Here is a 57465-nt window from a genome sequence, read left to right on the forward strand (position 1 = left end):
CCAAGGCAGCGGCTAAACCTGCAGCCAAGGCAGCGGCCAAGCCAGCAGCGAAAGCGGCAGCCAAGCCTGCAGCCAAGCCAGCGGCAAAAGCGGCAGCCAAGCCAGCGGCCAAACCTGCGGCGGCAGCGCCGGTTGCGGCGCCAGCAGCGGTTGCTGCAGCTCCAGCCGAAGCCAAGCCAGCGGCGCCAAAAGCGGCAGCCAAGCCAAAGAAAGCCGCTGCGCCTAAAAAGCCGGCTGTCGCCAAGCCGGCTCCGGCCGCGGCTCCAGCAGTCAAAACCGTGGTGGCGCCAGTAGCGGCATGGCCGTTCCCGACCAGCACCCGTCCATCCTGATCACACCCCTTCGGGTGCCTGGATGAGGCAACACGCCGCTGTGTGACCCAATCACACAGCGGTTTTTTTTTGGAGAAGCGTCGTGCTCAGTATTCTTACCTTGATCGTCGATACCATCGCCACTGTGTTGGGTGGTGTCCTCTTGTTGCGCTTCTGGATGCAAGCCGTGCGCGTACGGCCGCCATCGTCGGTGGCCCAGTTTACCTTTCAATTATCGGACTGGCTGGTGCGTCCGCTGCGCCGCATCGTGCCCGGCGTCGGCGGCTACGACTGGGCCAGCCTGATCGGCGCGTTCCTGATCGTGCTGGTGGCGACCTCGGTCTGGTTCATCGCCGGTTTGCCGGCAGAGTTTGTCTTGTTGAGAGCCTTGCAGCGCTTCCTGCAATGGATCTTGTATGGCTTCATGGCCTTGCTGGTGATCGAAGCGATCTTCAGCTGGATCAATCCGCAAGCGCCGCTGGCGCCGTTTGTACGGGCCCTGAACGAACCCCTGCTGCGCCCCTTGCGCCGGATCGTTCCGCTGGTCGGCAACCTGGACCTGTCGCTGCTGGTCGCACTGATCTTGCTGCAAGTCGGACAAATCCTGGTCAGCATGATGTTCGGCGGCCGATAAGTTCACGGCTGCTTGCATGGAATGAGACGGATAGGCAGGTAATCGTCAATATCCAGCATTCATTGTATCGTTCCTCTCCGACATAATAGCCAGCAGCGATTTCGCCTGACCTGGATTGAGGATGATCGGAGCAGCCATGGAACATATCGACAAGCAGCAAGCAGCGCCTGCCACCGGCACCACCCTGGCTTATCTGCCGGTGGCCCTGTTCGGTTCGGTGATGGGCTTGACCGGCCTGGCCCTGGCGTGGCGCGCCGCGCATGCGCATTTCGGGGCGCCGGCCTGGATCGCTTCCGGCATAGGCTGGATCGCCATCGCGGCCTTTGTCGCCCTGGCCATCGCATATGCGCTCAAGGCCGCCAGCGGTTTCGACAGCGTGCGCAACGAATTCCGGCACCCGATCGCCGGCAACCTGTTCGGCACGCCACTGATCAGCCTGTTGCTGCTGCCGATGCTGCTGGCCGATATCACCTTGCCGCTGGCGCGCGGCCTGTGGCTGCTGGGCGCGGCTGGCATGACGCTATTCGCATGGCTGATCGTCAGCCGCTGGATGTCGGTGCAACAAAACATTACCCATGCCACGCCTGCCTGGATCATTCCAGTGGTCGGCATGCTCGACGTGCCGCTGGCCGTGCCGTCGCTGCAATTCGAAGGCATCCACGGCTTCATGCTGTTCGCGCTGGCGATCGGCCTGTTTTTCGCGATCCCGCTATTCACGCTGATTTTTTCGCGGCTGCTGTTCCAGGAAGCGATGCCGGCCGCGCTGCAGCCATCGCTGCTGATCCTGGTGGCGCCGTTTGCGGTGGGCTTTTCATCGTATGTGACGAGCACCGGTAAGCTGGACGCCTTCGCCGGCGCCTTATATATGTTGATGCTGTTCTTGCTGGCGGTGCTGGCCGGCCGCTTGCGCCATCTGGCCAGTTGCTGTCCATTCCGCGTGTCGTGGTGGTCGGTCAGTTTTCCGCTGGCGGCGTCGGCCAGCGCCGCATTGCGCTATGCCGCGGCGGTTGACACGATGTTTGCCGATGGCGTCGCGATGTTCTTGCTGGCCTTCGCCACGATCGCCATCCTGGGCCTGCTGCTGCGTACCCTGGCGGGCATCGCGCGCGGCGAATTGCGCGCGCTGAGCGGCTGAATGCACTGGCGGGACGTGCCGGCTTGAATAAGATTGCGCTTAGTTGCGGCGCTTGCCCCTGGCCCGTCTTTTTGGCGCTTTCTGCGTTGTAGAGTGGTGTTCATGGGCGTCGAGCGGCGATTGTTATCGCGGCCGACGCGTCCTTGATCATCACCATGGAAAGCAGACATGAGCAAACTTTTAGCCATCGAGGTCAGTGCCAGCGCCGATTACTCGGCGTCCCGCAAATTGACCGCCGAATTTATCGAACAATGGAATACCGCCCATCCCGGCGGCCAAGTGATCCCGCGCGACCTGACCAAGACCGACTTGCCGTTCATCGGCATGCCGTGGATCCTGGGCGCCTTCACGCCGCCGGAACAGCACTCCGAAGAAAGCAAGGCCGCGCTGGCGGTAGGCGACGCGCTGATCGCCGAGTTGTTCTCGGCGGATCACATCGTGATCGGCACGCCGATGTACAACTTTTCGATCCCCGCCATCCTGAAGGCGTATATTGATCACATCGTGCGCATCGGCGTGACTTTTTCGAGCGGTTTTGAAGGCATGGTGAGCGGCAAGAAAGCCACCATCATCCTCGCTTCCGGCAGCGATTTCACGCCAGGATCGCCGTTCGAACCGTTCAACGCGGCCAGCACCTATCTGCGCCAGATCCTCGGTTTTATCGGCATCACCGACGTCAAGGTGATACTGGCCGGCAGCACGCTGGCGATCATGCGCGGCGAAACGACGATGGAGCAACTGACCGGCAAGCTGGCCGGCCAGATCGCGGCGGCCGCCGCTTGATGGCGTACCAGACGAAAGGAGCATAAGCATGAAATTCAACGATACCGCCCCAGTCCTGCCGCCCGCCGGCGGTCCGCCGCCCTGGCTGGCCAGGCTGGCCGACGACGCGACCATGGAAGCGACCGTGTTGCGGCGGCCGGTGGAGGGCAAGGACAATATCGTGGGGCTGCTGAAACTGGCGATTCCACTCTACGAATTCCAGCATTTCACTTACCGGGACGACTTTGGCGATAACTTTTTCATGGAATCGTACCGCTCGCAGATACGCGGCGTGCCGATCGAATGCTCTGTGCTGGTGCATATGAACGCGGCGGGCCAGGCCGATTCGCTGCTGATCAATCATCGTCCGCTCGATGCCGCGCTGCTGTTTTCACGGCTGATGGCACAGCAGGCCGCCGATCGTTATGGCCAGGATCTGTTCCTGGGCGAGCAGCCATCCGCTACCAAATAATGGGCGAAAAAAACTCAGGCATCAGCCTGAGTTTTTTTGAACACGCGACAACTGCGCTTGGATCAGAAGCGATAGCCGAATGCCGCTTCAAACTGGTCGGCGATGCTTGCTGGCGTAAACACATGGTTTTGCGCGCCTTGGGTGGCGATCTTGATGGCGCCGATCAGGCTGGCCAGGCGGCCGGTGGTCTCCCAGTTCAGGCCGTTGGTGATACCGAACAGCAGGCCAGCGCGGTAGGCGTCGCCGCAACCGGTCGGGTCCAGCACTTCGCTCGCCTTGACGGCAGGAATATCGATGCGTTTGCCGCCGGTGTAGATTTCCGAACCTTGTTCGCCGCGCGTGACGATCAGCGCTTCCAGGCGGCTGGCGATTTCCGGCAAGGTCAAACCTGTACGTTCCATCAACATTTCGATTTCATAATCGTTGGCGCTGACGTAGGTTGCCTTGTTGATGAAGTCGATCAATTGCTCGCCATTGAACCTCGGCAATTGCTGGCCCGGATCGAACATGAAGGGAATGCCCAGTTCGGCCAGGTCTTGGGCGTGCTTGAGCATGCCCTGGTCGCCGTCCGGCGAAATGATGGCGACCCGGGCCGGGCCGGCGTCGGCGATATTGTTTTCATGCGCGAACGACATGGCGCCGGGATGGAAGGCGTTGATCTGGTTATTGTCGACATCGGCGGTGACGAAGCATTGCGCGTTATACGCTTCCGGCTTGATCAGGATATTCTTGGTCGAGATGCCCAGTTTTTCCAGGCGTTCCAGGTAGGCTGCGCTGTCCTGGCCCATGACGCCGACGATGCGCGGATCGCCGCCCAGCATTTTCAGGGTGTAGGCGATATTGCCCGAGCAACCGCCGAATTCGGTGCGCATGGTCGGCACCAGGAACGAGACGTTCACTTTGTGCAATTGATCGGCCAGCAGCGATTCGCCGAAACGGCCAGGAAATTGCATGATGGTGTCGGTTGCCAGCGAACCGCAAATCAGGGAAGTTTTGTTCATCAGATATCAGGGGTAAAAAAGAGCGATATGGTAGCCAGATGCTTTGAGCTGGGCTAATTCAAAATAGATTTTAACGGCTTGTTCTGTCCGTGGGGCAAAACCTTTACTCAAATCCGTTTGCGCCGGCAAGTATTCGCGCGGCGCTATGACACGGCGCAATACCGGCTTGTCATTGCTATCGTTCAGGATCAATTCGATGCTGGGCCACGATTGCACACCACGGCCCTGGTTGCGCAGCACGGTGGCGTAAGAGAAGGTATGCTCCGCCATGGTTTGCAATTCGCCCTGTTCGATCGTCAGCCATTCGATCTGGGCCGGCAAGTCGACTGTACAGCCGGCCATGGCGCACACGGTTTCCAGCGTCGGTTTCAGCTCAGGAATCTTGGCCGCCAGCACATTGCGGAACGTCGCCACGGCCTGGACCAGCAACAGTATCAGCAACACCAGCGAGCCGATGCCCATCAGGATGCGCAGCGCCTTGCCGGTGCGTTCGCGGCGGCGGCCCTGGCGCACGAAACCGGGCTCGTCTTCGGCCGCTGCCTCGGTGCTGATCGCAGATGCCGGGCCGGTCGCAAAACCTGGCTCTTGCCGGCCTTCATCCATGGTGATCGCCGGGAGTGCTGCTTCACGCGTTTCTTCAATCGGTTCGTCGACGGATTCTTCCAGCGGCTCCTGGTCCGGCAGCGCGCTGGCGACCAGCTGCTCTTCCGCTTCCACCGGAGGTGGCGGCGGCAAGGCCGGTTCATGCTTTTCTTCGCGCAGATAGGTGACGAACGCCGGCGCCTCCGGTTCCGGGACGCGGCGGGTCCACACTTTGGGCGTGACCGGCGGTGCCGGCGCCGGGGTTGGCTCGGGGGCCGGCTGCGGCGCCACGTTGGTATCCAGCGCCAAGTCTTGTTCCGGGGCCTGCTCGGGCTGGGCCTGGGCAAGCTCGGGCAAGATGCCAAACGGATCGTAGGATGTGTCGAAATCGAGTGTATAGGCCGGTTCTTCGGCAATTTCAGCGAAGGCGGGCAGGATCTCGGTGTACGAGGGAGTAACTGTTTCGGCAGCCTGAGCCGGCTCGGCAGGCATCACCGGAGGGGCAGCGGACGGCGCGGCGACCAGCGGGTCGACCAGCGCGGCATTGCCGTCGAATACTTCTTTGCAGGAGCCACAACGTACTATGCCCCCACGCAACTTCAACTGGTCAGCAGCGACCCGAAAGATGGTGTTGCAATGGGGGCATTTGGTGGCGAGGGCCATCGCAGCTGTTAAGCGCTTGCCGTGCGGGCGGGCGGCGCGGCCGTCTGACCCAGGCGGCCATGCAGGGCGACCCAGCCATCTTGCTCGGCCCACACACCCAACTGGATGAAGGGTGCGTAAGCTTCAATCACGTCTTGCGCTTGCGGCGCCAGCACGCCGGACAGAATCAGCGCGCCGTCCGGGGCTACCCGGCCGGACAGCATCGGCGCCATCAATTTCAACGGACCCGACAAGATGTTGGCGACCACGACATCGAACTTTTGCGCAGCGTGGGCCGACTGGGCGAACGTATCCGGCAAGAAGTAGGCGATGTCGCAGTTGTTGCGCTGCGCATTGTCGTTGGCCGACTCGATCGCTTGCGGATCGATATCGACGCCCACCACAGCCGCCGCGTCCAGCTTCTTGGCGACCATCGCCAGGATGCCGGAACCGCAACCATAATCGAGCACGGACTTGCCGGGCGCCGGATGGGCTTCCAGCCATTCCATGCACAAACGGGTGGTGGGATGGCTGCCGGTACCGAACGCCAGGCCCGGGTCCAGTTCCAGGATCAGGCCGGACGGGTCCGGCGCTTCATGCCAGCTCGGCACGACCCAGATATTCTTGCCGATATGCATAGGCTCGAATTGCGACTGGGTCAAACGCACCCAGTCCTGGTCGCCGACCGGACGCAAGGTGAAGCTTGGCACGCTGGCCAGGCCAATCTCGGCGGCGGCCGCCGCGACGATCGCGGCCTGGTCGGCATCGAGATCGGTCAGCGCGACCACCCGGCTGCGTTCCCACGCCGCTTCCTTCGGTTCCATGCCCGGCTCGCCGAACAGCGGCTGCTCGGCCGCGGTGCCTTCATCGGCGTCTTCCACCGACACCGACAGCGCACCGGCTTCCATCAACGCGTCGGACAGGGCCTCGGCGTGGTCGCGTGCGATTTCGATGACGATTTCAGTCCAGCTCATGCTTCCGCCTTGATTTCGGATTTGTTGGCGATGCTCGGGGTGCCGCCTTTACTCAGATTCTTGCTCAAATCCGGCATGTCCGCCAGCTTTTGCTCCAAGTAATGAATATTGGTGCCGCCTTCGATAAAGCGCGCATCGATCATCAATTCGCGGTGCAGCGCGATATTGGTGGAAATACCTTCGACCACCATTTCCGACAAGGCGATCTGCATGCGGCGGATCGCCTGTTCACGGGTCGCGCCATAGGCGATGACCTTGCCGATCATCGAATCGTAATGCGGCGGCACATAATAACCGGCGTAAGCGTGCGAATCGACGCGGATGCCAGGACCGCCCGGCACGTGCCAGGAAACGATCTTGCCTGGCGACGGCGTAAACTTGAACGGGTCTTCGGCATTGATGCGGCACTCGACGGCATGGCCCGACAGCAATACATCGCGTTGGCGGAAACGCAGTTTTTCGCCGGCGGCGATGCGGATCTGCTCTTGCACGATGTCGATGCCGGTGATCATTTCGGTGACCGGATGTTCAACTTGCACGCGAGTATTCATTTCAATGAAATAAAACTCGCCGTTTTCGTACAGGAATTCGAAGGTGCCCGCGCCACGGTAGCCGATCTTGCGGCAAGCTTCTGCGCAACGGTCGCCGATTTTTTCGATCAGCTTGCGCGGAATGCCCGGCGCCGGCGCTTCTTCGATCACTTTCTGGTGGCGGCGCTGCATCGAGCAATCGCGCTCGCCGAGCCAGACGGCGTTTTTGTGTTCATCGGCCAGGATCTGGATTTCCACGTGGCGCGGATTTTCCAGGTACTTCTCCATATAGACTTCCGGATTGCCGAAAGCGGAGCCGGCTTCAGTCTTGGTCATCGCCACGGCGTTGATCAGAGCTGCTTCGGTATGCACCACGCGCATGCCGCGGCCGCCGCCGCCGCCGGCCGCCTTGATGATGACCGGATAGCCGATCTTGCGCGCAATTTGCACGATCGTCTTTGGATCGTCGGGCAATGCGCCATCGGAGCCCGGCACGCAAGGCACGCCGGCCTTGATCATGGTTTGCTTGGCCGATACTTTATCGCCCATCAAGCGGATCGATTCGGAACGCGGGCCGATGAACACGAAGCCGGATTTTTCAACCCGTTCGGCGAAATCGGCGTTTTCCGACAAGAAGCCGTAACCCGGGTGGATCGCTTGCGCATCCGTCACTTCAGCCGCGCTGATGATGGCCGGCATGTTCAGGTAGCTCAACGATGAAGGGGCCGGTCCGATGCAGACGGATTCGTCGGCCAGCTTGACGTATTTTGCGTCTTTGTCGGCTTCGGAGTGGACCACAACCGTTTTAATGCCCATTTCGCGGCAGGCGCGCTGAATACGGAGGGCAATTTCACCACGGTTGGCAATCAGGATTTTTTCAAACATGGTAGGTTCGCGTATGTCTGTGAGAGCCGGGCTAGCCGGCAAAACAACAAGTGTGAGGGTCGGAAAACCGCAAACGGCCGTTGCCGGCCGTGTGGACAGGTGTTAGCCGATCACAAACAGGGGTTGACCGAATTCGACCGGTTGGCCGTTCTCGACCAGGATCTGGGTCACGACGCCGGCTTTGTCCGAGTCGATTTCATTCAACAGCTTCATCGCTTCGATGATGCACAGGGTATCGCCTTCCTTGACGGTGGCGCCCACTTCGACGAACGCGGCGCTGCCTGGAGCGGACGAACGGTAGAAAGTGCCGACCATCGGCGATTTGACTACATAGCCAGTAGGCTCGGCGGCAACTACTGCGGTTGCGGCGGCCGGCGCGGCGGCGACTGGCGCTGCGGCTGGCTGGTAGTGGGTTGGCATGCCTTGCGGCTGCATCATGACCATCTGGTTTTGCGGCATCGCCGACGACTTGACGATACGAACCTTGCTTTCGCCCTCGGTCACTTCCAGCTCTGCGATATCCGATTCGGCGACCAAGTCGATCAAAGTCTTGAGTTTTCGTAGATCCATGTAAAACCCCTAGGAATTTATATTGTTTTATGAGTGAAGCGGTGATGTCGGATTGAGTATCGCCGCGTTAAATGCGTGCAGATCGCGTAGATTAACGTGTTTTAAGCGCAAAGTCGATGGCAAAGCGATATCCATCGATGCCGAGCCCGCAGATCGTGCCCTGCGCGATCGCGCTGAGAAAAGAATGATGTCGAAACGTTTCGCGCTGATAAATATTCGAAATATGGACTTCCACGAACGGAATCGCCACCCCGGCCAAGGCGTCGCGCAAAGCCACGCTGGTATGCGTCAGCCCACCCGGATTGATCACGATGGCGTCAATTCCTTCTGTGCGCGCGGCATGGATGCGATCGATCAGCGCGCCTTCATGGTTGCTTTGAAAGCACACCAGGCTGGCGCCGGCCGCCAGCGCTTGCGCCATGGCGGCTTGCTCGATATCGGCCAAGGTGCTGGCGCCGTAGACCTCAGGCTCGCGCGTCCCCAGCAAATTCAGATTGGGGCCATTGAGCAGAAGGAGGTTTTTTGCCATGTAAGGAAGACCGTTTTAGCGAAAGTTCCGCATTTTGCCGCCAAAGGTACGCATTGGCAAGAGAAAAAATGTTAATGAACTAATTAGAGCGTGGCCAGGTCTGCGCGCAATTGCTCGAATTTCAAACGTCCCAGATAGGTCTTTTTGACTTGTCCATCGGCGCCGATCAGTACGGTGTAAGGCAAGCCGCCAGCGCTATTGCCGAACTGCTTGGATAAATCGGTGCCGCTCATGCCGGACACATACACCGGATAAGCAATCTCCATTTTTTTGGCAAATTCAGCAATATTGCCAGGCGTATCGATGCCGATGCCAATGATTTGCAGGTTTTTACCGGCGCTTTCCTTTTGCAGCTCTGATAATTCCGGCATTTCTTGGACGCAAGGTCCGCACCACGGCGCCCAGAAGTTGACGATCAGGTTCTTGCCTTTCCATTGAGACAAGGCTTGCGTCGTGCCGGCGGCATCCGGCACGGACAGTGCATACAGCGCGGCGACCGGACCGGCCGCTGCCGCGGTGGCCGGTTCGGCGGCGGTGGATGCCGGAGCGGCTTCAGGCTGGTTTTTATGGCTGATATAAGCACCGATGCCGGCAAATACGATGGCGATCGCAGCGTAAGCGATTAAATTATTCTTTTTCATGATCTCGATGGGTTTTTCACTCAATGTTATGGCTGTCGTCGGGTGCGCCGCTCAGCAAGGCGCGCAAGCCCGCCATATCGGTGCGCTGCATTTTACCGTCGGCTTTCAGTTTACGCGCGCCGCGCAGGTCGTCCAGCTCGTACAAGGCGGCATGCACGCCTTCTTTTTGCCACAAGAAACTGACGGTTTCGACAGCATCATAACGCGGACCCTTGAAATGCGGGGTTTCCGAGATGTCGATCGTCATCTTCTTATTCAATAAGAAGATCTGGACTTCCTTGGCGCTCTCGGCAAACAGTTGCAAATAAATTTCGTCATGCGGCCCGGCCGTGCCATTCAATACCGCGCCGCTGATCAGCGGATGAAATTGCTGCAAGCCCTGCATCACTTGCAGCGCGATGGTGCGCAACTGGAACAGGCGCGCTGGCTGGCTGTCGGACAGGAATAGCGCGTTATACAAACGGACTTCGTGTTCGATCTGCGTATTGTCGGGCAAGACTTGCAGCGCCGGCTGGACATCGCCCAGTATTTGCCGCGCCGCCTTGCGTTTCGCGGTCGCATAGTCGGCGCCGTCTTGCGCAATCAGGCGCGCGGCGGCTGCGGCGATCTCGCTGCGCAGGAGCTGGGTGTCGTCAAATGCATTCGTCATCATGCCCAAGATCATACTCCGAAGCAGACAAAACCACCGGGTCGGGTAAAATCTCATACTTACCATTCGCCAGCGCATTCGTTCGCACTTATTCACATGCATATTCATATACTCGGCATTTGCGGCACCTTCATGGGCGGCCTCGCAGTATTGGCCAAGGAAGCCGGCCACCGCGTCACCGGCTGCGACGCCAACGTCTATCCGCCGATGAGCACCCAGCTGGAGGCCCAGGGCATCGAACTGATCCAGGGCTTCGATCCGGAACAAACCAGGCTGGCGCCGGATTTGTATGTGATTGGCAATGTCGTGTCGCGCGGTAATCCGCTGGTCGAGGAAATCCTCAACCGCAGCCTGCCTTATGTTTCTGGGCCGCAATGGATGGGCGAACATATATTAAGCAGCAAGTGGGTACTGGCCGTGGCCGGCACGCATGGCAAGACCACCACCTCGGCGATGCTGGCCTGGATACTGGAAGACGCCGGTTATGCGCCGGGCTTCCTGATCGGCGGCGTGCCGATGAACTTCGGTATTTCGGCGCGATTGTCCGGCAAAGGCGCCGATTCCGACTTCTTCGTCATTGAAGCGGATGAATACGACACGGCGTTTTTCGACAAGCGCAGCAAGTTCGTGCATTACCACGCCAAAACGGCGGTGATGAACAACCTCGAATACGACCATGCCGACATCTTTCCCGATCTGGGCGCCATCGAAACCCAATTCCACCACCTGGTGCGTACCGTGCCGGGCATCGGCCGGCTGATCGTCAACGGCGATGAAGCGTCGCTGGAGCGGGTTTTGAAACGCGGTTGCTGGAGCGAAAAGGAAACCTTCGGCAGCGGCGATACCAATTGGCGCATGCAAGAATCGGCGGACGGCAATTTCGATGTCTTATTTAATAGCAAGGTCGAAGGCCGCGTCGAATGGACGCTGACCGGCAGGCATAACCGCAGCAATGCGCTGGCGGCGATCGCCGCGGCGCGCCATGTCGGCGTGCCGATTGCGCAGGCCGCCAAGTCCTTGTCGACCTTTGAAAACGTCAAGCGCCGCATGGAAGTGCGCGGCGTGGTGAACGATATTACGGTCTACGACGATTTTGCCCACCATCCGACGGCCATCGCCACCACGGTCAAAGGTTTGCGCCAAAAGCTGGGCCAGGGCAACGGCCGTATCCTGGCGGTACTGGAGCCGCGTTCCAATACGATGAAGCTGGGGGCGATGAAAGACGCGTTGCCGGGCAGCCTGGCCGACGCCGACCTGGTCTTCGGTTTTGGCAGCCAGGCGGCGCTGGGCTGGAGCCTGGGCGACGCGCTGGCGCCGCTGGGCAAGATCGCCAGCAGTTTCGACCAGATCGATGCGCTGGTCGCGGCGGTCGTGGCGGCGGCCCGGCCGGGCGACCAGATCGTGGTGATGAGCAATGGCGGTTTCGGCGGCGTGCACCTGAAATTGCTGGAGGCGCTGGCCCGATGATTTTGTACCTGCACGGATTCCGTTCATCGCCGTCATCGATGAAGGCGCGCCTGATGGCCGGGCGCATGCATGCGCTGGGACGTGGCGCCGAATGGGTGTGCCCGCAATTGCCGGCCTCGCCGAAAGAGGCGATCGCGCTGGCCCAGTCGCTGGTGCACGGCGTGCCGGCTGGCGAGCTGGCCATCGTCGGTTCGTCGCTGGGCGGGTATTACGCGACCTGGCTGGCCGAGCACATCGGTTGCCGGGCGGTCTTGCTGAATCCGGCCATCGTGCCGTTGCAGGATCTCGACCGGCATGTCGGTATCAGCACGCAATTTCACTCCGACCAGCCGTTTGAATTCAAGCGCGAATACATCGATGAGCTGCGCGCCTTGGCCGTGCCCCGCATCAGCCAGCCGCAGCGTTATTTCCTGATCGCCGCCACCGGCGATGAAGTGCTCGATTACCGCGACATGGTGGCCCACTACGCCGGCGCATCCCAGCATGTGATCGACGGCAGCGACCATGGCATTGCGGAATTCGCCGATTATCTGGACCCAGTGCTGGCCTTTTGCGGCATCGAAAGCAGCGTGTGAGGCCCGGGTCCCTGAGGCAGGTCGCCTGGCACAGTCACATCAACGCCGTCAACGCGCCGTCCGCGCTGCGCGATTGGCTGAGCAGCCCCGGTTCGCTGACCGCCAAGCTGAAGGCGCACAGCCACGCATTCCGGGTGCAATGCCTGCACCAGCAAACCGCGCGCTGTCTCGGCGATGAAGCGCGCATCATCGGCTTGCCCCGCCCGGGCCGGGTGTGGCAGCGCGAAGTGCTGCTCAGGTGTGATAATAAGCCCGTGGTATTCGCCCATACCGTGGTGCCGATGCAGGCCACCGCCACCGACTGGCCGCTGTTTTCGGCATTGGGCGAACGTTCGCTGGGCACTACCCTGTTCGGCGACCGCATGGTGCGGCGCGGTACACTGGCATATGCGCGCCTGCGCGGCGGCCATCCGCTGGCGCAAAGAGCGCTGGCCGCGCTGGGCCGGCTAGTTGGCCAGGAAAGAATGTTATATGCGCGGCGCTGTTTATATCAGCGTCACCAAGGATTGCTGCTGGTAACGGAAGTCTTCTTGCCTGAGGTACTGACACTGACGCCGGTACCGCCAGGCTTGATCTTGCCTGCAAACGAAATTTAATGAGTAAAATATAAGAATATGGCAATGAATCTATTTTTTGAAGAATCCGGCGATTTCAAGGTCGGCACGGTATTGTCGCAAGCGGGCGAGGCGTATCAGGTGGAAATGGCCAGCGGCAAGCGCAGCAAGGTCAAGATCAAGGATGTGCTGTTGCAATACGAAAAACCCGGCCCGGCCGAATTGCAGGACAAGGCCAGGGAAGTATCGGCCGAGATCGATCTTGATTTCCTGTGGGAAGTCGCGGGTGAGGAGGAATTCGGCTTTGCCGAGCTGGGCGCCGAATATTTCGGCCACCCGCCATTGCCGCACGAGGCGGCCGGCCTGATTCTCAGCCTGCATACCGCCCCCGTCTATTTTTACAAGAAGGGCCGCGGCCGTTACAAGGCGGCGCCGGAAGCGGCGTTGAAAGCCGCGCTGGCCGGGATTGAAAAGAAAAAGCAGCAAGCAGTGGTGCAAGCCGCTTATGTCGAGCAATTGAAGGCCAATCAGTTGCCGGAATCCATGAAAAGCATGGTGCTGCAATTATTGTTCAAGCCGGACAAGAACACCATCGAATACAAGGCGCTGGAAGCAGCGTGCAACGACTTGCATGCGAGTGCGCCGCGCTTGATGCTGGCGACTGGCGGCATCGCTTCGCCGAAACAATTGCATATGTCGAAGTTCCTGTTCGAGAATTTCCCGAAAGGCGCCGGTTTCCCCGAGGTGCCGGTGCCGGCCGTGCCAAACAAGCTGCCGTTGGCCGAGGTGAGCGCTTTTTCGATCGACGATGTGACCACCACCGAGATCGATGACGCTTTTTCGGTCGTCAAGCTCGATGATGGCATGGTGCGGGTCGGGATTCATATCGCCGCGCCGGGCCTGGGTATTCGCCCTGACGATGTGATCGACAAGATCGCGCGTCAGCGCATGTCGACCGTGTATATGCCAGGCGACAAGATCACCATGTTGCCGGATGAAATAGTCAATGCGTTCACTTTGGCCGAAGGCAAGGCTTGCCCGGCCTTGTCGCTGTACGCGACGCTGGATCCGGCCGACTGGAGCGTGCTGAGCACCGAAACCCGCGCCGAACTGGTGCCGATCACCAGCAATTTGCGGCATAACCAGCTCGACGATCTGGTCAATGAAGAAACCCTGGTCAGCGGCGACGGCGAGTACGCCCACAAGGCCGAGCTGATGCTGCTGTGGCCGTGGGTGCAGCAGCTGGAACAGGGCCGCATGAAAAAGCGCGAAGGTTTCGGCTTGAAGCCGGAGCAAAACAACCGCGTCGATTTCAACTTCTATGTCGAAGACGACGTCGTCACCGTGGCGCGCCGCAAGCGTGGCGCGCCGCTGGACAAGATCGTCGCCGAGCTGATGATTTTTGCCAATAGCACCTGGGGCAAGCTGATGCACGACCATGGCGTGCCGGGCATTTACCGCAGCCAGGGCGGCGGCACCGGCGGTGGCTGGGCGGCCAAGATGCAAGTGCGCATGGTGACCCATGCCGCGCCGCATCAAGGCTTGGGCGTCGATCAATATGCGTGGAGCACCTCGCCGTTGCGCCGTTATACCGACCTGGTCAATCAATGGCAAATCCTGGCCTGCGCCGAACATGGCGTCACCGCGCCGCTGGTGGCGCCGTTCAAGCCGCGCGACGCCAACCTGTTCGCGATCGTGTCGGCGTTCGACGCCGCGTATGCCGCGTATGGCGACTTCCAGTCGAATATGGAACGTTACTGGTGCTTGCGCTGGCTGGGCCAGGAAGAGGCGCGCCAGGTCGACGCGGTGGTGTTGAAAGATGAAATCCTGCGCCTGGTCGACATTCCGCTGGTCATCAAGTTGCCGGGCATGCCATCGGTGGCGCGCGGCACGCAAGTCAAGCTCGACATCTTGCGCTGGGATGAGGTGGACCTGACGATCGAAGCGCGCTTGCTGGAAATCGCCGCCCAGCCGGACGTGGCGGTGGATGCCGAGCTGGATTATGAGGATGAGGCCGAGGGCGAAGCCGGTGCTGAAAGCGATGACGCCAAGGCCGCCGTTGACGTGCCGGAGCTTGCTGAATCGTCCGCTGAACCGGTCACCAGCGAGCCGGTGGCTGAATAAGGGCCTATCCCGGTAGTGAGCGCATTCATCTGCCGGAATAGGCTCTACGCCGGCAGGGCGGTGCGAAAAACTCCAATCCGCGCCGCCCTTGACGTAGAATTCAGCCATTCTTTTGACGTAACGAAATCAATGCTGGGTTGCGCGTGAAGTCTTTTCAACAAAATCGTTTCCTGATCATCGCTGTTGCGGTATCGCTGCTGGCGCATGGCGCTTTGCTGGCGGTGCACTTTGTCGCGCCGGTACCGAACAAGGTCGAGGCCACCGATCCCGGCATGGAAGTGATTCTGGTCAACGCCAAGCACACCAGCAAGCCGCTCAAGGCGGAGGCGCTGGCGCAAGCGAACCTGGATGGCGGCGGTAATGCCGATCAAGGCCGCGCCAAGTCGCCGCTGCCGGATTTGCACAAGATGGAAAACGGCGACAGCATCCAGGCCAGCGCGCGCCGCATTGCCGAGCTGGAGCAGCGGCAAGCAGAGTTGCTGACGCAAGCGAAGAACAATACCTTCGCGGCGCCGCCGATCACGGAAAAGAACAAACCCGATCCGACCCCGACCGGCGCGGACTTGCTGGAAACCAGCAAGGCGCTGGCGCGCATGACGGCGGAAATCAGCCAGACGGTGGAAGACCAGAACAAGCGCCCCCGTAAAACCTTCATTACGCCGAGCACGCAAGAAGTCGGTTATGCGATGTATTACAAGACCTTGCAAAAGCGCATAGAAGAAATCGGCACGCTGAACTTTCCGCAAAAGAACGGCCGCAAGCTGTATGGCGAGCTGGTGGTGTATATCCCGATTTTCCAGGATGGCACGATTTACCAGAAAGAGGGCGGCGCCCGGGTCGAGAAAAGTTCCGGCAACCCGGCGCTGGACAATGCCGCGCTGGCCATCGTGCGCCGCGCCGCGCCGTTTGGGAAATTCCCGCCGAACATGCTGTCGAACGATAAGGATGACTTGTGGGTCATCATTACCCGCTTTAAATTTACCCGCGAAGAAACAATGGAAGCTAACCTGACTGGCGACGGCAATTGATGGGCGCCGACCGTTATTGCGTATTCGGCAATCCGATCGCCCACAGCAAGTCGCCCGAGATCCACGCCGCATTCGCGGTCCAGACCGGCGCAAACATTGCCTATGAACGCAGGCTGGCCCCGCTCGACGGTTTTGCGGCCGCCGTGATGGACTTTGCCGACGAAGGTGGCAAGGGCGCCAATGTCACCGTGCCGTTCAAGCTCGACGCTTGCGCGCTGTCCTCGGCGCTGACGATACGGGCCCAGGCGGCCGGCGCCGTCAACACGCTGCAATTCACCGAACACGGCATCGTCGGCGACAATACCGACGGCGCCGGCCTGGTGGCCGATATCGTCGTCAATGCCGGCGTGGCCATCAGTGGCAAGCGCATCTTGCTGCTGGGCGCGGGCGGCGCGGCGCGCGGCGTGGTCTTGCCGATCCTGGAACACCGGCCGTCGCAATTGGTGATCGCCAACCGTACCGTGGCCACCGCCGCAGGGCTGGTGCAGCAATTTTCGGCGCTGGGCGGCCAGGATGTGGTGTCGGCTTGCGGTTTCGACCAGCTCGACGGCGCCTTCGATATCGTCATCAACGCCACCTCGGCCAGCCTGAGCGCGGACTTGCCGCCAATAGCGCCATCGGTATTCGGCCCGGCCACGCTGGCGCTGGACATGATGTATGGCAAGGAGCCTACCGTCTTCATGCAATTTGCCGCCGAATATGGCGCGCAGGTGCGCGACGGCCTCGGCATGCTGGTCGAGCAGGCGGCGGAAGCGTTTTTCGTGTGGCGCGGTGTGCGGCCGGACACCGCTGACTTGCTGGTCCGCATGCGCGCCAGCTTGGGAACAAGTTGATGGCCAAGGCGCGCAAGTCCGGCAGCCGTTATGGCTGGGTCAAATGGGTCTTCCTGCTGCCGCTGCTGGCGTTTTTCGTCGTACAGCTCTATTTCTTCCTGCAAATCTGGTGGTGGGTCGACCATAATCCGGGCAGCACGTCTTTCATGCGCGAGCAATTATCGGTCTTGCAAGAAAAGAATCCGCATGCCGTCTTGCAGCACACCTGGGTGCCGTACAACCGTATTTCGACCAATTTGAAGCGCGCCATCATCGCTTCGGAAGACGCCAATTTTTCCGAGCATGAAGGCGTCGATTGGGATGCCCTGCAAAAAGCGTATGAAAAAAATAGCAAAAAGCACAAAGTGGTGTCCGGCGGCTCGACCATCACCCAGCAACTGGCGAAGAACCTGTTCTTGTCCGGCTCGCGCAGTTATCTCCGCAAGGGCCAGGAATTGATCATCACGTATATGCTGGAAACGTTGATGGACAAGGACCGCATCTTTGAAATCTACCTGAACGTAGTCGAGTTCGGTACCGGCATCTTCGGCGCCGAAGCCGCATCGCGCCACTATTACAATATCAGCGCCGCCAACCTGGGCGCCAGCCAGGCCGCCAAGCTGGCGGTGATGTTGCCGAACCCGCGTTTCTTCGACAAGCACCGCGATTCCGGCTACCTGGCGCGGCGCACCGGCGTCATCCTGCGCCGCATGGGTTCCGCCGAATTACCATAAGGGATATAAAAAAGCGCGTTTCAGGGGTGGTCGTCAAAAGGGCTTTGCGAGTACACTTGCGCTGTTTCGATTTTGGCGCAATGCGCCAGCACCTATCACGATAATTCATTCTGGCTGAGAGCGCGCATGATCAATGTCTTTGTTTTACAAAATGGCCGGCTCAACCAGGTACCCATCGACAGTCGCACGGATCTGGAAAACGTCGAGCCGGTCTGGGTCGACCTGACCGACCCGAACGACGATGAGCGGGCCTGGGTCAAGGCCATTTACGGCGTGACGCTGCCGGGCGAAGACGAAGTCAAGGACATCGAGGCGTCGGCGCGTTATTACGAAGCGGAAAACGGCGACTTGCACCTGCGCACCGATTTCCTGCTGGAAGAAGACGACGGCCCGTCGCGCATCGTCACCGTGGCGTTCATTCTTGCCAAGAAAATGCTGTTCTCGGTGCACACCGACGACTTGCCGGTATTCCGCCTGGTGCGCATGCGCGCCCGTTCCCGTCCCGGCTCGATCGCCGACTATATGGACGTGCTGCTCGACCTGTACGCCACCGACGCCGAATATTCGGCCGACGCGCTGGAAGGCATCTACCAAAACCTGGAAGAAGTCAGCGGTCGCGTGCTGCAAGAAGAATTCACCGACCAGGACGCGGCCGCCGCACTGAATTCGATTGCCCACGAGGAAGACTTGAATGGCCGCATCCGCCGCAACATGATGGATACGCGGCGCGCGGTCAGCTTCTTGATGCGCGGACGGCTGCTCAATTCCGAGCAATTCGAAGAAGCGCGACAAATCCTGCGCGACATCGAATCGCTGGACGGCCACACGTCTTTCCTGTTCGATAAGATCAACTTCCTGATGGATGCGACCGTCGGTTTCATCAACATCAACCAGAACAAGATCATCAAGATCTTCTCGGTGGCCAGCGTGGCCTTCCTGCCGCCGACGCTGATCGCCTCGATCTACGGCATGAACTTCCGGGGCTGGTTCCCGGAACTGGACTGGACGCTGGGTTATCCGTTTGCGCTGCTGCTGATGGTGACCAGCGCGATCGCGCCGTTCTGGTATTTCAGGCGCAGGGGGTGGTTGAAGTAGGAAGTTTTATATGAATAGACGCTCTTATAAATTTATATCTTAAATTTATAAGAGCAGGCAATTAGCCAAGCCAATTCGATCCATTTGAATTTCCACCAAAGCAACTTTCTACAACTTGCCCTTTCCGCTTCAAACCTATCACCCAAGAATAATCATCATCTCTTTGTGGCATAATCTGATTTAAAAATTCACCTATTATTTTTATTGATGAATTCACTTCATTTTCATCAAAGTTGTCGATTTTTATTGAGATAAAGAGAAGTTGAAAGTCATCTTGTATTTCGTGATAAATTATATCTTTTGGAAAGGGGGTTTTTTTTGTGATTGTGTCTAAGATTTTTTCTATCAAATTTTTATCTATGAGGATTTTTTTCATTTTTTGAGTACTTTGTTTTTGAGGATTTTTTAATTGTGGAGATGGTTAAAGACATCCCATAGCTTTGGCTTGTGCCTCCATTTTTTCAAGTCCTCGTTTTACTGAATTAATCATATCTACATGTCCAGTGTAAGTTCCTTTCCCTGAAAGATCGCCTCCAGGATTGACTAAATAAGCTCGATTGAAAAGATTGTATTGATCTTCGGAAAGTTGTTTTTCTCTCTTGCTAAGCTGAGCCTTAGTATCTTTAATTTTTTTTCTAATCTCTTCGCATGGATCCTTACCATTTTGATCAGAGCAACTATTAGTCTGTGTCTGAGTATTTGCAGCTTTAATTACACTGGCGAGTGTATTCATCGCCTGATACGTTTGATAAGCTCGCCACCCTAATGCCGCACCTTCAACAATATATGGTATTGCTGGAGCTAAGAATGCTATTTCACCAGTTGGATCAACGAAGATTGTTGGATTCGAATTTGCATATTCATAAGTATTAATCCCTCCATTTAATCCAGTTGGGTCGCTTTCTAGATATTTTCCAAGTTGTGAATCATAATATCTATAGTGGTTATAATGATTATTTGTTTCTTTATCATAAATCTGGCCGCTGAATCGTACGTTATAGGTAAAAATACCTGAGCCACCAAGGTTGTCATCGGGCTGGCTTATTCCGAACGGATCTGCATTATCCCAACGCCAAACAACGCTATTATCAGCCGCTGCCGTGATCAGTCGAGGGGTGTTGATGTGGTCCGTATAAACATAATAGATCAGACTTTGCGAGTCTGTAGCAGCGGTTGAGCGCTTGAGTATACTTACCGGCATGCTCCCCAGATAGACTGTTTCCTGCAACATCAGGCCATTGGCATCGTATTCCCCAAGCAGTTGCCCCTGCTCATCGTAGGCGTAGAAATTGGTGCCCGTTGGCGCAAGAGCACTGGTTTTTCTGACGCGCTCATCGTTGCCGTTGTACCAATAGCTGGTGACCAGCCCCGCATTGACGGTGCTTTGAAGCCTGCCGCGATCGCTATAAACATACTTGATCGTACCGTCGTTAATGAGATTGCCTGCGGCGTCGAAGCTGTTGCTTCTTGCCGGGAATGGTCCGGAAGTAGCAAGCAAGCGATTGCTGCTTGGGCTAATCGTGTTCGAGTAATTGTTGGCGCCGAAGGTTGCCTGACTACGATTACCATTGGCATCGTAAGCAAAACTCTGATTGGTATTTTTGCTTAAAAAATTTGTTAATTGATCAAGGCCGTTGTAAGCGAATGTCTGGTTGTAGTTCGTGGCGCTTGCATCGCCTGTATGGTTCATTTGGGTAATACGACTTGCAGCGTCATACGTGAGCGTACGCGTCAACGCGCTTGCCGAGGCGGTCGTATTGCCCAAAGGGTAGCTGATGATGCGGCCGTCGAGGTCGAAAGTGCGGGTATAGATGTTGGGGCTGGTGTCGCTGCTATTTCCCCATGCCCAGCTTTTTACCGGTCCGAAAGGGGCATAGTTAATTTGATCGAGCAAGACCGTTGCCGCATCTGTGTTGGTGCCTCCGCTAGCATTGGCAGTGTTAAGCATCAGTTTGTTGATATTGCCTGCGGCATCGTAGGAATAGTTGATGCGATTACCGCTGGGATAGGTCAGGCTGCTCAGATGGCCGTTGCCATCATAGGTATAGCTGATATGTTGAATGACCGGCGCGGAAGGGCCGTTGATCGTCTGTATTTTTTCAAGCAAGCGCCCGCGCTGGTCGTAGCTGTAGCGCGTTTGGCCGGATTCGTCCGCCATTTTTGTCAGTCGCCCGATGGCGTTTGGCGCTCCGCTTGCACCGCCGTCGTATTCAAAAGTGGTCGCTGTGCCACTTGCATAGCTGATGCTGATAACGCGGTTCAGTACGTCATAAGCATAGGTCGTGGTCTTGCCACGCGCATCGGTATTGCTGGTCAGATTTCCTGCCAGGTCATAGTTTTGCGCCGATAGTCCGGTATCGGGACTGGCCAAGGCCGTTTGATTGCTGTATCCATCAACCGTGTAATTAGTGACCAGACTGCGCGGATCGGTAACGCTGCTGATTTGATCGAGGCCATCGTAGGTATAAGTGGTTGCCGGCCGTGTGGCGCCCGTGATGGGAGCAGGCTGAAGCGTTTGCTTCAGCCTGCTTAAGGCATCGTAGCTCAGGTTTGTTGCACGTCCGAGCGGATCCGTCGTTTGCGACAGGTTGCCAGCCGCATCATAAAGATAACTCCACGTGGTGTTTTGTACCGTTTGGGCGGCTGCCGTGGTGTTGTTTATGCCTCCTAATATGGGAAGATAGGTCAGGTTGAAGATTAAGGTGCTGGCAACAGCACGGGTTAAGAAGCTCTTCATTGGATGAGTAAGAAATTTTGTGGCTCGTTCTTAACGAGCGGTGAACATTGATCGGCAAATGCATCCAAAGATAGTGGAATTGTTGCAATCTTCTCGTAGGGATATAAACTTGCAGCATTCGAGTTCAAAAGGGCTGAAAAATAATACTTATACTTTGAGACTTGATCTTGTTGCCAATCTTGCCTCGCGATTCTTGGACATAACCGGAATCTTTCTACTTGGGTCTGCTTGATCGCAGCAATGCAAGCCAGAAAAGACACAAGGACAAACTGGTGCAAAGCGAGTAGCGGGCCCATTACAGCCCCCCGGTGATTTGTTTAAGCTGATTCAGGCTGTTGTACACCCGACTTACTTGGCGCACGAGATTACCACCGGGGTCGCGTACCTGTTCCGCAGCCCGGTTACCTAGGTTATCAAGGGTATAGCTAATGACGTTGCCGCCGTTGTCGCCGATGGCTATCAGCCGATGAGCCGCGTCATAGGTGTAACTCACCCAGGAACCATCAGGTGCGGTTGCCTTGCGCAATTGGCCGACACCATCGTAGTCATAACTGGTTAACTGGCCACCGACGCTGGCGGATGCGAGCCAGCCACGCAGCGTATAGTTGAGCACTGTCTCCAGACCATTCGGATCGGTGATTTTGCCGGCACGGCCATTTACGTCGTAATCAGACAGCGTGGTGACATGGCCAAGAGCGTTCACCACCGTAACAAGATTGCCACTGCTGTCGTAGGCATAACTGACACTGTCATTGACATCGGTACGTGGACCTTTGACGGTAAGCACTTGGCCAAACTCGTTGTAACTATAAGTCCAGTTCCGCGTGCTGCCAACAGAGCTTGCGCTGAAGCCGCTGGCCCCACTAATGTCGCTCGTCGGTTGTATGGACTTACTTAGCAGGTTGCGATGCTCGTCGTAAGTATAAGTAGTGATACGTTTGGGTTCGGCAATGCGTATCGGAACACGCAGCGCAGGATGCCACTCTGTATTGACAGTACGTGCGCTGCCAGTACCCGAAGCTTCAACGCGCCGTGTTTCCAGATTACGCGTGAGGTCATAGGTAAAAATGTTAACACGTCCGCCGAAATCCGTACTGGTTGCCACGTTGCCCTTGGCGTCGTAGGTACGCGCCTTCATACCGTCACAGCCAGCGCAAAGCTGATCGATGCTGTCATTGCGACCGACACCGAGAATAGATTTTGAGTGATAGCTGCGAACGACCGTCAGAGGGGTTGCTGCGGTACCGCCGTAAGTGGTCACAGTGTTCGTACGGCTACCGTCGGCGTCCGCAGCGCCGAAATCGATCCTGATCTTGTCAACGCCGCCGGCATGCTCTGAAATTGATGCTTTACCATAGCAGTCGTAGCTCCAACTTGCATAGCGTTGACCGTTTTCATCAGTAATACCAGTAAGATAGCTAATCAAATGTCCAAAACCGTTGCCTTGCTGAGGCGCTCCGGGGCAGCTTGTACCATCATTGATCCTGGCATTTTCGTTATAGTAATAAGTACGGCTTTTGCCGTCTGGATAAGTTACCGAAGTCAGATTGTTTGCATTACATGCCAGACCATAGCCATACGTCGTCGTACCAGGAATGCAACCGCCACTTTGTCCATCGTAGCTATATATATAGGGCAGCCCTGCAGGATCGATGACTCGGGAAATGCGCAATTTCGCATCATATTCGAACTGCAGCTGTCTTCCCGCCCGGTCGGTGACGCATGCTAATGTTCCGGAAGGAAGCAACGCTCCATCTTGGTGATGGCTACATCCCGGCGCATCAGCAGGATAGCGTGCAACCTGAGTATCGTTGGTAGTGCCCATGCTATAAGTGAATGTCAGGCGTTCTCCCTCGATATTGGTTTCCGATAGCAAGAGGCCTTTGCCATCATAGCTTTCCACTGCGTGATTGGCCGTTGTGTAAATCCATTGATCAACAGTGGTGCCATCTGCGGCATAAATGGCATTGAGGCGATCATTGATATCAGGATCGCCGCGCCATTCGCTTCCCGATTTGGAGTATGAATAGACCTTTCCATCCGCACGATGTGCGATCACCGAAGCGGAAGTGTTGGGCAATGCGATGTCGTCACAATAGATTGCATAAGATCGAACGTAGCAGGTGAATTTTGTCTGGGTAGGCATGAGCACAAGCCGGCGGTCAATCGCGGTCTTCCAATGACTGCCAAATTTCCCGGAAAAGCTGCTTGCTGAACTGTATGCGCCGCTGTTGTAGGTTCGCAGTAGCGTTAAGGATAGGCCTGGGGCGCCACTTTGATAATCCAATTCCTGCTGCACCTTATTTCCAATCACAGGAGAAATAGGGTTGCCGCAGAAGGGCTGCCGGTTCTGTGAACTCTCAGGGCAGGAAGGACCATTAGCCTTGGATGTGGATGCCGGCACTGGAATTGGCGTCATTCGCTCGCATGTGTTTATATCGGCGAAATATTTAAGAGTCGCGCTTTCGCGACAAACGTAAGCCTCCAGCCACAAGGTTCGTGGCTCGTTACTGGTGATATATCCCCCCGATAAACTAACATACGAGTCAATGGGTGGCTCAGCAGGTGGTGCGGCTTTACACCATGTGTTAGGATTACCCTTGAAGTCTTTAACAATTTCAACGCATGCTGTCCACAATGCAATCGCAGTTGGGTAATTTCCTTGCCAACGATAAAAAGTCTCTCCGCCCAATTGAAACCATTTTACAAGTTCTGCACGAGCGGGAAGTGTGCTGCACAACATCGTGATCAGTACTATCCAACGGGCGGCGTTCGAGATGCGCGAACGCAGCACGAAGAGATTAGTCATTATTGACCTCCGAAATTTGATGAGTTCAGCAAGTTTTAATACTGTGTAGAATATTTCCAATAGGAAATGTAGTTTTCTCTGAGCTAGGTGTACTGTCAATAGTAGGCACATCCGTTTCAAGCAGCCAGTGCCGGTTTGTTGAAGTTTTCAGCGCGGTGGCGGGCGTCGCTTCTGCAATGGCCAGGCCGAGCGCCTGAAAACAGCCGGCGCGCGGCTGGCCTTCGGCCATATGCAGCAGTTGCCGGCGCTGGTGCCAGCGCTCGGCCGCTAAGGATGCCGGTCAGGCCAGCGTTTTGAAGACCTTGCGCGCCGCCTCGATGGTGGCGTCGATGACGGCGTCGTCGTGCTGCGCCGAGACGAAGCCCGCTTCGAACGCGGCCGGCGCGAAGTAGACGCCTTCATCCAGCATGGCGTGGAAGAAGGTGTTGAACTTGCTGCGGTCGCCGGCCATCATTTCGGCGTAGCTGGTCGGCGCCGTTGCGCTGAAGTAGATGCCGAACATGCCGCCGACCGAATCGGCGCAGAAGGTCACGCCGGCTTCCTTGGCGGCCGCCGTCAAGCCTGCCGCCAGGCGCGCCGCGCTGGCGCCGAGCTTCTGGTAGAAACCCGGCTGCTGGATCAGTTTCAGGGTGGTCATGCCGGCCGCCACCGCCACCGGGTTGCCCGACAGGGTGCCGGCCTGGTACACCGCGCCCAGCGGCGCCATGTTATGCATCAAGGCGGCGCTGCCGCCGAACGCCGCCACCGGCAAGCCGCCGCCGATCACTTTGCCCAGCGCGGTCAGGTCCGGCTTGATGCCGTACAGTTCCTGCGCGCCGCCCAGCGCGACCCGGAAGCCGCACATCACTTCGTCGAAAATCAGCAGCGCGCCGTGCCTGGTGCACAGTTCGCGCATCGCTTGCAGGAAGGCCGGGGTGGCCTTGACCAGGTTCATATTGCCGGCCACCGGTTCGACGATGACGCAGGCGATGTCGGCGCCGAAGCTGTCGAATGCATCGCGCAGTTGTTCGACGTTGTTATAGTCCAGTACCAGCGTGTGCTTGACGAAGTCTTCCGGCACGCCGGCCGAGGTTGGATTGCCGAAGGTCAGCAAGCCGCTGCCGGCCTTGACGAGCAGCGAATCGGCGTGGCCGTGGTAGCAGCCTTCGAACTTGACGATCTTGTCGCGGCCGGTGGCGCCGCGCGCCAGGCGCAGCGCGCTCATGGTCGCTTCGGTGCCGGACGAAACCAAACGCACTTGTTCGATCGACGGCACCAGGCGGCTGATTTCTTCGGCCATGTCCACTTCGGCTTCGGTCGGCGCGCCGAACGACAGGCCGCGCGCAGCCGCGTCCTGCACCGCCTTGACGACTTCGGGATGGGCGTGGCCGACGATGGCCGGGCCCCAGGAGCCGATGTAGTCGATATAGCGCTTGCCGTCCGCATCCCAGAAATACGGGCCTTCGGCGCGGGTGATGAAGCGCGGCGTGCCGCCCACCGAACGGAAGGCGCGCACCGGCGAATTGACGCCGCCGGGGGTGGTTTTCTGGGCGCGGGCGAATAAAGTGTCGTTTTTCGAAGTCGTGGTCATGATCTTGTCTTTTCCGTATGGTTTAATCTGTCTGCATTCTCATTACGCCGGCCTGGCCAGGCGCTGCCAGTAACGGTTGGGCACCAGCTTGCCCATGCCGAAGCGCTGCGCATGCTGCAGCGCGCCGGTGGTGAATTCCTGGGCGGCGCGCACGGCTTCGGGCACGTCGCCATCCTGCCGCGTCATCAGCGCGGTGATCGCCGCCGACAGGGTGCTGCCGGCGCCGCTGTAGGCGCCGGTCAGGTGCTGCCAGGCGTCGTGGCGCACCACGCCGTCGGCGCCGAACAGGGTATTGGCGCGCAGCGCGCTGTCGCCGTGGCCGGCGTTCGGCGTGCCGGTGACCAGCACGAATTCGCAGCCGAGCGCCAGCAGGTACTCGACATCGGCCTGCATGGTGTCTGCCGGATCGGCGTCGCGCCAGGTTTCGGCCAGCCGCTCCAGCTCGACTTGCGACAGCATCAGCACGGTGGTTTGCGGGATCAGCAACTGGCGCACCGCCATCAGCATGTCTTCGCTGTCGAGGCCCTGTTCCGGCAGCGCCGAAATGAACGGGTCCAGTATCAGCGGCACGTCCGGATAGTCGGAAACGATTTCGGCGATGGCGGTGACGTGCTCGATGCCGCCCGGCGCGCCGATCTTGATGGCGGATACCGCCATGTCTTCGAGCAGCACGCGGGCCTGGTCGGAAACCCAGTCCGGATCGATTTCCTGGATGTCCTCGACGCGCGCGGTGTCGCCGATCAGCAACGCCGTGCTGACCGACAGTCCATGGCAGCCGAAGGCTGAAAAGGTCGCCAGGTCGGCCTGGATGCCGATCGCGCCGACCGGGTCGGACAGGCCGAAGCTTAATATGAGGGGAGAAGTTTGGTTTTGCACGGCGGGTAGATTAAGATACCTAATTCAGCATTTTACTTGATTGAAGGGTGGCAGAACGTGAGTAGTAACGAAACAACGCAGCAATTCCAAACGTGGATGTGTCTTATTTGCGGCTGGGTTTATGATGAAGCCGCCGGTTTGCCGGATGAAGACATCGCCCCCGGAACGCGTTGGGCCGACGTGCCGATGAACTGGACCTGCCCGGAATGCGGCGCCCGCAAGGATGATTTCGAGATGGTGGCCATCTAAACCCGCCAGCCGGGCTGCGGCCGGCTATGCTATCGTGTACAGCATGTCAAATGATCAAAACAGCCGGCCGACCATCATGGTGATCGACGATAGCGGCACCATCCGGCGCGCCGCCGCAACGATACTGGAGCAGGCCGGCTACCGGGTGGAGCAGGCCGAGGATGGCTTCGAGGCGCTGGCCAGGATCGGCGATTGCCGCCCTGCGCTGGTCTTGTGCGACATCCTGATGCCGCGCCTGGACGGTTACCGCACTTGCGCATTGATCAAGAAAAGCCGGCAATTCCATGCGACGCCGGTGTTGATGCTGTCGTCGAAGGACGGCTTGTTCGACCGCGCGCGCGGCGCGCTGGCCGGCTGCAGCGCGTCGGTGGCCAAGCCGTTTAGCCGGGACAGCCTGTTGTCGGCGGTGCGCGAGCACCTGCCGGCCGGCGACGCCATGTTTACCCATCATTGAGGAGGCATTTATGTCCATACACAAAGTGCTGATCGTCGACGATTCGCCGACCGAACGTTTTTACCTGACCGATATCCTGCAGCGCGCCGGTTATGCGGTAACTACCGCCGACAGCGGCGAAGATGCGCTGCTACGCCTGAAGACCGACAAGCCCGACCTGATCCTGATGGACGTGGTGATGCCGGGCGCGAACGGCTTCCAGGTGACGCGCGCGATCGCCCGCGACCCGGAACTGCTGGACGTGCCGGTGATTATCTGTTCCAGCAAAAGCCAGGAAACCGACCGTATCTGGGGCTTGCGCCAGGGCGCCCGCGACTACCTGGTGAAACCGGTGGTGGCGGCCGACTTGCTGGCCAAGATCGCCGCGCTCGGCTAGCCGATGACCCGCGACAGCGCCGCCCTGGAACCATCCGGCCCCGCGGCGCGGCGCGGCCGCTTGCGCCAGTACCAGCTGCAATTGCTGCAGCGGGTGCAGGCGGCCAAGAGCGGCGCGCCGGCCAGCCGCAAGGAACTGGGCGTGCTGGCCGGAGGCCGCCGTTATCTGCTGGACCTGACCCAGATCGGCGAAATCGTGCAATCGGCGCCGATCAGCGCGGTGCCGCTGGCGCAGGACTGGTATCTGGGCCTGGCGGCGATCCGCGGCAAGCTGACCGGCGTGGCCGACCTGGCCCGCTACCAGGGCGCGGCCGCCTGCGCGATGAGCCCGGACAGCCGGATTATTACCTTCGCCCCCCGCTTGGGCTTGAATTGCGCGTTGCTGGTCGGCGCGGTGCTCGGCTTGCGCCAGCCCGGCGGCGATGGCGGTGACCAGTGGCAGCGGCTGGACCTGGCCGCGCTGGCGCGCGAAGAACGTTTTTTACAGGTCGGTTTTGAAGCGCGCAAGCCGGGCGCGCAGGCGATGCATACGAGTATTCGGGAGACGGTGTAATGGCGGCAGACGCGGAGATATTATCGACACCCATATTGCAGCCGCCATCGGCGGCGCCATCCCGCGCGCCGTCCGACACTGGGCTCGACGGCGACGTGCCGCTGCGGCTGCGCGATGCGCTCGGCAGCATGCACCGGCGCGCCGCCAATCCGGCCCCGGCCAAGGATTTGAAGATGCCGCTGATCGGCCATCTGCCGCTGCAAAAGCAGCTCAGCATCCTGTCCAGCGTGCTGGCGCTGAGCCTGGCCGCCAGCCTGCTGTTCGTCGGCCTGAATACCCGCAGCAGCGCGATCCTATCGGCCCAGACCCAGCTTGCCAGCGATGCGCTGATGCATTCGCAGCGGGTCGGCAAGGCGGCGCCGAACGCGGTGCAGGGCAACCTGGACGCGTTCCGCCAGCTGGAAGAAAGCCGCAATGAGCTGAACCAGGACTTGAACCTGATGGCGCGCGGCGGCAATTACCAGGGCCGCGCGATTGGCGAAACCCGCACCAGCCTGCTGGCGGCGGTGGCCGATGCGCGCAAAAAATGGACCAGCAGCGACCGCGCCGCGCACACCATCCTGCGCATGAAAAACGAGCTGGCCGGCTTCGACAAGACCTTGCAGCAATTGAATGCGCTGTCGCCGGCCTTGCTGGCGCAGACCGAGGATATCGCCGCGCTGCGCGCGCAGCGCGGCGGCAATGTGCGCGACATGGCGGTGTTGGGCCGGCTGATGATGCTGACCCAGCGCATGAGCCGCAGCGCCAGCGAATTCCTCGGTTCCGGCGGCATCAGTTCCGAAACCGCCTTCATGCTGGGCCGCGACACGACCTATTTTCGCAGCGCCATCGACGGCTTTTTGAACGGCAGCGTGTCGCTGCAATTGACGCCGGTGCGCGATCCGGAAACCCGGGCCAAGCTCGATGCGCTGAAAACCAGCTTCGACGCCTACCAGAAGCTGGTTTCGTCGATACTCGACCGGCTGGACCGGTTCACCGCCGCGAAAAGCGCCGAACAACTGATCTTCAACGAAAACGAGGAAGTGCGCCAGCGCCTGGCGCTGCTGCAGCAGACTTACCGCAACGACCAGGAATCGCTGGGCTGGGAATTCTGGCTGATGGTGGTGTCGGTGCTGCTGACGCTGGTGGCCGCGGCCGGCATCGGCCGGGTGCTGTTGCAGGATTCGGTCAACCGCACCCGCGGCGCCGACCGCCGCCGCCGCGAAGCCGAGGCGCAGCGCCTCGAATCGCAGCGCAAGGAAGAGGAGGCGCAAGCGACCAACGACATGAACCAGGCCGCGATCTTGCGGCTGATGAACGAATTGCAGAAAGTGGCCGACGGCGACCTGACCGTGCACGCCACGGTATCCGAGGACATCACCGGCGCGATCGCCGATTCGGTCAATTACACGGTCGAGGAATTGCGCGGCCTGGTCGGGCGCGTGACGGCCACCGCCGAGCAGGTGAACCGCGCATCGACCCAGGCGCAAAGCATTTCCAGCAATTTGCTGAGCGCGTCGCAGCAGCAGTCGCGCGAAATCCAGGACGCCAGCGCCACCGTGATGAAGATGGCGCATGCGATCACCGACGTGTCGAAATCGGCAAGCGAATCGGCCGACGTGGCGCGCCAGTCGGTGGCGGCGGCGCGCCAGGGCTCGACGGCGGTGGAAAACGCGATCAAGGGCATGCATGAAATCCGCGACCAGATCCAGGAAACCTCGAAGCGCATCAAGCGCCTCGGCGAATCGTCGCAGGAGATCGGAGAAATCACCGAACTGATTTCCGACATCACCGAACAGACCAATGTGCTGGCGCTGAACGCCGCGATCCAGGCCGCGTCGGCCGGCGAGGCGGGACGCGGCTTCTCGGTGGTGGCGGAAGAGGTGCAGCGGCTGGCCGAACGCTCGGCCGGCGCCGCCAAGCAGATCGGTGCGCTGGTGCGCACCATCCAGACCGATACCCACGACGCGGTGGCGGCGATGGAAAAATCGACCCATGGCGTGGTCGAGGGCGCGCGCCTGTCGGATGCGGCCGGCGCCGCGCTGAGCGACATCAGCCAGGTGTCGAACCGGCTGGCCGAACTGATCCAGGGCATGTCCTACGCCACCGGCATGCAGGCGACGTCGGCCAACGGCGTGGCGCTCAATATCCAGCACATCCTGTCGGTCACCGAGCAAACCCAGGACGGCACCAAGCAAACCGCGCAATCGATCCATAAACTGTCGGTGCTGGCGCAGGAACTGAAGAATTCTGTATCGCGTTTCCGCGTCGTCGCCTGAACATGGCGCGCGCCCTTATTGAATCGCCGAGGAAAGCATGACCATAATCGATGTCCAGCAGTCCGCAGTGACGCCCGTCCCCAGCCGCTCCGGGCAATTCGACAGCGGCCCGCTGTCGTGGGTGATGGCGGAAATCCGCGAATCGCTGTTGCGTTCGAAGACCGCGCTGTTCGAGGCCGGCGGGCGCGAACGCGAGGAGCGGAGCACCGCCTTGCAGCATGCGCGCACCCATCTGCACCAGGCCCATGGCGCGCTGGTGATGGTCGATATCGACGGCGCCGCCTTGATCACGCTGGCCGCCGAGCAGGCGCTGGACCGTTTCAAGGATGGCACGCTGGAATACCACGTCGGCCATGCGCAAATCGTCGCCGAACTGTACCAGGCGCTGACCGAATACCTGGAAGATTTGCTGGCCGATGCAGGCGCGGCGGCGCCGCAGCCGCTGCGTTTGTTCCCTTACTACCGGGCGCTATTGACCATGCTGGGCGCCGAACGGATTCATCCGGCCGACCTGTTTTTCCCGCCCGCCCCGGCGCACATCGAGATTCCGGCGCCGGAACAGGCGGCGCAAGCGGATTATCCGGCGTATCGCCAGCGCTTTGAAAAAGCTTTGCTGCCGTTCCTGAAAAGTACCGAAGCCGATGCGCAAATGGCGCATGCCGGCGCGCTGCGCGACGCCATCAAACTGGTGGCCGATGCCCAGCACGAGGCGCCGGCGCGCCATTTCTGGTTCGCCATGCAGGCGTTCGCGGAACTGGTCGCCGCCGGCCAGCTCGGCAGTGGCTTGCATGCCAGCGTGTACGTCAAGCAGTTGTTCGGCTTGATCAACCTGCAGATGCGGCGCTTGACGCAAGGCACGGCCAGCCAGCCGGACGGCATGCTGCGCGATGCGCTGTTTTTCATCGCCGGGGCCAGCCAGCCGACCCCGGCCGCCGCGCTGCTGCGCGACGGGTATCGGCTCGATGGGGTGCTGCCGGACGATTATGAAGTCAAACGCTATGGCCAAATCGACCAGGAAACGCTGGCGCGCGCGCAGCGCGGACTGGAGCGGGCCAAGGCTGGCTGGAAACGGCTGGCCGCGGCCGAAATCGATGCCGAATTGGATACTGCGTTTGAACAGTCGCTGGCGCAGGTGGCCAGCGCGGCCGAACAATTGAAGGTGCCGGCGCTGGCGGCGCTGATGCGCCAGGTCGGCATCGTCGCGGCCAAGGCCGTCGGCGCCGGCCGCAGCCCGCAGCTGGACGCGGAAATCGGCACCGCGCTGCTGTTTGCCGAACATGGGCTGGAACGGCTGCGCCGCTTGCCGGACGACTTTGCCGGCAACGCCGAAACCATCGCCGCGCGCCTGACGGCGCTGCTGGCCGGCCAGGTGCCGCCGGCGCCGCCGTCCGGCGATTTGTCGCGCCAGATCGAGCAGGGCCAGGCCGTCGCCGCGCTGGCCGAAGAGATGAAGACCGCGTTGCGCGAGGCGGAAAAAACGCTGGACGACTATTATATCGATCCATCCAGACGCGCTGAATTGAAACGGGTCGATCCGCTGATGCAGCAAGTGCAGTCCGCGCTGGCGACGCTGGAACAGGATCACGCGTGGCGCGCCGCGCAGCATATCAACCAGGCGGTGCGGCAACTGGAACAGGGCGCGATCGAGCCGGCGCCGCAGGCGCGCGCGCTGGACGAGATTGCGCAAAACATCAGCGCGCTGGGATTTTTTGTCGATATGCTGGGCCGTAACGCGGCGGCGGCCAAAGGGCGTTTCCATTTCGACGAAAGCGCCGGCGCCTTCCGCGCCATGCCGTTCGAGAAAATCGCCGCCGCCACGCCGGTGCCGATGCTGGACCATGCCTTGCCGCCGGCCGTCCTTGCCGAACCGGCGGCAATCGCGGCACTGGAACTTGATGGCGGTGACGAGCTGATCGATATTTTCATCATCGAGGCGCGCGACGTGCTGGCCTTTATCGACAGCACCCTGGCGCTGCCGCGCGAGCAGGCCGGCAGCCTGGAAAGCCTGGCCATGCTGCGCCGTTCCTTCCATACGCTCAAGGGCAGCAGCCGCATGATAGGCCTGGCGCAGTTCGCCGACGCGGCCGGCGCGATCGAACGCGTGATGAATGTGTGGCTGGCGGAAGGACGCCCGGCGGATGACGAACTGTTTGTGCTGCTGGACCACGCCACGCGCAAGCTGGCCCAGTGGGTGGCCGAACTGGCCGCCGGCGGTTCGGCGCGCACGGCGGCCGGATTGATCAATGCGGCTGAAACACTGCTGGCGGGCGCAGCGGCGCCCGAGCCGCAGCCTGAGCCGGAAGCCGCGGCGCAACCGGCACGCCCCGCGCACAGCGGCAATGTGATCGGTTTCCCGCCGGCGACCGCGCCGAACGAGGTGCGCGACGACCATCTGAAACATGTCGGCGAGCTGCAAATCAGCCTGCCGTTGTATAACATTTACCTGGCCGAAAGCGACGAATTGTTGCGCCTGCTGACCCAGGATTTCGGCGAGTGGCGCCATGAACCGCAGCGCAGCGTCAGCGACGCCGCATTGAAGGCGGTGCATACGCTGGCCGGTTCGTCCGGCACGGTCGGTTTTGCCGCGCTGCGCGCATTGGCGCAGGCGCTGGAAGCGGCCATCGAGGCGGCCGTGCCGCCATTGAACGATGCGCAGCATGACGTACTGGAACAAGCCACCGGCCGCATCAGGCGGATGTTGCAGTGTTTCGCGCTCGGCGAGCTGGCCGCGCCGCAGCCGGAATTGATTGCCGCGCTGGCCGGCTTGCACCAGCCGGCGCAGGCGCCGGATTTGTCGGCGCGGCTGGAAGACTTGTTCGCGTCGGCTGATGACAGCATCGTCGGCGAGGCTGGGCCGGTTGAGGTCAAGACCGAGGTTGAAGCCGTGGCGTCGCCCGAAGCCGCCGTCGAAGCGCCGGCTGGCATCGACGACGATGCGGCTGATGCGCTGGATGCCTTGTTTGCCGCCGCCTACGCCGACATCGTCGCCAATCCGCCGGCATCGGCGACGGCGCCAGTCAGGCATGCCGCTCAAGCCCCGGCACCGGACACCAGCGCTGTCGACGACGTGTTCGATTCGGTCTTCGGTCTGGCGCCGGCGCTGGAACATGCGGCTCCAGAATCGGCTTCAGAACTGGCTGCAGAGCCGGCGCCTGAGGAATTGCACCTGGAAGACAGCGCCGGCGTGCTGGCGGTCAGCGCCGGTTTGCACGATGAACTCGATGCGGAGTTGCTGTCGGTATTTCTCGAAGAGGGAACCGACCTGATGCCGAAAATCGGCGAAGCGCTGCGCACCTGGCAAAAAAATCCCCACGATGTCAGCCAGGCGCAAATGCTGCTGCGCCTGCTGCATACGGTCAAGGGCAGCGCCCGCATGGCCGGTGCGATGCGGCTCGGCCAGCACGCGCATGAAATCGAGACCCACATCGAAAACATGCTGCACGCCGGTACCGCGACGCCGCAGGCTTTCGATGAATTGCTGGCGCATTACGATCATGCGCAAGTCTTGTTCGAACAACTGCAACAGCCCTTGCTCGACCTGGCTGACCCCGAGGCTGAAGCGCCGCCCGAGATCAAGGCGGCGCTGGTGCGGGTGCGCGCCGATATCCTCGACCAGTTGGTGAACCAGGCTGGCGAAGTGTCGATTTCGCGCTCGCGGATGGAAAACGAGGTCGGCTTGCTGCGTTCGTCGATGGGCGAATTTTCCGACAACCTGGCGCGCTTGCGGCGCCAGTTGCGCGAAGTCGAGATGCAGGCCGAATCGCAGATCGCGTCGCGCATGGCGATCGCCAGCGAACGCGAATTCGATCCGCTGGAATTCGACCGTTTTACCCGCTTGCAGGAATTGACGCGGATGATGGCGGAAAGCGTCAACGACGTCGCCTCCTTCCACGAAAACCTGACGCGCAGTATCGACAGCAGCAATGACGAGCTGGTATTGCAGGCACGCTTGACGCGCGATTTGCAGCGCGACTTGATGCAAATCCGCATGGTGCCGTTTTCCAGCATCGCCGAGCGCTTGTTCCGGGTGGCGCGCCACAGCGCCAAGGAAGTCGACAAGCGGGTCAACCTGGATATCCGCGGCGGCGCGGTGGAACTGGACCGCAGCGTGCTGGAACGGATGGCCGCGCCGTTCGAGCACTTGCTGCGCAACGCCATCGCGCACGGCGTCGAAACCCGTGCCGAACGGGGCGCCGCAGGCAAGAGCGAAACCGGCGAAATGCTGGTGCAGGTCAGTCAGCAAGGCAATCAAGTGGTGATCGAATTTTCCGACGACGGCGCCGGTCTCGACCTGGAACGCATCCGTGGCAAGGCGCGCCAGGCCGGCCTGATCGGGGCAGAGGCCGAGCCCGATGACGCGCAGACCATCGAACTGATTTTCACGCCGGGTTTTTCGACCGCCGACAGCTTGAGCGAACTGGCCGGGCGCGGCATGGGCATGGATATCGTCCGTTCCGAAGTGCTGGCGCTGGGCGGCCGGGTCGAGATCGTCTCCGAGCCGGGCCAGGGCGCGCGTTTTACGATTCATTTGCCGTTGACGCTGGCTGTCACCCAGGTGGTGCTGCTGTCGTGCGCCGGCCGCAGCTATGCCGTGCCGTCGGTGCTGGTCGAGCAAGTGCTGCACATGAAGGCGGGCGAATTGGCCGGCGCCTATGCGGCTGGCGCGGTGGATGCGCATGAAGGGCCGGTGGCGCTGCATTACCTGGCCAATTTGCTGGGCGAATCGCGCGCGCTGCCGCAAAACCAGCGTCACAGTCCGGTGCTGTTGCTGAAAAACGGCCATGACCGGCTGGCGCTGCATGTCGATGAAGTGCAGGGCAACCGCGAAGTCGTGATCAAGAACATCGGCCCGCAGCTGGCGCGCATGCCCGGCATCGCCGGCGCTACCGTGCTCGGCAGCGGCGATATCGTGCTGATCCTGAACCCGGTGGCGCTGGTGCAGCACCTGGCCCACCATCCGGAACTGTTGCAGGAATATGCCGCCGCGGCCGGCGACAAGGATGAGCCGGGCCAGCCGCGCAGCAGCGTGATGGTGGTCGACGATTCGCTGACGGTGCGCCGCGTGATGCAGCGTTTACTGGAGCGCGAAGGATACCGCGTGCTGCTGGCGCGCGACGGCATCGATGCGCTGGAGCAATTGCAGGAAACCGTGCCTGCGCTGCTGCTGGTCGATATCGAAATGCCGCGCATGGACGGTTTCGACCTGACCCGCAACGTGCGCGGCGATGTCCGCACGCGCGACGTGCCGATCATCATGGTGACCTCGCGCAGCGCCGACAAGCACCGCAACTACGCGCTGGAGCTGGGCGTGAACGCGTATTTCGGCAAGCCGTTCCAGGAAGACGAATTGCTGAGCGAGGTCGGGGAGTTGATCGGCGGCGACTTGACCCAGGCTACGCCTTGACGACCGCATAACGCTCCAGCGTTTCCTTGCGCGCCATGTCATGCTGGACGATCGGTTCCGGGTAGTCGCGCCCGAGCCGCAGGTTTTTTTGCTCCAGCAGCATCTGCGGCACCAGCCACGGCGCGTGGATTTCCTTGTCGTGCAGCGCTTTCAGCTGCGGCAGGTAGCGCCGGATGAAGCGCCCGGCCGGGTCGAATTTCTCGGACTGGGTGATCGGGTTGAAAATCCTGAAATACGGCTGGGCGTCGCAGCCGGACGACGAGGCCCACTGCCAGCCGCCATTGTTGGACGACAGGTCGAAGTCGTTCAAATGCTGCGCGAAATACGCTTCGCCGCGGCGCCAGTCGATGCCCAGGTCCTTGATCAGGAAGCAGGCGGTGACCATGCGCAGGCGGTTGTGCATATAGCCGGTCTGGTTCAGTTGCAGCATCGCCGCGTCCACCAGCGGATAGCCGGTGCGGCCCTCGCACCACGCGGCGAACGCCGCATCGGCGGCGGCGCCGGTTTCCCATACGATGGCGTCGTAGGCCGGCTTGAACGCGGCGCCGACCACATGCGGATGATTAAACAGGATCATCGCGTAAAAATCGCGCCAGATCAGTTCCGCCAGCCATACCGGCGCGCCTTCGCCGCCGGCGCCGCGATCGATCAGGTCGACCACGGTGCGTACCAGGTGGCGCAGCGAGACAGTGCCGAAGCGCAGGTGCACCGACAAATACGACGGCCCCTTGAGCGCCGGGAAATCGCGCGCCACGCCGTAATTGGCGATCCGCGGCAGGAATTGCTCGAATAAGCCGGCGCCGCCGGACATGCCGGTCGGGATCGCCAGTTGCTTCAGGTTGCTTTCCTCGAAGCCCAGTTCTTGCAGCGTCGGCAGCGGCAATTGCGCCAGCGGCGGCGCCAGGCGGTCGGCATACGGCTCGACCGGCAGCGGTGCGTAGCACGCCGGTTCGGCCCGCATCCGTTTCAGCCACGCGTTTTTGTACGGCGTGTAGACGGTGAAAGTCTTGTCGGCCAGCGTCAGCACTTCGTGTTTTTCAAAGATCACCTGGTCCTTGAAGCTGAACCACAGCCGCGCCGCCGCCGTCAGGGCGTCCGCCACGCGGGCGTCGCGGACGATGGCTTGCGGTTCGTAGTCGTGGTTGCTGAACACGGCGTCGACGCCCAGTTCCTGCGCCAGTTGCGGAATCGCCTGTTGCGCGTCGGCGTGGCGCACGATCAGGTCGCCGCCCAGCTGGCGCAGTTCGGCCGCCAGTTCCGCCACGCAGGCGTGGATGAATTCGACCCGGCGGTCTTGTTTCGGCAAGCTGTCGAGGATGGCCTGGTCGTAAATGAAGACGCAATAAACAGCTTTGCTCTGGCGTAAGGCATGGTGCAGGGCGGCATGGTCAAACGCGCGTAAATCGCGGCGAAACCAGACCAGGGATTTATTAATAGTCATGAAATAAGGTGTTCGGGGTCAAGGTAACGGGTTTTTTTCGCGCCTACCATGCTTTTATGGTGGCGCGCGGCGCGGCGCAGACGTCGCTGCCGCTTCAATTCAGTGTAAACTATAGGTATGTGCGCGGCGTTCCGCCATGCGTCACGATCTTACCAGTAAAGCAGGGTTGAGCAAGGGTCGAGGAATTTGAACAATAAAACAAGACCCGCCTCCCATGAGAGAGAACAACGCGTATGAAGAAGACCAAAATCGGTAAGACTCTGCCTGTCCATGCTGCATTACAGGACAGCGCCGAACCGTTGGCCGCTTCCGGCGCCCAAGGTGCGGCAGGTTTGAATCTTGCTAATCATTTCTTAATTGCAATGCCTGCCATGCAAGATCCCATCTTCGGCGGCACCGTGGTGTATGTCTGCGAGCACAATGAAAACGGCGTGCTCGGGGTGGTCATCAACAAGCCGACCGATATGACGATGCAAGTCTTGTTCGAACGGATAGACTTGAAGCTGGGCGCCGGCATGGATACGCCGATCGTCGACGAACCGATCATGTTTGGCGGCCCGGTGCAGGACGACCGGGGCTTTGTGCTGCACACGCCGGGGGCGCGTTATTCCTCGTCGCTGACAGTCACCGATGAAATTGCCTTTACAACATCGATCGACGTGCTGGAAGCCGTCGCCAACGGCGCCGGTCCGCAGCGCATGCTGGTGTCGATCGGTTATTCGGGCTGGAGCCCTGGCCAGCTGGAAGATGAAATCGGCCGCAACGGCTGGCTGACGGTCGGCGCCGACGCCAACATCCTGTTCGACTTCCCGATCGAAGACCGCTACGTCGCGGCCATCAAGCTGCTCGGCATCGATCCATTGATGCTCGCTTCCGAGGCCGGCCATGCGTGATACCGGGTGCACCCTGTGAGTGGCGGCATCGACACCGTCCTCGGCTTCGATTTCGGCATGAAACGCATCGGCGTGGCAATCGGCAATACCATGATTTGCCAGGCCCAGCCATTAAAAGTCATCAGCGCCACCGCCAGCGACGCCAGGTTTGCCGAGATTGCGGCCCTGATCGCCGAATGGACCCCGACCCGCGCCGTGGTCGGCTTGCCCAGCCATCCGGACGGCGCCGAACATGAGATGAGCGCGCGCTGCCGCCGCTTCGCCAACCAGTTGCACGGCCGTTTCAACTTGCCGGTGGAACTGGTCGACGAACGTTATTCCTCCGCCGTGATTGCGGCCAGGCGCGGCGACGTGATCGACGACCGCGCCGCCGCCATCATCCTGCAACAATATTTTGACGCGAACTTTTGACCCATGCCCAATTCTTCGAACCTTAGCCAGGCGTCCCTGCTCGACGCTGAAATCCTGTACGCGACCCTGTTGCAGCAAGTGCAAAGCGGCCTGTCCGGCGCCGATAACGTGGCCATCGTCGGCATCCATTCCGGCGGCGCGTGGCTGGCCGAACGGCTGGCGCGCGACCTCGGCCTGGGCGAACGCCTGGGCGTGCTCGACGTGTCGTTCTACCGCGACGATTTCGCCAGGAAGGGCCTGCACGCCGACATCAAGCCGACCCAGATCAATTTCGACGTCGCCGGCGCCACCATCCTGCTGGTCGACGACGTGCTGTACACCGGCCGCACCACGCGCGCGGCGATCAACGAATTGTTCGATTACGGCCGTCCGGCCAAGATCATGCTGGCGGCGCTGGTCGACCGCGGCGAACGCCAGTTGCCGGTGGCGGCCGATTTCGTGGCCGCGTTCACGGCGGTGGAAGCAGGCCAGGCGCTGGTCCTGAAACGCGCAGACGATGGAAAATTCACGCTTACAATTGATACCGTAGATACCGACCATGCTTAATCCGCAACTGAATAAACACGGCGAACTCCAGCATTTGCTGACCATCGAGGGCTTGCCCAAGTCGATCGTCAACCATATCCTGGACACCGCTTCCTCCTTCGTCGGCATTTCCGACCGCGACGTCAAGAAGGTGCCGCTGATGCGCGGCAAAAGCGTTTTTAACCTGTTCTTTGAAAACTCCACGCGCACCCGCACCACCTTCGAGATCGCCTCGAAGCGCCTGTCGGCCGACGTGATCAACCTGAATATTTCGGCGTCGTCGGCCAGCAAGGGCGAATCGCTGCTGGACACCATCGATAACCTGTCGGCGATGCATGCCGACATGTTCGTGGTGCGCCACTCGCAATCGGGCGCGCCCTACCTGATCGCCAAGCACCTGATCGACACCAAACAGCCGCACGTCCACGTGGTCAACGCCGGCGACGGCCGCCACGCGCACCCGACTCAGGGTTTGCTGGACATGTACACCATCCGCCACTACAAAAAAGACTTTACCAACCTGACGGTGGCGATCGTCGGCGACATCTTGCACAGCCGCGTGGCGCGTTCCGACATCCACGCGCTGACCACGCTGGGCGTGCCGGAAGTGCGCGCGATCGGCCCGCACACGCTGCTGCCGGGCGGCCTGGAACAGATGGGCGTGCGCACCTTCACCAATATGGATGAAGGCTTGAAGGGCGTCGACGTGATCATCATGCTGCGCTTGCAGAGCGAACGCATGAGCGGCGCGCTGCTGCCGTCGGCGCAGGAATACTTCAAGAGCTACGGCTTGACGCCGGAGCGGCTGGCGCTGGCCAAGCCGGATGCGATCGTGATGCACCCGGGACCGATGAACCGCGGCGTCGAAATCGACTCGGCGGTGGCGGACGGCCCGCAAGCGGTGATCTTGCCGCAAGTGACGTTCGGGATCGCGGTACGGATGGCGGTGATGAGCATTTTGGCTGGCAATCAAGGATAAGCAAGTGAGCATGAAATTACATATCAAGAATGGCCATCTGATCGACCCGGCCAACGGGGTCGATCGTGTGCAAGACCTGTTTATCGCCGACGGCGCCGTGCTGGCGCTGGGCGCCGCGCCGGCCGGCTTTACGGCCGACCGCACCATCGACGCCAGCGGGCTGGTGGTGGCGCCCGGCCTGGTCGATTTGTCGGCGCGGCTGCGCGAACCGGGCTATGAATACAAGGCCACGCTGGAATCGGAATTGCAAGCCGCGATGCAGGGCGGCGTGACCAGCCTGGTGTGCCCGCCGGATACCGATCCGGTGCTGGACGAACCGGGCCTGGTGGAAATGCTGAAATACCGCGCCAAGACCCTGAACCAGGCCCACGTGCATCCGCTGGGCGCGTTGACGGTCGGCTTGAAAGGCCAGTCGCTGACTGAAATGGCCGAGCTGACCGAAGCCGGCTGCATCGGCTTTGCGCAAGCCGAGGAGCCGGTCGAAGACACCACCGTGCTGCTGCGCGCGCTGCAATACGCCAAGACTTTCGGCTACACCGTCTGGCTGCGTCCGCAAGATGCGCATATCGGCCGCGGCGGCATCGCCCACAGCGGCCCGCTGGCGTCGCGCCTGGGCCTGGCCGGCGTGCCGGTGATGTCCGAAACCATCGCGCTGCACACCATTTTCGAATTGATGCGCGCCACCGGCGCGCGGGTGCACTTGTGCCGCATTTCGTCGGCCGCCGGGCTGGAACTGATACGCGCCGCCAAGCAGGAAGGCTTGCCGGTGACCTGCGACGTCGGCGCGCACCACATCCATCTGACCGACGCCGACATCGGCTTTTTCGATTCGAACGCGCGCGTCACGCCGCCATTCCGCAGCCAGCGCGACCGCGACGCGATTCGCAGCGGCCTGTTCGACGGCACCGTCGATGCGATCTGCTCCGACCATACGCCGGTCGACGACGATGAGAAACTGCTGCCGTTCGGCGAAGCGTCGCCGGGCGCCACCGGCCTGGAATTGCTGTTGTCGCTGTCCTTGAAATGGGCCGACGATTACGCCGCCGTCCAGCCGGACGGCCCGGTGCGTCCGCTGGTGCGCGCGCTGGCCAAGGTCACCTCGGAAGCGGCCCGCGTGGCCGGCATCCCGGCCGGCAGCCTGGCGCCGGGCAGCGTCGCCGATGTGTGCCTGTTCGATCCGGCCGCGCGCTGGACGGTGGCCGCCCCGGCGCTGGCCAGCCAGGGCAAGCACACGCCGTTCCTCGGTTATGAATTGAGCGGCGTGGTGCATGCCACCATCGTCGCCGGCCATGTGGCGTTCCAGCGTTAATTTCAAGGTTAATTAATATCGGCGGCCTTAGCCGGGGTGGCGGTCCGGCCCCGGCTGGTGCCGCGCAGACCCTCCCGAACCTGGTGTGACTTGAAACTTCTACTGATTTATCGCCTGGCGCGGGTGTTCCTTCATCTGGCCATCGGCATGACCAAGAGCTTGCTGGTGTTTCCGTGGCTGGATGCGCAAGGGCGCAACCGCCGCATCCGCGCATGGGCGCGCCAGTTGCTGGCCATTTGCGGCGTGCATGTCGAATTGCGGCAGTCCGGCCAGGCGGCGCTGGAGCGGGTGATGGTGGTCGCCAATCACGTGTCGTGGCTGGATATCTTCGTCATCGATGCGGTGCATCCGTGCCGTTTCGTGGCCAAGTCCGAGATCCGCTCGTGGCCGATTCTCGGCTGGCTGGCGGCGCGCGCCGGCACCATCTTCATTTCACGCGGCAGCAAGCGCGACTTGCGCAAGATTTTTCAGGGCCTGGTCGACAAGCTGCAAGCCGGCGAGCGGATCGGTTTTTTCCCGGAAGGGACCACCGCCGCGCAAGGCCAGCTGCTGCCGTTCCATGCCAATCTGTTCGAGGCGGCGATCGACGCCAGGGTGCCGGTGCAGCCGTTCGCCGTGTCGTATGTGGATGCGGACGGCAAGCCGCACCCGACGGTCGACTACATCGACGACATGACCTTCGCCGAAAGTCTGGTGGCGATCTTGTGCGGCCCGCCGGTGACGGCGCGGCTGGTATGCCTGGCGCCGATCGACAGCGCCGGCCAGCACCGGCGCGAACTGGCGCTGGCGGCGCGCAGCGCGGTCGCCGCCGCGCTGAATATCACGTAACAGCAAAACCCTGGTTGCTCGCTTACTTGACGTGCAGCCAGCGCGCGTGCGCGGCGCGCGCCAGGTAGTCGAGGATGAAACCCAGTACGCCGATCAGCACGATCGCCGCCATCAATTCCGAATACGCCAGCCGGTCGCGGGTATCGAGGATGAAGTAGCCGAGGCCGGCCGACACGCCCAGCATTTCAGCCGGCACCAGCACGATCCAGATGATGCCGATGGCCAGCCGCACGCCGGTCAGGATGTCCGCCGTGATGCCCGGTAAAATCACTTTCAGCACGATTTCGCTGCGCGTCGCCGACAGGCTGCGCGCCAGCAGCAGCCAGTTCGGATCGAGCCGCGCCACGCCGGCGGCGGTATTCAACATGATCGGCCAGACCGCCGCGAACGCCAGCAAGAAGTACACCGGCGCGTCGCCGACGCCGAGCACCATCACGGCGATCGGCATCCACGACAGCGGCGATATCATGCGCAGCAATTGGAACAGCGGCATCGAGGCGCCGGAAAAACGCTTCGACATCGCCACCAGCACGCCCAGCGGCACGCCGATGACGGTCGCCAGGCCGAGGCCGACGGCCACGCGCTGCAGGCTGAGCCAGATATGGATCCAGATGTCGCGCCCTTGCAGCAATTCGACCAGCGCCGCCGCAGCGTGCGCCGGCCCGAACGCGGCCGCGATCGGCGTGGTTTTTTCCAGCGAGACGACGCCCAGCGCCCACAGCAGCACCGCCACGCCCAAGCCGGCTACCGGCAACAGAAACCGCATTAACATTATCTACACCGCCACGGTTTCGCTGCGCAGCAGGTTGGCCGGCAAGCCGAACGCCGCCGGGCCGCCGATCGCATCGATCGCCTTGCGCACGAAGCGGTCGTCGACCAGGTCGCGCGCGACGAATTTCGGATCGAGGCCGGCCAGGAAGCGGGTGTCGCCCTCGACCTTGGTCTGGCCGATGGCGCGCACCAGTTGCTCGGTGTACGAGGCGAATGGATACGGCTGGAAGTCGATGCGGCGCTGCTGCCAGTTCTTGTGCACGATCAGCCCGCGTTTTTCATAGTCGGCGTAATCGGTGGCGGCCAATACCTTGGTCAGCACTTGCAAGGTGTGCGGGGTGTAGCGGTGCTCGCCGGTATTGGCCAGCAGCTTGGCGGTGTCGAGCTGGTTCGAGCGGGTCCACAATTGCGCCTTGACGATGGCGCTGGTGACGCGCTGGGCCCATTCCGGCCGTTCGCTGATGTCGCGCTCGGACAGGAAGGTGACGCAGCAGGCGTGGTTTTTCCAGACGTCGCCGGAAAAGCGCAGGATCTTGCCGATGCCGGCGGTTTCCGCCGCCGCGTTGAACGGTTCGGCGACGATGAAGCCGGCGATCGACCTGGCGGCCAGCGCCGAGACCATTTCAGCCGGCGCCAGCACGATCAGGTTGACTTCGTTCGGCTGCAGCGCGGCATTGCGCGGCCGCGTCACGGCGGTCAATCCGTTGCTGCGCAGGATATCCTGCAGCAGCACGTTGTGGATCGAATACCAGAACGGGATCGCCACCGTGCGCCCGCCCAGGTCGCCGACCTTGTTGATCTCGTTGGCCACCGTCAGCGCGGAACCGTTGATGTGGTTCCACGCCACCACCTTGGCCGGGAACTTGGCGCCGTAGCGCACCCACAAGGTGGCCGGCGACAGCAGGTGGATCACGTTGACCTGGCCGGACACGAACGCTTCGACGATTTGCGACCAGCTGCGGAACAGGCGCGGGGTTTCGGTCTTCAAGCCTTCGGCCTCGAACAGCTTGCGCGCATGCGCCACCAGCAGCGGGGTGGCGTCGGTGATCGGCAGGTAGCCGATCCTGACCGGCTGGTCGCCGCCTTTCGGGCCTTGCTGGGCCAGCGCGTCGCCGGCGAACAGCAGCGGCGAGGCGACGCTGGCGGTGGCCAGCGCGGACAGGCGCAGGAAGTCGCGCCGGGTCAGGCCGCAATCGCAATCGGACGAGGCGCAGATGTGCAGGGGGGGGCTGTCGGTATGGGTACGCATGTCGGGTATCTTCCTTATAGTGAGTGGGCGCCGGCGTCAGGCGCGCGCAGCCTGGCCAGCGCCGCCAGGATGTCCATTTTCAGTTCGACCACGCCGCTGCCGTGGCCTACCCTCGGCTGGGCGATGTCGACGCGCCATTCGCGCACGATATTGCCGGGCCGTCCGCCCATTAATACTATCCGGTCGGCGACCAGGATCGCTTCATCGATATCGTGGGTCACCAGCAGCACCGCCGCATGCCAGCGGTGCACCACGTCGACCAGCAGGGTCTGCATTTCGGCGCGGGTGATCGCGTCGAGCGCGGAAAACGGTTCGTCGGCGAACAGCAGTTCCGGCTGCCGCGCCAGCGCGCGGGCCAGCGCGACGCGCTGCGCCATGCCGCCCGACAGCGCGGCCGGGTACAGTTTTTCGTGGCCGGCCAGCCCGACCGCCTCGATCGCCTGCGCGACCCTGGCCTGGTGGGCGGCCTGGTCCAGCTGCGGCTGATGCTTGAAGTCGAGGCCGAAACCGGCGTTGCCGCTGACGTTCAGCCACGGCAGCAGGCTCGCTTGCTGGAATACCAGCGCGCTGCGCGGGTCGGGTTGCATCAATGGCTTGCCGAGGAAGCTGATGCTGCCGGAGGACGGCGTTTGCAAGCCGGCCAGCACGCGCAGCAAGCTCGATTTGCCGCAGCCGCTGCCGCCCAGCAGGCAGACGATTTCACGCGGCCGCACCGCCAGCGACACGCCGTCGAATACCGGCGTCGCGCCGGGGTAGGCGAAGCTCAGGCCTTGCGCCTGCAGCGCGTAGTCCTGCGTCAAATCTTGCGTCGAACCTGTTGTCATGCGGCTTTGCTTTCATGCTGTTGCAAGGCTGCCTGCAATTGCGTCACGCTCGGTGTGATGATCGGGATGAACGCCGATTCGCGCCAGCGGCGGGCAAAACCCTGCTGTTCTTTATCCAGGTAGGCGCGTCCGCCCATGGCCTGCAATTCTAGCATCAGCGCCTGCTGCACCAATTCCGCCAGCACCAGCCGCAAACGGAACATCGCCGGCGCCTCGGCCTTGAAGCTGCCGTCGTGCACGCCGGCCAGCAAGGTATGGACATACTTCGCCAGGTTCTCCTGCAAGGCCGCGATGCGCGCGCCCAGCTGGTTGCGGCTGTCGGCCGAAATCTGCGCCGCCCGCGCCAGGCTGGCGCGCGCCAGGCCGATCGACAAGCCGCATTGCATGCCGAGGAAGGACGGCCGCACGGCGGGCAGCCAGGCCGGACCGTCCGTGGCGATGATATCGCCGGCAGGTATCCGGACCTGGGCCAGCTTGATCGACGCGGTATTACTGCCGCGCAGCGCGATCAGGTCGAGGTCCGGGCTGCGCAGCACGCCGCTGCCGGTGCTGTCGAACGCGACCACCGCCGGCGGCGCGCCCTTGGCCGGCGCCACCGCGGCGGCGGCCGAAAAGCCGGCCTTGCGCAAATTGGTCAGCCAGGCCAGGCCGCCGTCGAGCGACCAGCCGTCGGCCTGCGGCGTGGCGCTGATTTGCAATTGCTCTATGCCGGACAGGAATTTCATCGCATTCGACAAGCCGGTCGCGCCGGCTTGTTTTCCGCTCAATAAATCCGGCAAGCGCCGTTCGGCCATCGCCTGGTTCGGGCTTTGCAGCATGTATTCGATGAAGGTGCGCTGGCCCCAGAACGTAAACGCGGCCGTCAGCGACTGTTCGGCCACCACCGAAATGGCGATGATCGCATCGCGCACGTCGCCGCCCGCGCCGCCGTGGGCCTGCGGCACGCCGATGCGCAGCAAGTCGGCGCCGGCCAGCGCCGGCAGCACCTGTTCGGCCAGTTCGGCCGACAGGTCGAGTTGGTCGGCGTGCTGCCTGAGCCAGTCGTTCAAGCCGCTCATGATCAGATCGCGCCTGGCAGGTACGGCGTCAATTGCGGATTGACCGGCGTGCCGGCCAGGCTGTTGGCGAAATTGCACAGCGTCGCCAGGCTGATGCCGAGCACCACTTCCAGCGCCTGCTGTTCATGGTAGCCGGCGCCGATGAAGGCTTGATAAGCGCTGTCGCCAACCGCGCCGCGGGTGGCGATCACCGCGCTCGCGAAAGCGGCGACGGCATCGAGTTTGCTATCGCCGGTGGCCGTGCCGTGCTGCAGGGCGCGCACGGTTTCAACCGGCTGGCCGGCTTTTTTCAGCGCCACCGCGCTATGGCCGGCGACGCAGAAGTCGCAGCCGTGGATGCGCGCGGCGGTGATTTGCACCACTTCGCGTTCGGCCAGCGACAGGCTGGCGCGGCCATTGATGCCGGCCACGGTCAGATAGGTTTCCAGCGCCACCGGGGCGTTCGCCAGCACGCCGATCAGGTTAGGCAGATAGCCGTTATTGGCGATCGCTTTTTCGACGAACGGGCGGCTGTCGGCCGGGGCGGTATCCAGGGTATGCAGGGTCAGGCGTGCCATGATGCACCTTGTTTGGTTGATGAACAGGGCTTCATTATGAGTCCGCGCCAAACTGGGCAACAGTCTCACGCGTCGGCTTTTTGTGTCCGTTCGTCTCAGTATGCCTGAGCAAACCTACCGCGCGGCCCGATTTCCGGCCTCCGATGCTCACTGTGCCTAGCGCACAGCTCCGCTTCTCGGCCGGAACTCGGGCCGCTCGCTACGGTTTTGTCAGGCATACAGCGGGTGCCTTAATGCGGCAGAACAGCTCTGTCAGACGCTCTTAATTCAGTAGTTGGCGTTGACGCTGTTCGCGGCGATAGGCGCCGGGCTGTGCGCCGGTGACGCGCTTGAAGGCGCGCGTGAAGGCTGCGTGGGAGCGGTAGCCGACATGTTCGGCGGTGCGTTCGACGGAGTCGCCGGCGTGCAGGCGCTGGGTGGCGATTTTCATGCGCAGCAACAGCAGGAATTGCGCCGGCGGGTGGCCGCTGACGTCGGCGAAGTGCTTGCAAAAGCTGGCGCGCGACATGTGCGCGACCTTGGCCATGCTGTCGATCGACCAGTCGTCGGCCGGCGCTTGCAGCATGCGGTCCAGCAGCGGCGTGAATTCGGTGCGGTGCAGCAGCGCGGCCAGGCCGGTGGCGATCTGCTCTTGCCGCGAGACGTGGCGCACCAGGTAAAAGAACAGCAATTCGACCAGCCGGCCGATCAGCGGCGACGGCTGTTCCGGATCGCCGCCCGCTTCGGCCAGGATCAGGTCGAACAGCGTGCCGGCCGCGCTGAGCGCCGGCGTGTCGGCGCGGATGATCAGGTAATCCGGGAAGGAGTCGACGATCAGTGCGCTGAGCGCGCCGCGAAACTGGAAAAAGCCGCAGGCCAGGCCGGTGCCGTTGTCGACTTGCGCATCGAGCGGCTGCATCGCTTGCGGCGCGATCGCCGCATCGCGATCGCTGTGCGGGCTCAGGAAATGGGGTATGTCGCGCAGCAGGAACACGCCGTCGCGCGCTCCCAGCGCGATCGGCGCCTGGTCTTGCACGTGCAGGTAGCAGCCGCCTTGCAGCACCAGGTGGAAACTGCCGAGGGCCTGGCCGGCGGTCGACGCGCGCCAGCGGCCGCAATACTGGCCGACATGGAATACGGCGGTATCGAGTTCAATGCTGCCGAGCAGCCAGTTGGCAAGCTTGTCTTTATCGGCGCTCATCAGGTTTCATCCGGGCGGACTATTCAAAATCGCATCATAAAGCCTGCAGGGCAAGCCGCATACGACTAAATCCGCTTAAGCATATATGTATTTTTCATGTTGTCTTTTTGCGTGCCGCTTGCTGGAACTCCGGGCAGCTCACTTGCAGCAGCGAGCGGTCTTCCAGGCACACTGCGCTCAACTGGCCGCCCCACACGCAGCCGCTGTCGAGGCCGATCAAGTTCGGCCGCAGCAGCAAGCCCAGCGCCGACCAGTGGCCGAACACCACGGTAGCGCCGGCGCTGCGGCGCCCCGGCGCGTCGAACCACGGGGTCAAGCCCGAGCCCGGCGGCGCGCTGCCGCTTTCCTTCATCTTGAAGTCCATGCTGCCGCTGGCGTCGCAAAAGCGCAGCCGCGTCATCGCGTTGATGATGCAGCGCCAGCGGTCCGGTCCTTGCAAGCGCTCATCCCAGGTGTCGGGCTGGTTGCCGTACATGGTGCGCAGGAAGTCGACCCAGTGCTCGCCCGACAGTCGTTCAGACACTTCGGCGCTCAAGTCCAGCGCCTGTTGCGCGCTCCATTGCGGCAATACCCCCGCATGGACCAGCAAATGGCCTTGCTGCATCAAGGCCAGCGGACGGCGGCGCAACCAGTCGAGCAAGACGTCGCGGTCGGGCGCCGTCAGGATTTCAGCCAGCGTGTCCGAAGCGTGCACCGGCCGGATGCCATTGGCCACCGCCAGCAAATGCAGGTCGTGGTTGCCAAGCACGGCATCGATATCGCCGCTTTGCGCCAGTTGATAAACGTGGCGCAGGGTCGCCAGCGATTGCGGGCCGCGATTGATCAAGTCGCCGGCGAACAGGATGCGATCCGGGCCGGCACTGGCGCTGCTTACCTTGGCAAGTAATTCGACGGTTTGGTCGTGGCAACCTTGCAAGTCGCCGATAACATAGGTTTTCATGATGTGATGCCGGTATGCGATCAATTTGATAGTCGTAGACTGTCTAGTTTAACGCTTAAACTGACATTTGACCGGGATATTCATCGCCTGGATAAGCGATGCCTGTCTGGTAAAGGCACGGAATGGCCACATGGCCGGTGGCGGCAGGTTTCATCGCCATGGTTTATAACATGCTTGCCCTGTCCGATATGTCTTTGCAGGCGGGATGGAATGGGTAAGTGGTATTGTTCGTAATAATGATCTGGCATATGGGTGTATTTCACAAATAATCGTGTTTAATTAATTTCCGTATCGGTATGCCGCACCGTTTGTTATTGATGGATGTAATTATTGAAGCGGGATGAATCAATGGAGCAGCGGGAAGTGAATATTTTATTTATGAAATGTCCAATCAAAATGATTAATTGGGAACTTTATTTAAATTATGAATTTTAGTATTGGTGCATTTGTTTGAAATAAATGAAAGTGTCGATGTTATGTAGTATATTTATGCAATCTATTAATTTCATTAACTATGGGAGTATTTGTGGATATATCCAATCTGACGGCGCTGGAGTTGCGTCATTTGCAGGAAAAAATTAAAAAAGAAATGAAGGACCGCGAGCGCCAGGATTTGAGCAAGGCGCGCGAACAAATCCTGGCGATTGCCCAAAGTGTCGGCCTGCCGCTGAAAGAATTGATGAGCGTGGTTCCTGCGCGCGCCAAGCTGGGCGCCGTCGCAGTACAGTTTCGCAACCCCGCCGACGCCTCGCTGCAATGGACTGGCCGTGGCCGCCAGCCGAAGTGGGTAAGGGAGTGGGTTGAAAGCGGCAAGTCCATCGATCTGCTGCGCGTATAATTCGCTATACTCTGATAGCGCGGCAGGCACCGTTCAGGTGGTTGCCGCGGTTTTCTTCGTTATTGATGTTTCAGCGTTCCTCGCCACCTTGAGCGGGGAGCCTGTGCCTGTCCGTTCCCATTTCGACAAAAGACCATGATCCCACTCTCCAGAACCATCTTCAAAGCCTACGATATCCGTGGCATCATCGGTAACACGCTGGACGCCGGCGTGGCCCGCTTGATCGGCCGCGCGTTTGGGCGGGCCGCACTCGCCAAGGGCGAAAAAAAGGTGGTGATCGGCCGCGACGGACGCCTGTCCGGACCGGAACTGGCCGCGGCGCTGGCGCAAGGCTTGCAAGCGGCGGGCGTCGATGTGATCGACCTGGGCGTGGTGGCCACGCCGATGGTGTACTTCGGCACCAACGTGCTCGATACACGCTCCGGCATCATGGTCACCGGCAGCCACAATCCGCCGGACTACAATGGTTTTAAAATGGTGCTGGCCGGCGAAGCGATCCATGGCGAGGCGATTTTGGCGCTGTATCAAAGCATCATTGATCAAGACGGCGACAGCGGCGTGCCGGCCGGCCATTATGCGACCCACGATATCCGTGCCGCCTACCTGCAGCGCATTATCGGCGATATCAGGCTGGCCCGCCCGATCAAGATCGCGGTCGATTGCGGCAATGGCGTGGCGGGCGCGTTCGCCGGCGACCTGTTCCGCGGCCTGGGCTGCGACGTGACCGAATTGTTTTGCGAGGTGGACGGCACGTTCCCGAATCATCATCCGGACCCGGCCCATCCTGAAAATCTGCAGGACTTGATCCGCTGCCTGCAACACGGCGACGCCGAGATCGGCATCGCCTTCGACGGCGACGGCGACCGGCTGGGCGTGGTGACCAAGGATGGCCAGATCATTTATCCGGACCGCCAGATGATGTTGTTCGCCGCCGACGTGCTGGCGCGCCATCCGGGTGAACAAATCCTGTACGACGTCAAATGCACGCGCCACCTGGCGCCGTGGATCAGCCGGCACGGCGGCCGGCCGCTGATGTACAAGACCGGCCACTCGCTGGTCAAGGCCAAGCTGCGCGAAACCGGCGCGCCGCTGGGCGGCGAAATGAGCGGCCATATTTTCTTCAAGGACCGCTGGTACGGTTTCGACGACGGCTTGTATGCCGGCGCGCGGCTGCTGGAAATCCTGACCCGGGTCGGCGATCCGTCGGCCTTGCTGAACGCGCTGCCGCAATCGGACAGCACGCCGGAATTGCACCTGGAATTGAAGGAAGGCGAAAACGTCATCGTGATGGAACAGTTGCGCCGCGATGCGGTATTCCCCGGCAACCGGCAAATCATCACCATCGACGGCCTGCGGGTCGAATATGACGATGGTTTCGGCCTGGCGCGTTCGTCGAACACCACGCCGGTGATCGTGATGCGTTTTGAGGCGGAAACGCCGGCCGCGCTGGCGCGTATCCAGGGCCAGTTCAAAAGCGTGATCCTGGCCGCCAGGCCGGACGCCGTCTTGCCGTTCTGAGATGCGATGACCGTGCAAAACAAGCCTTTGAATATCTTGCTGGTGCGCGTGTCGTCGCTGGGCGACGTGCTGCATAACTTGCCGATGGTGGCCGATATTGCGCGCCATTTCCCGAACGCGACCATCGACTGGGTGGTCGAAGAAAGCTACACCAGCCTGGTGCGCCTGAATCCACGGGTGGGGACGATCATCCCGTTCGCCTTGCGGCGCTGGCGCAAAAGCCTGGGCCGGCGCGCAACCCGGACCGAAATCAAGGCCTTTTTCAAGACCTTGCGACAAAAGCAATACGATTATGTGTTCGATACCCAGGGCTTGCTGAAAACCGGCATCATCATGGGCGCGGCGCGGCTGGCCCCGGGCGGTCAAAAGATCGGCCTGGCCAACGGCAGCGAAGGTTCGGGGTATGAGGGTATCTCGCGCCTGTTTCACAATAAAAGCATTGCGCTCGACCCGCGCACCCACGCGGTGGCGCGCGGCCGCCTGGTCGCGGCGGCCGCGCTGGGCTATGGCGCCGACAGTCCCGCCGATTTCGGTCTTGCCGAGCTGCCGCGTCCGATACCGTTGCCGGGCTGGATGCCGGCCGAACCGTATGCGGTGTATTTCCACGGCACCGCCCGCAATGCCAAGAAATGGGCACCGCAACACTGGATCGCGCTGGGCCGTCAACTGGCGCCGATGACTATCTTGCTGCCGTGGGGATCGGCGGCCGAAAAAGCCGAGGCGGAAGTCCTGGCGGCCAGCTTGCCGCATGCGCGGGTGTTGCCGAAATTGTCGATGGCCGATGCGGTGCTACTGGCGCGCCACGCCGCGCTGGTGGTGGGCGTCGATACCGGCCTGACCCATATCGCGGCGGCGTTGACGCGGCCGACGGTGGAAATCTACGCCGATTCGCCGCGCTGGAAAACCGAAGGCAATTGGTCGCCGAACATCATCAACCTGGGCGACCGCGGCAGACCGCCATCGGTGTCCGAAGTATTGTCCGCAGCACAGAGTTTGCTGAATCCAAGTTAAAGTTAGCGATGCGTATTTTTTATTCCCTGATGTGGTGGCTGGCCATGCCGCTGGTATTGGCGCGGCTGTGGTTGCGTGGACGCAAGGAACCGGCTTACCGGCAGCACTGGGCTGAACGGCTGGGCCTGTATGGCCGCAAACCGGGCGGCGCCATGCCGATGTCGATCTGGGTGCACGCCGTCTCGGTCGGCGAAACCCGCGCCGCCGAGCCGCTGGTGGAGGCTTTGCTGGCCGCGTGGCCGGAATGCCGCATTATCCTGACCCACATGACGCCGACTGGCCGCGCCACCGGTCAAAGCCTGTTCGCCAGGCATGGTGCGCGGCTGCTGCAATCGTATCTGCCCTACGATACCGCGACCATGGTGGGACGTTTCATCCGCCACTTTGAACCGCGTATGTGCATTTTGATGGAAACCGAAGTGTGGCCCAACCTGATCGCCGTCTGTCATCAGCGCAGCGTGCCGGTGGCCCTGGTTAACGCGCGCTTGTCGCAGCGTTCGCTGAAGCGGGCCCAGCGCCTGGGCCGCTTGATGCGCGAGGCGGCGCGCGGCATTACGCTGGTCGCGGCGCAAACCGAGGCCGACGCGCAGCGCGTGGCGCTGCTCGGTGTCAAAAATGTGGCTGTCACCGGCAGCATCAAGTTCGACGTGGTGGTGCCCGACGCCGCGCTGGCGACCGGCGCCTGGCTGCGCGGCCTGATTGGCCAGCGCCCGGTATTGTTGTGCGCCAGCACCCGCGATGGCGAGGAAGCGTTGATACTGGACGCTTATCAGCGGGCCACCAAGCTGCCTGCCGATTTGCTGTTGCTGATCGTGCCGCGCCATCCGCAGCGCTTTGAGGACGTCGAAAAAATGATCGCCGCGCGTGGCTTGTCGATGCAGCGCCGCTCGCTGCTGTCGGATGAGAGTCAATTGGCTGCCGACGTAAAAATCTTGCTGGGCGACTCGATGGGGGAAATGTTTGCCTATTACGCGGCCTGCGATTGCGCCTTCATCGGCGGCAGCCTGTTGCCGCTGGGCGGACAAAACCTGATCGAGGCGTGCGCGCTGGGCAAGCCCGTGCTGATCGGGCCGCATACCTTCAATTTCGCGCTGGTGACGCAAGATGCGCTGGCGGCCGGCGCCGCCGCGTTGACGCAAGATGCCGACGCCTTGATGCAGCGGGCGGCGGAGCTGCTGCAAGATCCGGCCGGCCTGAGTGACATGGGCCGGCATGCGCTGGTCTTTGCCAGTCAGCATCGTGGGGCGACACAGCGTACGCTGGCGTTGCTGCCTAGCCTGCTGAATGCGAAAGTGCCAGCCTGAGCGGCACTGCTATCGCGGTAATTTAAGCGAATAAGACCGGCAATTCCTGCGAGCGCTTGCGCAGCGCCTGCTTGGCGCCTTCATAATCGGGGTAGATCGACGCCACGGTGGCCCAGAAACGCGGGCTGTGGTTCATTTCCAGCAAGTGCGACAATTCATGCGCCACCACGTAATCGACCAGCGGCAGCGCGAAGTGGATCAGGCGCCAGTTCAGGCGGATCTTGCGCTGTATCGTGCATGAACCCCAGCGCGTGCCGGCCGACGACAGTGAAAACGAGTCGTAGCTGACGCCCAGTTTTTCCGCATACCGGTCCAGCCGCTCGCCGAATAGCAGCCTGGCTTCTTGCTGGTACCACGCTTTCACTTTGTCTTTCAGCTGATGCTCGGTGCCGGTCGGCGTGACCCACACGTGCAATTCCAGCGTGTCGCGGTTGAAGCTGGTCCGGTGGCGCGCCGCCTGGTGCAGCCGCAAGGTGATCTCGCCGCCGAGGTAGGGCAACGCGGCGCCATCGAGCCACGCCACCGGCGCACGTTCCAGCCGCTGCGCGCGGCGTTCGTGCCGTTCGTGCAGTTTCGACAAGATCCAGCCTTGCTTGGCGCGGATCGCATTGTCGATTTCGGCCAGCGTGATGCGTTTCGGCGCCGTCACGCGCAAGCCGTCGTCGTCGATCATGAAGCCGATCGAGCGGCGCGTCGAGCGGCGCAGCACATATTCCAGGGTATGCTGGCCCAGCCGCAATTGGCGCAGCGGCGCGGCATCGGGCGCATGCGCTGGCGGCGGGGCAGGCTGGACGGGAATGGAAGGCAGCGGCCGCGGCAAGAAGGTGCGCGGCGTTTCAGGGAATAATGGACGTACCACGGGAGATGCATCCGGCGTCGCGGCGGGAGCCGCCGACGCCGAAAAATCTTGTGCGAATAAATCCAGTTGCTGGCCGTTGACCTTGAGCGACTTCATTTGCTGTCGTAGTGCCGGCTCCTGGATTACCGCGCTGATGCCATCTAGCCAGCGTTGTAGGCGTGAGGCGAAATGACGCGCATTTCTGATTCTATCCAATTTTCCACCTGTTGCATCAAGCTGTCCGGAGTGTGCCCTTCCGATGAAATCGGCTTGCCGATCGAGACCGTGATCAAGCCTGGCCGTTTCAGGAACGACTGCTTGGGCCAGCATTCTCCCGAGTTGTGGGCGATCGGCACCACCACGGCGCCGGTTGCGATCGCCAGGCGGGTGCCGCCGCTTTTGTATTTGCCGGTTTCGCCAACGGGAATCCGGGTGCCTTCAGGGAACATGATAATCCATTGTCCGTCCGCCAGGCGGCGTTTGCCGTGGGCGACGACGCTTTTAAATGCATGTTTTCCTTGCGCCCGGTCAATCGGGATCATGCGCAGCAAGGCCATGGCCCAGCCGAAGAACGGAATGTACAGGATTTCCTTCTTGAACACATAGACCAGCGGACGTGGCAGGCTAGGCAGCAAGAAAATGGTTTCCCAGGCCGACTGGTGTTTCGACAGCACCACCGCCGGCGCATCCGGGAAATTCTCGGCGCCCTTGATTTCATAGCGGATGCCGCAAATCACTTTGGCGCACCAGATGATGAACACATTCCAGCGCGACGTGACGTAATAACGCTGGTTGTACGACAGCGGCGCCGCGAAGAAGCAGACGCAGGCCCAGATGATGGTGGCGATGATCATGATGATCATGAACAACAAAGAACGCAGGAACAGGGAAAGATTGCGCAACGCGGTCTCCAGAATTAAACAGAAAAAGCAACGGTGGGCGAGGGCGCCTCTGCCGTCTTCAGCAAATGGTTGACCATCGCGGCCAGGTCGGGAAAGACCATGGTGCCGGGCGGCAAACCGCCGGTGGCCTGGGTTTTTCCGCCCTTGCCGGTCAATACCAGGTAAGGCGTGCAGCCGCTGATGAAACCGGCCTGCAAGTCGCGCAGCGAATCGCCGACGGTCGGCACGCCCTTCAGGCTGATGTTATAGCGTTGTGAAATTTCATGGAACATGCCCGGTTTCGGCTTGCGGCAGTCGCAATTGTCGGCCCCGGCGTGCGGACAGAAAAACACCGCGTCGATATCGGCGCCCACTTGCTGCGCCAGCGTATGCATCTTTTGGTGTATCGTATTCAATACCGTCATGTCGAAGTATTCGCGCGCGATGCCGGACTGGTTCGAGGCGATCACCACGCGGTAGCCAGCCTGGTTCAGGCGCGCGATCGCTTCCAGCGAGCCGGGGATCGGCAGCCACTCGGCCGGCGATTTGATGAAGTCCGGCGAGTCATGATTAATGACGCCGTCGCGGTCGAGGATAATCAGTTTCATCGCCGGAGTTCCCATTTATGCCGCCAGTTTCGAAATGTCGGCAACCCGGTTCAGCATGCCGTGCAGCGACGATAACAGCGCCAGACGGTTATTGCGCAAGGCCAAGTCTTCAGCCATCACCATCACATCGTTGAAGAACGCATCGACATCGTCGCGCAATTGCGCCAGCGTTTTCAGCGTGCCGGCAAAGTCGCCGCTGCCGAAGGCTGCATCGATTTGCGGCTGTACCCGCACGACCGCGGCGGCCAGGTTGCGCTCGGCGGCGTCTTGCAGCAAGGCGGCATTGACGCCGCTCGCGGCGACCTGGCTCAGCGCTTCTTCGTTTTTCTTCAGGATATTCGTGATGCGCTTGTTGGCGGCGGCCAGCGACGCGCTTTCCGGCAAGGCGGCAAACGCCTGCACGGCTTCCAGGCGCTGCACGATGTCGTCCAGCCGATCCGGGTGCTGCGCCACCACCGCTTCGATTTCATTTGGCGAGAAACCCCGTTCGCGCAAGATGCCGCGCAGGCGGTCCAGCATGAAGGCAGTCACTTCGGCGACCGGATCCTTGAAGCCCGGCACGGCCGCGAATTGCGCCGCGGCGGCCGACAGCAAGCCGTTGATCGACAGCGGCAAGCGTTTTTCCAGCAACATGCGCAGCACGCCCAGCGCGTGGCGGCGCAGCGCGAACGGGTCCTTGTCGCCGGTCGGCTGCAAGCCGATGGCCCAGATGCCGACCAGGGTTTCCAGCTTGTCGGCCAGCGCCACGGCGGTGCCGGTGTTGGTGGTCGGCAAGCTGTCGCCGGCAAAGCGCGGCTGGTAATGTTCCGACGCGGCTAGCGCCACCTCTTCCGCTTCGCCGTCGTGACGAGCGTAATAGGTACCCATGATGCCTTGCAATTCAGGGAATTCACCGACCATGTCGGTCAGCAAGTCGGCCTTGGCCAGCAAGGCGCCACGTTCCGCCAGCGCCACGTCGGCGCCCAGTTGCGCCGCGATGATGCCGGCCAGCGCCGTGACGCGGCCGGTGCGTTCGGCCTGGGTGCCCAGCTTGTTGTGGTAAACCACGTTGGCCAGCAGCGGCAAGCGCGATTCCAGGGTTTTCTTCTTGTCTTGCTCGAAGAAAAACTTGGCGTCCGACAGGCGCGGGCGCACCACGCGCTCATTGCCGCCGATGATGTGCTCAGGCGTGCCGGTAGCGATGTTCGAGACGATCAGGAAACGCGAACGCAGCTTGCCGGCACTGTCGGTCAGCGCAAAGTATTTCTGGTTGGTTTGCATGGTCAGGATCAGGCATTCCTGCGGCACGGCCAGGAATTCCTCTTCGAAATGGCAGGCGTACACCACCGGCCATTCGACCAGCGCGGTCACTTCGTCGAGCAGCGCTTCCGGCATCAGCACCTGGTCGGTACCGGCAGTGGCCAGCAATTGGGCGCGGATGCTGTCTTTACGGGTCTCGTTGCCGGCAATCACCTTGCCTGCGCTTTCCAGCACCGCCGCGTAGTCGTCGGCGTGCTTGATGACGATCGCCT

General features: G+C 61.2%; 53 protein-coding genes (1 of these 53 cut by a window edge). 28 read left to right on the forward strand and 25 right to left on the reverse strand.

The genetic code is table 11. The features are described from left to right. The first annotated feature begins 414 nt into the window (after positions 1–414). The 4 genes from GJA_RS03545 to GJA_RS03560 all read left to right on the forward strand — a co-directional run bounded on the left by GJA_RS03545 (position 415) and on the right by GJA_RS03560 (position 3314). Positions 415–945: a YggT family protein gene (locus GJA_RS03545; RefSeq protein WP_242404442.1), complete on the forward strand. Its 531-nt coding sequence runs from the start codon at positions 415–417 to the stop codon at positions 943–945. Positions 946–1081: 136 nt separating this feature from the next. Then, positions 1082–2080, forward strand: coding sequence for an SLAC1 anion channel family protein (locus GJA_RS03550; RefSeq protein ID WP_051780234.1), 999 nt, complete (start codon positions 1082–1084; stop codon positions 2078–2080). Between the two features lie 168 nt (positions 2081–2248). Then, the gene (locus tag GJA_RS03555) at positions 2249–2863 is read left to right on the forward strand and encodes an FMN-dependent NADH-azoreductase (RefSeq protein WP_038488864.1); all 615 of its coding nucleotides are present in this window, start codon (positions 2249–2251) and stop codon (positions 2861–2863) included. A gap of 28 nt (positions 2864–2891) precedes the next feature. Beyond that, positions 2892–3314 (forward strand): hypothetical protein, encoded by a 423-nt coding sequence (locus GJA_RS03560; protein ID WP_038488866.1) that lies wholly within the window; start codon positions 2892–2894, stop codon positions 3312–3314. Positions 3315–3376: 62 nt separating this feature from the next. On the opposite strand, the gene GJA_RS03565 is transcribed toward GJA_RS03560, so the two are convergent. The 8 genes from GJA_RS03565 to GJA_RS03600 all read right to left on the reverse strand — a co-directional run bounded on the left by GJA_RS03565 (position 3377) and on the right by GJA_RS03600 (position 10320). Beyond that, the gene (locus GJA_RS03565; protein WP_038488869.1) at positions 3377–4315 is read right to left on the reverse strand and encodes a carbohydrate kinase family protein; all 939 of its coding nucleotides are present in this window, start codon (positions 4313–4315) and stop codon (positions 3377–3379) included. Positions 4316–4321: 6 nt separating this feature from the next. Then, on the reverse strand, positions 4322–5560 hold the full coding sequence (locus GJA_RS03570; protein WP_038488872.1) for a DUF3426 domain-containing protein: 1239 nt from the start codon (positions 5558–5560) through the stop codon (positions 4322–4324). 8 nt (positions 5561–5568) lie between these two features. Further along, entirely contained in the window at positions 5569–6513 is a 945-nt protein-coding gene (gene prmA / locus GJA_RS03575; RefSeq protein WP_038488875.1) for a 50S ribosomal protein L11 methyltransferase, read from the reverse strand. Beyond that, complete coding sequence (gene accC / locus GJA_RS03580) at positions 6510–7928, reverse strand: acetyl-CoA carboxylase biotin carboxylase subunit (RefSeq protein ID WP_038488878.1); 1419 nt, start codon at positions 7926–7928, stop codon at positions 6510–6512. The genes prmA and accC overlap by 4 nt, the downstream gene beginning before the upstream one ends. A gap of 102 nt (positions 7929–8030) precedes the next feature. Continuing rightward, on the reverse strand, positions 8031–8498 hold the full coding sequence (gene accB / locus GJA_RS03585; RefSeq protein ID WP_038488881.1) for an acetyl-CoA carboxylase biotin carboxyl carrier protein: 468 nt from the start codon (positions 8496–8498) through the stop codon (positions 8031–8033). A 91-nt stretch (positions 8499–8589) separates the two neighbouring features. Continuing rightward, entirely contained in the window at positions 8590–9027 is a 438-nt protein-coding gene (aroQ, locus tag GJA_RS03590) for a type II 3-dehydroquinate dehydratase (RefSeq protein ID WP_038488884.1), read from the reverse strand. Positions 9028–9110: 83 nt separating this feature from the next. Next, entirely contained in the window at positions 9111–9668 is a 558-nt protein-coding gene (locus tag GJA_RS03595) for a TlpA family protein disulfide reductase (protein ID WP_038488887.1), read from the reverse strand. Positions 9669–9684: 16 nt separating this feature from the next. After that, the gene (locus GJA_RS03600) at positions 9685–10320 is read right to left on the reverse strand and encodes a hypothetical protein (protein WP_038498595.1); all 636 of its coding nucleotides are present in this window, start codon (positions 10318–10320) and stop codon (positions 9685–9687) included. A gap of 93 nt (positions 10321–10413) precedes the next feature. Here GJA_RS03600 and mpl point away from each other — a divergent pair, with 93 nt between their 5' ends. The 8 genes from mpl to corA all read left to right on the forward strand — a co-directional run bounded on the left by mpl (position 10414) and on the right by corA (position 18706). Then, positions 10414–11784, forward strand: coding sequence for a UDP-N-acetylmuramate:L-alanyl-gamma-D-glutamyl-meso-diaminopimelate ligase (mpl, locus tag GJA_RS03605; protein WP_081905236.1), 1371 nt, complete (start codon positions 10414–10416; stop codon positions 11782–11784). Next, a complete protein-coding gene (locus GJA_RS03610) occupies positions 11781–12359 on the forward strand; it encodes a YqiA/YcfP family alpha/beta fold hydrolase (RefSeq protein WP_038488895.1) in 579 nt (192 codons plus the stop codon). Before mpl ends, GJA_RS03610 begins: the two co-directional genes overlap by 4 nt. Next, complete coding sequence (locus GJA_RS03615) at positions 12356–12955, forward strand: chorismate--pyruvate lyase family protein (protein ID WP_051780238.1); 600 nt, start codon at positions 12356–12358, stop codon at positions 12953–12955. The genes GJA_RS03610 and GJA_RS03615 overlap by 4 nt, the downstream gene beginning before the upstream one ends. 24 nt (positions 12956–12979) lie before the next feature. Then, entirely contained in the window at positions 12980–15037 is a 2058-nt protein-coding gene (locus GJA_RS03620) for a ribonuclease catalytic domain-containing protein (protein WP_038488898.1), read from the forward strand. 143 nt (positions 15038–15180) lie between these two features. Beyond that, entirely contained in the window at positions 15181–16065 is an 885-nt protein-coding gene (locus tag GJA_RS03625) for a TonB family protein (protein WP_038498600.1), read from the forward strand. Then, positions 16065–16898, forward strand: a complete 834-nt coding sequence (gene aroE / locus GJA_RS03630; RefSeq protein ID WP_038488901.1) for a shikimate dehydrogenase — start codon at positions 16065–16067, stop codon at positions 16896–16898. The genes GJA_RS03625 and aroE overlap by 1 nt, the downstream gene beginning before the upstream one ends. Continuing rightward, positions 16898–17611 (forward strand): monofunctional biosynthetic peptidoglycan transglycosylase, encoded by a 714-nt coding sequence (mtgA, locus tag GJA_RS03635; protein WP_038488903.1) that lies wholly within the window; start codon positions 16898–16900, stop codon positions 17609–17611. Before aroE ends, mtgA begins: the two co-directional genes overlap by 1 nt. A gap of 126 nt (positions 17612–17737) precedes the next feature. Then, a complete protein-coding gene (gene corA / locus GJA_RS03640; protein ID WP_038498602.1) occupies positions 17738–18706 on the forward strand; it encodes a magnesium/cobalt transporter CorA in 969 nt (322 codons plus the stop codon). A 61-nt stretch (positions 18707–18767) separates the two neighbouring features. Here corA and GJA_RS27085 read toward each other — a convergent pair whose 3' ends face one another. The 5 genes from GJA_RS27085 to thiD all read right to left on the reverse strand — a co-directional run bounded on the left by GJA_RS27085 (position 18768) and on the right by thiD (position 26698). Continuing rightward, on the reverse strand, positions 18768–19082 hold the full coding sequence (locus GJA_RS27085) for a hypothetical protein (RefSeq protein ID WP_144241413.1): 315 nt from the start codon (positions 19080–19082) through the stop codon (positions 18768–18770). A gap of 45 nt (positions 19083–19127) precedes the next feature. After that, a complete protein-coding gene (locus GJA_RS03645; protein ID WP_051780244.1) occupies positions 19128–21443 on the reverse strand; it encodes an RHS repeat-associated core domain-containing protein in 2316 nt (771 codons plus the stop codon). A 295-nt stretch (positions 21444–21738) separates the two neighbouring features. Further along, positions 21739–24252, reverse strand: coding sequence for a DUF6531 domain-containing protein (locus GJA_RS26515; protein ID WP_167541082.1), 2514 nt, complete (start codon positions 24250–24252; stop codon positions 21739–21741). Between the two features lie 280 nt (positions 24253–24532). Next, on the reverse strand, positions 24533–25822 hold the full coding sequence (hemL, locus tag GJA_RS03655; protein ID WP_038488905.1) for a glutamate-1-semialdehyde 2,1-aminomutase: 1290 nt from the start codon (positions 25820–25822) through the stop codon (positions 24533–24535). A 42-nt stretch (positions 25823–25864) separates the two neighbouring features. Continuing rightward, the gene (gene thiD / locus GJA_RS03660) at positions 25865–26698 is read right to left on the reverse strand and encodes a bifunctional hydroxymethylpyrimidine kinase/phosphomethylpyrimidine kinase (protein WP_038488908.1); all 834 of its coding nucleotides are present in this window, start codon (positions 26696–26698) and stop codon (positions 25865–25867) included. A gap of 96 nt (positions 26699–26794) precedes the next feature. On the opposite strand from thiD, the gene GJA_RS03665 reads away from it, so the two are divergent. The 6 genes from GJA_RS03665 to GJA_RS03690 are packed head-to-tail and all read left to right on the forward strand — an operon-like array spanning position 26795 to position 35991. After that, a complete protein-coding gene (locus GJA_RS03665) occupies positions 26795–26947 on the forward strand; it encodes a rubredoxin (RefSeq protein WP_038488910.1) in 153 nt (50 codons plus the stop codon). Between the two features lie 43 nt (positions 26948–26990). Continuing rightward, positions 26991–27401 (forward strand): response regulator, encoded by a 411-nt coding sequence (locus GJA_RS03670; RefSeq protein ID WP_038488913.1) that lies wholly within the window; start codon positions 26991–26993, stop codon positions 27399–27401. A gap of 10 nt (positions 27402–27411) precedes the next feature. Beyond that, positions 27412–27777 (forward strand): response regulator, encoded by a 366-nt coding sequence (locus tag GJA_RS03675; RefSeq protein WP_038488916.1) that lies wholly within the window; start codon positions 27412–27414, stop codon positions 27775–27777. A 3-nt stretch (positions 27778–27780) separates the two neighbouring features. Then, entirely contained in the window at positions 27781–28329 is a 549-nt protein-coding gene (locus GJA_RS03680; RefSeq protein WP_051780249.1) for a chemotaxis protein CheW, read from the forward strand. Beyond that, positions 28329–30587: a methyl-accepting chemotaxis protein gene (locus GJA_RS03685; protein ID WP_038488919.1), complete on the forward strand. Its 2259-nt coding sequence runs from the start codon at positions 28329–28331 to the stop codon at positions 30585–30587. The genes GJA_RS03680 and GJA_RS03685 overlap by 1 nt, the downstream gene beginning before the upstream one ends. Before the next feature lie 37 nt (positions 30588–30624). After that, on the forward strand, positions 30625–35991 hold the full coding sequence (locus tag GJA_RS03690) for a hybrid sensor histidine kinase/response regulator (RefSeq protein WP_038488923.1): 5367 nt from the start codon (positions 30625–30627) through the stop codon (positions 35989–35991). Here GJA_RS03690 and GJA_RS03695 read toward each other — a convergent pair. Further along, positions 35981–37432, reverse strand: coding sequence for a cryptochrome/photolyase family protein (locus tag GJA_RS03695; RefSeq protein WP_038488926.1), 1452 nt, complete (start codon positions 37430–37432; stop codon positions 35981–35983). The genes GJA_RS03690 and GJA_RS03695 overlap by 11 nt on opposite strands. Before the next feature lie 233 nt (positions 37433–37665). Between GJA_RS03695 and GJA_RS03700 the strand changes: the two genes are divergently transcribed. The 6 genes from GJA_RS03700 to GJA_RS03725 all read left to right on the forward strand — a co-directional run bounded on the left by GJA_RS03700 (position 37666) and on the right by GJA_RS03725 (position 42377). Continuing rightward, positions 37666–38325 (forward strand): YqgE/AlgH family protein, encoded by a 660-nt coding sequence (locus GJA_RS03700; protein ID WP_038488928.1) that lies wholly within the window; start codon positions 37666–37668, stop codon positions 38323–38325. Positions 38326–38352: 27 nt separating this feature from the next. Continuing rightward, entirely contained in the window at positions 38353–38736 is a 384-nt protein-coding gene (gene ruvX / locus GJA_RS03705) for a Holliday junction resolvase RuvX (RefSeq protein WP_038498613.1), read from the forward strand. 3 nt (positions 38737–38739) lie between these two features. Then, entirely contained in the window at positions 38740–39282 is a 543-nt protein-coding gene (gene pyrR, locus GJA_RS03710; RefSeq protein ID WP_038488931.1) for a bifunctional pyr operon transcriptional regulator/uracil phosphoribosyltransferase PyrR, read from the forward strand. Further along, a complete protein-coding gene (locus GJA_RS03715; RefSeq protein WP_038488935.1) occupies positions 39275–40240 on the forward strand; it encodes an aspartate carbamoyltransferase catalytic subunit in 966 nt (321 codons plus the stop codon). Before pyrR ends, GJA_RS03715 begins: the two co-directional genes overlap by 8 nt. A 10-nt stretch (positions 40241–40250) precedes the next feature. Further along, positions 40251–41549: a dihydroorotase gene (locus GJA_RS03720; protein ID WP_038488937.1), complete on the forward strand. Its 1299-nt coding sequence runs from the start codon at positions 40251–40253 to the stop codon at positions 41547–41549. Positions 41550–41639: 90 nt separating this feature from the next. Then, positions 41640–42377 carry a lysophospholipid acyltransferase family protein gene (locus tag GJA_RS03725; RefSeq protein ID WP_038488940.1) on the forward strand — a complete coding sequence of 246 codons (738 nt, stop codon included), beginning with the start codon at positions 41640–41642 and terminating at the stop codon, positions 42375–42377. 22 nt (positions 42378–42399) lie between these two features. Here GJA_RS03725 and GJA_RS03730 read toward each other — a convergent pair whose 3' ends face one another. From GJA_RS03730 to GJA_RS03760, 7 genes are all read right to left on the reverse strand, one after another. Then, a complete protein-coding gene (locus GJA_RS03730; RefSeq protein WP_038488943.1) occupies positions 42400–43149 on the reverse strand; it encodes an ABC transporter permease in 750 nt (249 codons plus the stop codon). A 3-nt stretch (positions 43150–43152) separates the two neighbouring features. Further along, positions 43153–44397 carry an ABC transporter substrate-binding protein gene (locus tag GJA_RS03735; protein WP_038488946.1) on the reverse strand — a complete coding sequence of 415 codons (1245 nt, stop codon included), beginning with the start codon at positions 44395–44397 and terminating at the stop codon, positions 43153–43155. A 14-nt stretch (positions 44398–44411) separates the two neighbouring features. After that, the gene (locus tag GJA_RS03740; protein ID WP_038488949.1) at positions 44412–45221 is read right to left on the reverse strand and encodes an ABC transporter ATP-binding protein; all 810 of its coding nucleotides are present in this window, start codon (positions 45219–45221) and stop codon (positions 44412–44414) included. Beyond that, positions 45218–46279 carry an acyl-CoA dehydrogenase family protein gene (locus GJA_RS03745; protein ID WP_038488952.1) on the reverse strand — a complete coding sequence of 354 codons (1062 nt, stop codon included), beginning with the start codon at positions 46277–46279 and terminating at the stop codon, positions 45218–45220. The genes GJA_RS03740 and GJA_RS03745 overlap by 4 nt, the downstream gene beginning before the upstream one ends. 2 nt (positions 46280–46281) lie before the next feature. After that, positions 46282–46836, reverse strand: coding sequence for a carboxymuconolactone decarboxylase family protein (locus GJA_RS03750; protein ID WP_038488954.1), 555 nt, complete (start codon positions 46834–46836; stop codon positions 46282–46284). A 262-nt stretch (positions 46837–47098) separates the two neighbouring features. Continuing rightward, the gene (locus GJA_RS03755; protein ID WP_038488957.1) at positions 47099–48016 is read right to left on the reverse strand and encodes an AraC family transcriptional regulator; all 918 of its coding nucleotides are present in this window, start codon (positions 48014–48016) and stop codon (positions 47099–47101) included. Positions 48017–48110: 94 nt separating this feature from the next. Beyond that, complete coding sequence (locus tag GJA_RS03760; protein ID WP_038488960.1) at positions 48111–48956, reverse strand: symmetrical bis(5'-nucleosyl)-tetraphosphatase; 846 nt, start codon at positions 48954–48956, stop codon at positions 48111–48113. A 526-nt stretch (positions 48957–49482) separates the two neighbouring features. Between GJA_RS03760 and GJA_RS03765 the strand changes: the two genes are divergently transcribed. The 4 genes from GJA_RS03765 (at position 49483) to waaA (ending at position 53627) form a co-directional block, all read left to right on the forward strand. Then, positions 49483–49794 (forward strand): H-NS histone family protein, encoded by a 312-nt coding sequence (locus GJA_RS03765; RefSeq protein ID WP_038498616.1) that lies wholly within the window; start codon positions 49483–49485, stop codon positions 49792–49794. Positions 49795–49929: 135 nt separating this feature from the next. Next, the gene (locus tag GJA_RS03770; RefSeq protein ID WP_038488963.1) at positions 49930–51312 is read left to right on the forward strand and encodes a phosphomannomutase/phosphoglucomutase; all 1383 of its coding nucleotides are present in this window, start codon (positions 49930–49932) and stop codon (positions 51310–51312) included. A gap of 6 nt (positions 51313–51318) precedes the next feature. Further along, positions 51319–52323 (forward strand): lipopolysaccharide heptosyltransferase I, encoded by a 1005-nt coding sequence (gene waaC / locus GJA_RS03775; protein WP_038488966.1) that lies wholly within the window; start codon positions 51319–51321, stop codon positions 52321–52323. Between the two features lie 8 nt (positions 52324–52331). After that, a complete protein-coding gene (gene waaA, locus GJA_RS03780) occupies positions 52332–53627 on the forward strand; it encodes a lipid IV(A) 3-deoxy-D-manno-octulosonic acid transferase (protein WP_038488969.1) in 1296 nt (431 codons plus the stop codon). Positions 53628–53649: 22 nt separating this feature from the next. On the opposite strand, the gene GJA_RS03785 is transcribed toward waaA, so the two are convergent. The 4 genes in view from GJA_RS03785 to glyS are tightly spaced (at most 44 nt apart) and all read right to left on the reverse strand, a layout consistent with a single transcriptional unit that may run on beyond the window. Then, on the reverse strand, positions 53650–54582 hold the full coding sequence (locus tag GJA_RS03785; RefSeq protein WP_038488972.1) for a M48 family metallopeptidase: 933 nt from the start codon (positions 54580–54582) through the stop codon (positions 53650–53652). 44 nt (positions 54583–54626) lie between these two features. Beyond that, positions 54627–55367, reverse strand: a complete 741-nt coding sequence (locus tag GJA_RS03790; protein WP_038488975.1) for a lysophospholipid acyltransferase family protein — start codon at positions 55365–55367, stop codon at positions 54627–54629. A 14-nt stretch (positions 55368–55381) separates the two neighbouring features. Further along, on the reverse strand, positions 55382–55954 hold the full coding sequence (gene gmhB, locus GJA_RS03795) for a D-glycero-beta-D-manno-heptose 1,7-bisphosphate 7-phosphatase (RefSeq protein WP_038488979.1): 573 nt from the start codon (positions 55952–55954) through the stop codon (positions 55382–55384). A gap of 15 nt (positions 55955–55969) precedes the next feature. Then, positions 55970–57465 carry the 3' portion of a glycine--tRNA ligase subunit beta gene (glyS, locus tag GJA_RS03800; protein WP_038488982.1) on the reverse strand. 607 nt of this gene lie beyond the right edge of the window, so only the last 1496 of its 2103 coding nucleotides appear in the window; its start codon lies beyond the right edge, outside the window — the gene reads right to left on this strand; it ends in the stop codon at positions 55970–55972.

This window comes from Janthinobacterium agaricidamnosum NBRC 102515 = DSM 9628 (assembly GCF_000723165.1).
In the GTDB taxonomy this organism is placed as follows: domain Bacteria; phylum Pseudomonadota; class Gammaproteobacteria; order Burkholderiales; family Burkholderiaceae_D; genus Janthinobacterium; species Janthinobacterium agaricidamnosum.

Coding starts and splice junctions, on each gene's coding strand:
- GJA_RS03550 (WP_051780234.1), top strand. CDS start 1,082: ATGGAACATATCGACAAGCAGCAAGCAGCGCCTGCCACCGGCACCACC.
- GJA_RS03555 (WP_038488864.1), top strand. CDS start 2,249: ATGAGCAAACTTTTAGCCATCGAGGTCAGTGCCAGCGCCGATTACTCG.
- GJA_RS03560 (WP_038488866.1), top strand. CDS start 2,892: ATGAAATTCAACGATACCGCCCCAGTCCTGCCGCCCGCCGGCGGTCCG.
- GJA_RS03565 (WP_038488869.1), bottom strand. CDS start 4,315: ATGAACAAAACTTCCCTGATTTGCGGTTCGCTGGCAACCGACACCATC.
- GJA_RS03570 (WP_038488872.1), bottom strand. CDS start 5,560: ATGGCCCTCGCCACCAAATGCCCCCATTGCAACACCATCTTTCGGGTC.
- prmA (WP_038488875.1), bottom strand. CDS start 6,513: ATGAGCTGGACTGAAATCGTCATCGAAATCGCACGCGACCACGCCGAG.
- accC (WP_038488878.1), bottom strand. CDS start 7,928: ATGTTTGAAAAAATCCTGATTGCCAACCGTGGTGAAATTGCCCTCCGT.
- accB (WP_038488881.1), bottom strand. CDS start 8,498: ATGGATCTACGAAAACTCAAGACTTTGATCGACTTGGTCGCCGAATCG.
- aroQ (WP_038488884.1), bottom strand. CDS start 9,027: ATGGCAAAAAACCTCCTTCTGCTCAATGGCCCCAATCTGAATTTGCTG.
- GJA_RS03595 (WP_038488887.1), bottom strand. CDS start 9,668: ATGAAAAAGAATAATTTAATCGCTTACGCTGCGATCGCCATCGTATTT.
- GJA_RS03600 (WP_038498595.1), bottom strand. CDS start 10,320: ATGATGACGAATGCATTTGACGACACCCAGCTCCTGCGCAGCGAGATC.
- mpl (WP_081905236.1), top strand. CDS start 10,414: ATGCATATTCATATACTCGGCATTTGCGGCACCTTCATGGGCGGCCTC.
- GJA_RS03610 (WP_038488895.1), top strand. CDS start 11,781: ATGATTTTGTACCTGCACGGATTCCGTTCATCGCCGTCATCGATGAAG.
- GJA_RS03620 (WP_038488898.1), top strand. CDS start 12,980: ATGAATCTATTTTTTGAAGAATCCGGCGATTTCAAGGTCGGCACGGTA.
- aroE (WP_038488901.1), top strand. CDS start 16,065: ATGGGCGCCGACCGTTATTGCGTATTCGGCAATCCGATCGCCCACAGC.
- mtgA (WP_038488903.1), top strand. CDS start 16,898: ATGGCCAAGGCGCGCAAGTCCGGCAGCCGTTATGGCTGGGTCAAATGG.
- corA (WP_038498602.1), top strand. CDS start 17,738: ATGATCAATGTCTTTGTTTTACAAAATGGCCGGCTCAACCAGGTACCC.
- GJA_RS27085 (WP_144241413.1), bottom strand. CDS start 19,082: ATGAAAAAAATCCTCATAGATAAAAATTTGATAGAAAAAATCTTAGAC.
- GJA_RS03645 (WP_051780244.1), bottom strand. CDS start 21,443: ATGAAGAGCTTCTTAACCCGTGCTGTTGCCAGCACCTTAATCTTCAAC.
- GJA_RS26515 (WP_167541082.1), bottom strand. CDS start 24,252: ATGACTAATCTCTTCGTGCTGCGTTCGCGCATCTCGAACGCCGCCCGT.
- hemL (WP_038488905.1), bottom strand. CDS start 25,822: ATGACCACGACTTCGAAAAACGACACTTTATTCGCCCGCGCCCAGAAA.
- GJA_RS03665 (WP_038488910.1), top strand. CDS start 26,795: ATGTGTCTTATTTGCGGCTGGGTTTATGATGAAGCCGCCGGTTTGCCG.
- GJA_RS03670 (WP_038488913.1), top strand. CDS start 26,991: ATGTCAAATGATCAAAACAGCCGGCCGACCATCATGGTGATCGACGAT.
- GJA_RS03675 (WP_038488916.1), top strand. CDS start 27,412: ATGTCCATACACAAAGTGCTGATCGTCGACGATTCGCCGACCGAACGT.
- GJA_RS03680 (WP_051780249.1), top strand. CDS start 27,781: ATGACCCGCGACAGCGCCGCCCTGGAACCATCCGGCCCCGCGGCGCGG.
- GJA_RS03685 (WP_038488919.1), top strand. CDS start 28,329: ATGGCGGCAGACGCGGAGATATTATCGACACCCATATTGCAGCCGCCA.
- GJA_RS03690 (WP_038488923.1), top strand. CDS start 30,625: ATGACCATAATCGATGTCCAGCAGTCCGCAGTGACGCCCGTCCCCAGC.
- GJA_RS03695 (WP_038488926.1), bottom strand. CDS start 37,432: ATGACTATTAATAAATCCCTGGTCTGGTTTCGCCGCGATTTACGCGCG.
- GJA_RS03700 (WP_038488928.1), top strand. CDS start 37,666: ATGAAGAAGACCAAAATCGGTAAGACTCTGCCTGTCCATGCTGCATTA.
- pyrR (WP_038488931.1), top strand. CDS start 38,740: ATGCCCAATTCTTCGAACCTTAGCCAGGCGTCCCTGCTCGACGCTGAA.
- GJA_RS03715 (WP_038488935.1), top strand. CDS start 39,275: ATGCTTAATCCGCAACTGAATAAACACGGCGAACTCCAGCATTTGCTG.
- GJA_RS03720 (WP_038488937.1), top strand. CDS start 40,251: ATGAAATTACATATCAAGAATGGCCATCTGATCGACCCGGCCAACGGG.
- GJA_RS03730 (WP_038488943.1), bottom strand. CDS start 43,149: ATGTTAATGCGGTTTCTGTTGCCGGTAGCCGGCTTGGGCGTGGCGGTG.
- GJA_RS03735 (WP_038488946.1), bottom strand. CDS start 44,397: ATGCGTACCCATACCGACAGCCCCCCCCTGCACATCTGCGCCTCGTCC.
- GJA_RS03740 (WP_038488949.1), bottom strand. CDS start 45,221: ATGACAACAGGTTCGACGCAAGATTTGACGCAGGACTACGCGCTGCAG.
- GJA_RS03745 (WP_038488952.1), bottom strand. CDS start 46,279: ATGAGCGGCTTGAACGACTGGCTCAGGCAGCACGCCGACCAACTCGAC.
- GJA_RS03750 (WP_038488954.1), bottom strand. CDS start 46,836: ATGGCACGCCTGACCCTGCATACCCTGGATACCGCCCCGGCCGACAGC.
- GJA_RS03755 (WP_038488957.1), bottom strand. CDS start 48,016: ATGAGCGCCGATAAAGACAAGCTTGCCAACTGGCTGCTCGGCAGCATT.
- GJA_RS03760 (WP_038488960.1), bottom strand. CDS start 48,956: ATGAAAACCTATGTTATCGGCGACTTGCAAGGTTGCCACGACCAAACC.
- GJA_RS03770 (WP_038488963.1), top strand. CDS start 49,930: ATGATCCCACTCTCCAGAACCATCTTCAAAGCCTACGATATCCGTGGC.
- waaC (WP_038488966.1), top strand. CDS start 51,319: ATGACCGTGCAAAACAAGCCTTTGAATATCTTGCTGGTGCGCGTGTCG.
- waaA (WP_038488969.1), top strand. CDS start 52,332: ATGCGTATTTTTTATTCCCTGATGTGGTGGCTGGCCATGCCGCTGGTA.
- GJA_RS03785 (WP_038488972.1), bottom strand. CDS start 54,582: ATGAAGTCGCTCAAGGTCAACGGCCAGCAACTGGATTTATTCGCACAA.
- gmhB (WP_038488979.1), bottom strand. CDS start 55,954: ATGAAACTGATTATCCTCGACCGCGACGGCGTCATTAATCATGACTCG.